This window comes from Microvirga alba (genome assembly GCF_015694465.1).
Lineage (GTDB): Bacteria > Pseudomonadota > Alphaproteobacteria > Rhizobiales > Beijerinckiaceae > Microvirga > Microvirga alba.
In genome coordinates, this window is the sequence record NZ_JADQDO010000008.1 from 168,762 (window position 1) to 213,232 (window position 44,471).

The following is a 44,471-nucleotide window of genomic DNA, read 5'->3' on the forward strand; positions in this document are numbered from 1 at the left end:
GTCATAGCCAGTCCGCCCTTAGGTTCGTTCTGGAGGGAAAGGGCGCGCATACGGCTGTCGACGGCGAGCGAACCGTGATGGAGCCGGGCGACTTCGTCATCACGCCGTCCTTCACATGGCATGATCACGGGAACTCCTCATCCGAGCCGATGTTCTGGCTCGATGGTCTCGACATTCCGCTGGTTCAGTTCTTCGACGCATCGTTTGCCGAAGGTCTTGATGAAGACGAGCAACCGATCAAGCGTGCGGCCGGGGATTCGTTCGCAAGATACGGTCACAACCTCCTGCCCGTGGGATTGAAGCGCGCATCCAAAACTTCGCCCGTGTTCAACTATCCCTATCAACACACCCGCGAGGCCCTTGAGGTCGCCAAGCGTCAGGACGAGTGGGATCCGTGCCACGGCCTGAAGTTGCGCTACACCAATCCGGTAACGGGCGACTATGCCATGCCGACCATTGGCACCTTCATTCAGCTTCTGCCGAAAGGCTTCTCGACATCGCGGTACCGCTCCACCGATGCAACCGTCTTCGTGCCCATCGAGGGACGCGGCCGGACGCGCGTCGGCGACAAGGTCTTCGAGTGGGGACCGAAGGACATCTTCATCGTGCCGAGCTGGCAATGGGTGACGCACGAGGCCGATGAGGAGGCCGTCATGTTCAGCTACTCCGACCGGCCCGTGCAGGAAAAACTCGACCTGTTCCGCGAAGATCGCGGCAACGTTTGAAAAGAGATCGATCAATGACCCGTTTTATCTTTACTCCGGCGGAGGTCCCGTCGGTCGCCGTGCATGGCGAAGAGGGACGCTTCCCCATTCGGCGGATCTTCTGCGTCGGGCGAAATTATGCGGCACACGCACGAGAGATGGGTAAGGATCCGGAACGGGAACCCCCCTTCTTTTTCACGAAGCCTTCCGACGCTGTCGTCGATAACGGCGCGAAGATTCCGTATCCGCCGGAAACATCGAACTTCCACTACGAGATCGAGCTCGTTGTGGCGATCGGAACTGCGGGAGAGAATGTTCCTGTCGAGAAAGCGCTCGATCTGGTTTACGGATACGCGGTCGGGATAGACCTCACGCGCCGGGACCTCCAGCTCGAGGCGCGGGACAAAGGACGGCCGTGGGACTGGGGCAAAGCGTTCGATCAGTCCGCTCCTTGCGCGCCGATCCACAGGGCGCAATCCGTCGGACATCCGGCTACGGGGCGTATCTGGTTGGCAGTCAACGGTGAGATCAGGCAGGACGCCGATGTTTCGGAACTGATCTGGCCGGTCGCCGACATCGTGTCCATTCTCTCGCGCTCCATGAAGTTGAAGCCGGGCGATCTGATTTACACTGGCACGCCTGCCGGGGTCGGGGCGATTCTCCCAGGGGATACGGTGACCGGCGGTATCGATGGGTTGGGCGAGATCGCGATCACCATCGAAGCAGGGTCGCGGGCCGCCGGGCGAAAGGTTGCCTGAGGCGATGACCCCGATCCTTCACAACTACTTCCGGAGCTCGACATCCTTTCGCGTGCGCGTTGCGCTCGCTCTCAAGGGTGTCGAGTACGAGTACCGTGCCTACCATCTGCGGAAAGGCGAACAGAAGGGGACGGAATATCGGGCGATCAACCCGCAAGGTCTCGTGCCGGCCCTCACATGGACCGATGGGAGCGTCTACACGCAATCCCTCGCCATTATCGAGTTCCTGGACGAGGCTATTCCCGAGCCGCCGCTGCTGCCGCGCCATCCCGCTCATCGTGCCCGTGTCCGTTCGCTCGCCCAGATGATCGCGATGGATATCCACCCTATCAATAATCTGCGCGTTCTCGATGTGCTCCGCACCCGCTTCGGTGCGGACGATGACGCCGTTGCCGAGTGGTTTCGCCTTTGGGTCGGCGAGACCTTCGGGACACTCGAGCACCGACTGGCGCAAGAGCCGGAAACCGGCGCGTTCTGCCACGGCAACGACGTTACCATCGCCGATCTGTGTCTCGTCGCGCAGGTTGCAAATAATGCCCGGTTCGATGTCGACATGACCGCCTATCCGACGATCCGACGTATTTACGAGACCTGCATGGCTCTCCCGGCCTTCCAAGGGGCCGCCCCTCGCCATCAACCCGATGCGGAGTAACTGAGTAACCCAGGCGGCCGCACTGAATTGACATAGGTCATGAGACATACGGGCGGAATCGGGCGCGACGAAGCCTCCGTCAATTCACGAGGAGGCGACCCGGTGCGTGCACAGCGGAGTTGCAGACGCCCGTCATCCTCACCCGCCACCGCTTTCCCGGTGAGGCGAGCGGTTCTCCTCTTTGATCACGATGCAATTGGAATTTTTTCCGTCGACCCGTGGCCTCCGTGACCGCAGGTCGTCCATTTGACGACGCCGTTCGGCCTCATTTAATCTGAACTGGTACAGCGCTTGCGCGGTAGGCGTTGAAATGGACTTGCCGATTGGCGCATGCCACGAGCCAGGCATATTTCATCCTCGGTGCTGGCCGTTCAGCGCCTAAGGTTCTCGTCACGCCTCACAGCAATCGCATTGACCCTGGAGCTAGCGATGTCCAAGCCGCCCTATAGAACCCGCTCGACAACCGATCCGCTCAAAGCAGCGGAAGCCGCGTTCAAAAAAGTGACGACCAAGCCTGCGGAACCAGCGCCGAAGGCGCCGTCTATTCCGGGCGCAAAGGAGATGGTGTCCTTGCGTATTGATCGCGACGTTCTCGATTACTTTCAGGAGGATGGGCCGGGCTGGCAGGACAGGATCAACGAGGCCCTGAGGAAGGCCGCCGGGAAGTAGGCTTTCTCCGACTGGGGCCGGTCGTGCCGTGAGGCGCTGGCAAATTTCCCGGTAATTGTTGATCCGATCGACAAGAACCGTCTCTTCCGTTGCGTAAGTTGACGCGAAATGCCAACGGTGACGTGCAGCAACAAACTCATTTAAGGGGCAATGGAATGGGCGAGGCATCGATCTGGCACGGGGCTATCGTTCTGATCTTCATCGTGCTTCCAATCGTCCTTCCCATCGTCCTGAAGCTTTGCGGCGTCGGCGCGAAGCGCATCATGATGAAGAACCATGTCACCGGACAGCTCAAGTCGGGCTTTTATGGGTATTCCTGGACCTACTTGCTGTTCGGCTTTTGGGTGCCGTTGATCAGAGGCGAGCTCGGAGTGGCCGCTCTCCATCTCCTGTTCTCGCTCGTGACCATGGGGCTCTGGCAGCTGATCGTGAGCTTCCTCTACAACAAACAATACACAAACCGCCTGATCGAAAAGGGGTTTAGGTTCTCAGAGACGCTTGAGAAGAACCAGCTCGCGGCCGCCTCTGTCGGTGTCGATCTCGCCATTCATCAGGGGCATGCGGCTCAGGCTTGAAAACAGTTTGCGAGAGCGGCTGTCTGTTTCCTCGCATTTCGCAATCGATCTGGCGGGCCATCCCGCCAGCTCAGATGTCAGTCGAGATCGGTTGCCGACGCGGATGGCGGAAGGGCGGATCGATAGCCGAAATAAGCGCTCAAGATCGCTGCTAAAGAGCAGATGAGAGCGACCAGGCCAAATCCACCGATCATCGCCCGTGCGTAAAGTGTCGGCAGCGATGCGATGAATCCACTGTCGAATGAGGTTGGAACAGGCAGGGGTGCCCCGAAGGTCGCCTGCGCGAAAAGCGCTTTTGTTCGCATGTCGGCAGACATCGCAGAGGCTTGGAAGCCGATTGTCGCGATGGCGCCGAGGCCCGCGACCGCGATGAGGCCAGCGACGCGTGAGATCGCGTTGTTGATGCCCGACGCAACGCCTGCTCGCTCGGTCGAGACGGCGTTCATCACCGTCGTCGAGAGGGGCGCGACGGTGATGCCCATCCCAAACCCCATGAGCAGCATGACGGGAACGATGGCGGACCAGTAGCTGCCGTTCGCGACGGCGGGGATGAGCAGCGCGAAACTGATTCCCGTCAGAATGGGTCCCACGGTCAGGAGAATCCGGGCGCCGAACCGATCCGCCAGCACGCCGCCCGATCGGGAGAGCAGGGCCATCACCACGGTGAAAGGCAGGAACACGGAGCCGGCTTCAGCCGCCGAGTAACCGTGCGCCTCGATGAGCGTGGTGGGAAGAAAGAACAGGGCCCCGGCCAGGGCGAAGTAGAGCAGGAGCGTCAACGCGTTGACGGAAGCAAACGCTCGGACATGAAAAAGATCGAGGGGCATCATCGGGGCGTCCGCTCGTCTCTCATGCATGACGAACGCGACGAGAAGCACCGCGCCGGAGAGCGTGGCGAGAGGTGCGATCGCCTGATTGCCGGCCGTCTCTCCGAGCGCCGTCAGGCCGTAGGTCAGCGCTCCCAGACCCGTCACGGCGAGAGCAGCCCCCGGCCAGTCCATCCGGGTATCCGCCGAGGCGGGCCTCGCGGGCACGTGCCGCCAACACAGCCACAAGGCCAGTGCGGCGACCGGGACGTTGATCCAGAAGATCGCCTGCCACGGTCCGATATCGATCAGCCAGCCTCCGAGGATGGGTCCGAGCGCTGCGGCGATGCCGGAGGCCGCCGCCCAGGTTCCGATCGCCTTTCCACGCTCGGCCGGGGGGAAGTTGGTGCTGATCAGCGCCAGCGAGCCGGGCACCATCAGGGCCCCGCCAATCCCTTGCACAGAGCGGGCAGCGATCAGCATGTCCGCCGATCCGGCAAGACCGCACCAGAGGGAAGCGAGGCCGAACAGACCGATTCCAATCATGAAGATCCGCTTGAGCCCGTAGGCATCGCCCGCCGCGCCGCCCAGCAGGAGCAGGGCGGAGAGGGTGAGGGCGTAGGCATTGGTGATCCACTGCACCTGAGAAAGTGAGGCGCCCAGGCTCTCGCGCATCCGAGGGATGGCGACGGTAATCACCGTGCCGTCGATGAAGGCGAGGCTGGAGGCCAAAATCGCCGCCCAGATGACATAAGACCTGGCCTCGACCGGACAGGGACGGTCCATGAGAGGGCGTTCCTCGTTCGGCCCCTATGCTAACGCGGAACGGCCGAAGGCTGAACCATTGTTTCGGGGGTATTGCTTCGCGGCCAACGCATTGTGCAAATGCGAAGAAGTGGGTTGTCATCTCAAGCCGCGCCGGACATAGACAGCCTCGCACAGGGTGCCTCTGCGCCCGAGACATCCGATCGTTGAGGAGTGATGGAATGCTGACTGTTGGCGATACGTTTCCGAATTTTAAGCTGAAAGCCGCGAAGGCCGGACCCGAGGGCCTGAACCTCAAGGATCCCTTCGTCGAGATCTCCAACGAGTCGGATGCGGGTCAATGGAAGGTCGTGTTCTTCTGGCCGAAGGACTTCACCTTCGTCTGCCCGACCGAGATCGTCGCGTTCAGCAAGATGGCCCGTGACTTCGCGGACCGCGATTGCGTCATTTACGGCGTGTCCACGGACAACGAGTTCGTGCATGTGAACTGGCGCTTGAACCACGCCGAGCTGAAGAACCTCGAGATTCCGATGCTCGCCGACATCAAGCGTGAATTGTCCGCCGCTTGCGGCATCCTCGACAAGAATGAGGGCGTCGCCCTGCGCGCCACGTTCATCGTCGATCCCGACGGCATCATCCGCTTTGTCTCGGTCAACGATCTGTCGGTCGGCCGTAACCCGGCTGAAGTGATGCGCGTTCTCGATGCCCTGCAGAGCGACGAGCTCTGCCCGTGCAACTGGAACAAGGGCGACGATTACCTGAAGCCCGCTGCGTAAATGGTTATCGGGCCCGCGATCCCCCGATCGCGGGCCTTTCTCGTTTGAAGGATGTAACGCATGTCGCTGGATGCGCTGAAAGATCGGATTCCTGATTACGCCAAGGATATCAGGCTGAATCTGGGTTCCCTTGCCACCGAACCGAGCCTGACCACGCAGCAACGCGCCGGCTGCTTCATCGCCGCCGCGCTGGCCTCCCGCAACGCGGAGGTGACGCGGATGGTGCTGGCCGAGTTCGGCCCGCAGCTCAGCCCCGAGGCCCTGAATGCCGCCAAGGCGGCGGCCTCGATCATGGGCATGAACAACATCTATTACCGCTTCGTCCACATGGCCGGAGGCGACTACGCCACCATGCCCGCCCGCCTGCGCATGAACGTCATCGGACGTCCGGGCATCGACAAGGCGGATTTCGAGCTGTGGTCCCTGGTGGTTTCCGCCATCAACGGCTGCGAGATGTGCGTGAAGAGCCACGAAGAGGTGGTGCGTTCCGCAGGCCTCACGCAGGAACAGGTCCAGTCCTCGGTGCGGATTGCGGCGACGGTTCACGCGGTGGCAGCGACCCTCGACGGCGAGGCTGCGTTCTTCCAGCCCATGGCCGACGCCGCCGAGTAGAGCGCGAACAAGCCGGGGCGAGGGGAAGCGGCCTTCCCGAAGCCCTGGTCCGCCCGCGACGGAGCGCGACAATAGGGGGGCGATTGTCCCTCGCCGGAGCAACCCTCCCATTCGTCGCGGCCTCTGGCTGGGTCTTTGGGAGGCCGCTAAGCAACGGCCAGGGCATTTTCGCCCGCTGACAGGCCGCTTGCATCGTGACTGAAATCCGCCATCCAGACCCGCATTTCCCTCACGACGTCGCGATGGACCTCGCCGATGAGCAGCTGATCGATGCCGAAATCGACAGCACCCCACCGCCGGAACCGACCGTTGCCCAAGGCCAGCTTGGCCGTGTGCTACTCGGCGTCAGCCTCATTCTGATCGCTTTCAATCTTCGGCCTGTCTTTTCCAGCCTCTCGGTTCTTCTGCCTGAGATTATGCAGGCGACGGGCCTGTCGCCGTCGAGCGCCAGTTTGATGACGACGTTGCCGGTCCTGTGCCTTGGGCTCTTCGCGCCCATAGCGCCCATTCTGGCCCGGCGATACGGGGCGGAACGCACGATCCTTGCGGTTCTGGTGCTGCTTGCGTTCGGAACCGGTCTGCGTGGGCTTGCAAGCGTACCGGCGCTTTTGGTCGGCTCAGTCTTCGCGGGAGCGAGCATCGCCATCGTCAATGTCCTGCTGCCGGGCCTCGTGAAGCGGGATTTCCCGACCCATGCGGCGATGATGACAGGGCTCTTCACGATGGCCCTGTGCGCGGGTGCCGCGAGCGCTGCCGGCTTCACCGTTCCGCTCGAACATCTCCTCAACGGGTCGTGGCCTCTGGCTCTCGCGGCGTGGGCAATCCCGGTGGTTGTCGTGACTCTTCTTTGGGCCCCGCAGGCGCTGCTCTCGAAGGGGCATGCACGCGGGGTCGGGCCTCATGTGAGCGGTCTCTGGCGGGACAAGCTCGCCTGGCAGGTCACGCTCTTCATGGGCCTTCAATCGGCCCTGGCCTATTGCGTCTTCGGCTGGCTCGCGCCGATCCTGCGCGAACGCGGGCTCGACGCGGTGACGGCTGGGGTCGTCGTGTCGGTGTCGGTTCTGGTCCAGATGGCGGCGTGCCTGCTGGTGCCGTCCATCGCCGTTCGGGGGCGTGATCAGCGGCTCATCAATGTGGCGCTCGTCGTCTGCGCCGTCATCGGCCTCTTGGGCTGTCTCTTCGCCCCGCTCTCGACGGTCTGGATCTGGGCGATGGTGCAGGGTGTGGGACAAGGCGGCCTGATCGCAGTCGCCATGACGCTGATTATCCTGCGGTCGCCGGATGCTCACGTGGCGGCCCAGCTCTCCGGCATGGCGCAGGGCGTTGGCTATGTGCTGGCCGCGTGCGGCCCGCTTATCGTCGGATTCCTGCGCGACTGGACCGGAAGTTTCCGGTCCACGGCCATCCTGTTCCTGGCGATCGGTCTCGGTGCGGCCCTTTGCGGCCTTGGGGCAGGCCGCGCCAGGCATGTTGGCGAGAAAGAAGGCGTCTGACTCAGACCCGGGTCAGCGCCTCGGTCAGATCGTTCAGCAGGTCCTGCTGATGCTCCAATCCGACGGAGAGGCGGACAAGCCCATCGAAAATGCCCATTTCGGCGCGCAATTCCGGCGAGAAACGCTGATGCGTCGTGGTGGCTGGATGCGTAACGAGGCTCTTCGCGTCGCCGAGATTGTTCGAGATATGGACCAGCTTGAGCGCGTTCATGAACCGGAACGCGGCGTCCTTCCCGCCCTCGACCTCGATCGCGATCATCGTCGAGCCGCCGCTCATCTGGCGCTTGATCAGCTCGGCCTGGGGATGGTCGGAGCGACCGGGATAGGTCAGCCGCCGGACCTTCGGATGGTTGTAGAGGGAATCGGCGAGGAAGCCCGCGGTTTCCGTCTGACGCGCCACCCGCAAGGGGAGCGTTTCCAGACCTTTTAAAAGAACCCAGGCATTGAAGGGGGAGATCGAAGGGCCCGTCATGCGCAGAAATTGCTGCAGCGGACCTTCAATGAATGCGGTGGAGGACAGGATCACGCCGCCGAGACATCGCCCCTGACCGTCGATGTGCTTGGTCGCAGAATAGACGACGATGTCGGCGCCGAGTTCGAGCGGCTTCTGGAAAAGCGGCGTGGCGAACACGTTATCGACGGTAAGCGTCGCGCCCCCCGCATGGGCGATCTCCGCCACGCCCGCGATGTCGATGATCTCGAGGCTTGGGTTGGACGGCGTTTCAAGCAGGCAAACCTTGGTTTCCGGCCGCATCGCCTGACGCCACTGGTCGAGGTCGGGACCGTCCACGAGCGTACAGCCGACGCCGAAGCGCGGCAGGAAATCCTCCACCACCCAGCGGCAGGAACCGAACAGGGCACGGGCGGCGACCACATGGTCGCCGGCTTGAACCTGGCTGACGATGGCCGCCGTTACGGCCGCCATCCCCGTCGCCGTGGCGCGGGCGGCTTGTGCCCCCTCCAGCGACGCAATCCGCTGCTCGAAAGCGGCGATCGTCGGGTTGGAATAGCGCGTATAGCTGTAGCCGGGTTCCTCGTTCAGGAACCGCCGCTCGGCGCTCTCGGCGCTTTCATACACGAAGCCCTGTGTGAGAAAGAGGGCTTCCGACGTTTCGCCGAAAGGCGTGCGCTCCTGGCCCTCGTGAACGAGGCGGGTCTCAAGGTGATAGTCCGGGCGTCGATATGTGGTCATGCGCCATTTTTAAAATCGTTCTTTAAAAAGAACAATCGTTTTTCGCGCAAAAATTTTTCTCAACCGCCCTGCGCAATGCGAAGAAGATACTGTCCATAGGTGCTTTTGGAGAGTTCCTGTCCCAATCGGGTCAATTGGTCCCGGTCAATCCAGCCCAGGCTGAAGGCGATTTCTTCCGGGCAGGCGATGCGGAAACCCTGGCGTTTTTCAAGCGCGCGGACGAACTCGGACGCTTCGACGAGGGTGTCCGGGGTGCCCGTGTCGAGCCAGGCGAAGCCGCGTCCCATCCGCTGCACCTGGAGTTGACCGCGCTCCAGATAGGCGCGGTTGACGTCCGTGATTTCCAGTTCGCCGCGTGCCGAGGGCTTCAGGCCGGCCGCGATCTCGACCACCTGATTGTCGTAGAAGTAGAGGCCCGTCACCGCCCAATTGGATTTCGGCTTCGCGGGCTTTTCCTCGATGGAGATGGCCTTGTCATCCTTGTTGAATTCGATGACGCCGTACCGCTCGGGATCGGTGACGTGATAGGCGAAGACGGTCGCGCCGGTCTTTTGCGCGCGGGCCGCGCGCATGAGTTCTGGCAGGCCGTGTCCAAAATACACGTTGTCGCCAAGGATCAGAACCGAGGGGCCCCCGGCGACGAACTCCGCGCCGATGATATAGGCCTGCGCCAGACCTTCCGGCTTCGGCTGCTCCATGTAGGACAGGCGGATACCCCAACGCTCGCCACTTCCGAGTAATTGCCTGAATTTGGGCAGGTCGTCCGGCGTCGAGATGACGAGGATATCCCGCACGCCCGCCAGCATGAGCGTGGTGAGGGGGTAATAAATCATCGGCTTGTCGTAGATCGGCAGAAGCTGCTTCGACGTGACATAGGTCATCGGATGAAGCCGCGTGCCGGAGCCTCCCGCGAGAATGATGCCCTTCATCGATGGGTCTCCTGGGCGTGGGCCTCATCGAGGAGGCGTTTGACGCATGGTTCGAGGGAGGCGCGCCACGGCGGAAGCCTGATGCCATGAACCCGCGCGAGCTTGGTGCAATCGAGCTGAGAATTGGCGGGCCGCCGTGCGGGCGTGGGATAGTCCGAGGTCTTGATCGGCCGAACGCGGGCGCTCGGTCCGCCTAACTGAGCGGACTGCGCGAAGATCTCCGAAGCGAACTCGGCCCAGTTGGCGGAGCCTGTTCCGGTCATGTGAAAGATGCCGCGCAGGCCCTTGTCCTCGGGCCGCGCAATCAAGTTGCGCGCGACCGCGATGACGCCGTCCGCGATGTCAAAGGCGCTGGTCGGGGCACCGACCTGATCCGCGACGACGCCCAGTTCGTCGCGCTCGCGGGCGAGACGCAGCATCGTCTTCACGAAGTTCTTGCCGAAGGGGCTGTAGACCCAGGCTGTCCGGAGGATCGCGTAGTTCGCCATCTCGGCGGCCACGGCCTCCTCGCCCAACAGCTTCGAACGGCCATAAACACCCAACGGATGCGTTTCATCGTCCTCACGATAGGGGCGAGTGGCGGTGCCGTCGAACACGTAATCCGTCGATAGCTGGATCATCGGCACGTTCATCGCGGCCGCCGCACCGGCAACCGCGCCCGCGCCGATGCCGTTGATGGCGTCGGCCAGTTCGGGCTCGGCCTCGGCTTGATCGACAGCGGTGTAGGCGGCCGCGTTCACGATCACGTCGCCGCCGGTCTCCGACAGAATGTCCTCGATGCCCGAAGGATCGGCGAGATCGAGCAGGGGGCGCGCGAGCAGAACTGTCGTCGCTCCGTGGCCCGGAGCGCGCTCGGCAAGGGCGCGGGCCACCTGACCTTCTTTGCCGATGACGATGATGCGCACGGGCTGAGAACCTTATGAGAAGCTGATCTGCAGATCGGCGAGCAAAGGATTCTTGGTGTCCTTGTCCGACAGGATGGCACGCCCCGCATCGACCGGCCAAGGGATACCAAGCGCCGGGTCGTTCCAGGCGAGCCCCCGATCATGGGCGGCCGAATAATGCGCTGATACCTTGTAGTGAACCTCGGTGTTGGGTTCGAGCGTGCAGAAGCCGTGCGCGAAGCCGACGGGGACGAGGAGCTGGAGTCTGTTCTCGGCCGAGAGTTCCACGGCCACATGCCAGCCGTAAGTCGGCGAGGAGCGTCTGAGATCGACCGCGACGTCGAGAATGCGGCCGCGCCCGACCCGCACGAGTTTCGTCTGCGCGAAAGGCGCGAGCTGGAAATGGAGACCGCGCACGGTGCCGGCTTCGGCTGAAAGAGAGAAGTTGTCCTGGACGAATTCGTCCTCGATCCCCACCGCGCGAAACGCCTGCCGGTTATAGGTCTCCGTGAAGAAACCGCGCTGATCCCCGAAAGCCTTGGTCCGCACGATCTTCACGTCAGGCAGGGCACTTGGTTCGACTTCGACCACGGCGGGCTTTCTCCTCGGCAGGGAAGAGCTTCACGATAACATGCCACTGCCACAGATAGGGCTTAGGCCACAATCCCCAACCCCAATCCCAGTCCCTTACGCCAACCCTTGTCCCAGCCGCTCGCCGCGGTAAACGCCTGAGCGCACCCGCTCCCACCAATCGCGGTTGGCCAGATACCATTCCACGGTCTTGCGCAGGCCGGATTCGAACGTCTCGGCCGGGCGCCAGCCGAGATCGCGCTCGATCTTCGAGGCGTCGATGGCATAGCGCAGGTCGTGCCCGGGCCGGTCGCTCACATAGGTGATGAGGTTTTCGCGGGAGCCAATGGATTGGTCGGGAGCCAGTTCATCGATGAGCGTACAGATGGCGCGCACGACGTCGATGTTCGTGCGCTCGTTGTGCCCGCCGATGGCGTAAGTCTCGCCGGGGCGGCCTCGGTCCGCGGTGAGAATCAAGGCTCTGGCATGATCGTCCACGAACAGCCAGTCGCGCACGTTCTCTCCCTTGCCGTAAACGGGCAAGGGCTTGCCCTCCAGCGCGTTGAGGATGATCAGCGGGATCAACTTTTCCGGAAAGTGATAGGGGCCGTAATTGTTGGAGCAGTTCGTGACCACCGTTGGCAGACCATAGGTATGGTGCCAGGCGCGCACGAAATGGTCGGACGCCGCCTTCGAGGCGGAGTAGGGCGAACTCGGCTGATAAGGGTATTCCTCGTGGAAGAACCCTTCCTCGCCCAACGAGCCGAAGACCTCGTCGGTGGAAATGTGGTGAAAGCGGAAGGCTTTCTGGCGCTCCGGCGAGAGGCCGCGCCAATAGGCCAGCGCCGCCTGGAGCATGGAATAGGTGCCGATGACATTCGTCTGCAGGAACTCGCCGGGCCCGTCGATCGAGCGGTCCACATGGCTTTCCGCCGCCAGATGCATGACGACGTCCGGTTGATATTCAGCGATGACGGACCGCATCCGGTCGAGATCGGCCACATCGGCCTGTTCGAAACGATAGCGCGGGTTGTTGGCGACGGGCTTCAGGGAATCGAGATTGCCCGCATAGGTGAGCTTGTCGACGACCAGCACCTCGTGTGGCGTGTCGCGAACGAGCATGCGGGCCACCGCAGAGCCGATGAATCCCGCGCCGCCTGTCACAAGAAACCGCTTCATGACGCCTCTTCCCGAATGGTCGCCCTCCCTGACTGGCCAGGGAGGGCCGGAGTGTGATGCGGGTTTTAGTTGCCGATGGCAACGCCTTCCCGGCGGCTGTCCGCTCCGCCGATCAGGCCGGCGGGCGTCACGACGATAGCGTGAATGCCGGAATTCTGGTCGATCAGCTTGACGTCGTGGCCTTTGGCCTCAAGCGCCGCCTTCCAGGCTTCGGACTCCGTGCCGGCTTCCAATTCGGTCGGGCCGTTGCGGCTGCCGATATTGGGAAGGTCGGCGGCGACTTGCGGATCGAGCTTCCAATCGAGGATGCCGACCAGGGTCTTGGCCACGTAGTTGATGATCAGGCTGCCGCCGGGCGAGCCGACGACCGCATAGAGCTTGTTGCCGTTGTCGAGCACGATGGTCGGTGCCATCGAGCTGCGGGGCCGCTTGTTGGCTTCGACCCGGTTCGCCACCGGCTTGCCGTCTTCAACGGTCGTGAAGGAGAAGTCCGTCAGCTCGTTGTTGAGCAGGAAGCCGCTCTTGGTCATGAGCCGCGCGCCGAACCCATCCTCGATGGTCGTGGTCATCGAGACCGCGTTGCCGTTGCGGTCGACGATCGACATATGGCTCGTGCCGTATTCGATGCCGTCCGACGCACCCCAGAGGAAGGTTTTCTGGAACGGCGGCTCGCCGGGCTTGGCCTTGCCCATGGACTTGTTCGGATCGACCAGAGCCGCGCGGCTCTTGAGATAGCCGGGATCAGTCAGGCCCTTGACGGGCACGCTGACGAAAGCGGGGTCGGCGACATAAAGCCCCCGGTCGGCGAAGGCGAGGCGGCCCGCTTCCGAAATCCAGTGCACCGCGTCGGGACCCGGCTTCATGGCGGCCATGTCCTGGGTCTCGAGCACGCCCAGGATCTGCTGCACGGCGATCTGGCCGGAGCTCGGCGGCCCCATGCCGCAGATTTTATAGACTCGGTAGGGACCGCAGACCGCCGGTCGTTCCTCGACCACGTAGCTCTTGAGATCGTCGAGGGTCATGTCGCCCGGATTGATCGCATGGCCGGTGACGGTCGCCACGATGTCCTGGGCGATGTCGCCCGTGTAGAACGCATCCGCTCCCTTGTCCGCGATGGCGCGCAGGGTCTGAGCGAAGGCCGGGTTCTTGAGCACCGTTCCGACCGCCTTGGGCTTGCCCTCGGCGTCATAAAAATAGGCGCGGGCCAAAGGATCGTTCTGGAGATACTTTTCTTGGGAGAGCAACCCGTTGAGGCGCGGCGAGATGGTGAAGCCGTTCTCGGCCAGACGGATGGCGGGTTCGATCACCTGCTTCCAGGGCAGCTTGCCCCACTTCTTATGGGCGATCTCGATGAGACGGATTGTCCCAGGAACGCCGACCGAGCGGCCGCCGACGACGGCATCGTAGAATTTCATCGGCTTCCCATCGGGACCGAGAAAGCGTTCGGGCTTCGCCGCGGCGGGAGCTTTCTCGCGGCCGTCGAGGGTGGTCATGGCCGTTCCATCCCAGAACACCATGAAGGCACCGCCGCCGATGCCGGAGCTTTGCGGCTCGACCAGATTGAGAACCAACTGCACGGCGACCGCCGCATCCGCAGCACTTCCTCCGGCGGCGAGAATTTCGCGGCCGGCCTGGGCGGCGAGGGGGTTAGCTGCCGCGACCATGTCCTTGGTCGCCACGCTGGTGGATTTTGCCGTGCGGCCCGTCGGGGCTTCCGGTGAAGGCGCGACAGGTTGTGCGAAAGCCGGAATTGAAAGGGGCGCGCCGGCCAGAAGGCCAAGCCCGATCAGGCTTCGCCATAGGGGTCCTCGAACGATCATGTCTTTGTTTCCTCTGGTCTTGCCGCCCGGCAAGGAGCCACGCGGGCCTCCAGCCTAACAAAGGATCCTTCGCGCGCGCCACACTCATTCGGGGAGGTTTTTGCGCTCGGAATGACACATTCTTGCCTAGGTGTGCCATCACGATCCCACCGCCGGCAATGAATGATCGAGCGAAAAACGATGCAGGAGGACAGTCATGTGCGCCTACAACCTGTTCCGAAGTACCCAGCCGGACGGGCTGCTCTGCGCGGTGCCTGAGGAGCGGTCCGTCCCCCCCTTCGTCACGGGGCCGCTTTGGAAATTCGATGGCCGCGTCGATGGCGGCCGCGAGCCGCCGCTCGGCTTTGACGGAAAGGCCGCGGCGACCGGCGTCCGTTTCAATGGATTCTATTTGTTTGCCGGATTCCGCAAAAGCGGACCGGATCATTAGCGAAGCCTCGAAATTTTAGAGCGCGCGGCATCGCTTCAGCGGCGCCGCGTGTTCGATCCCGGACGGAAATCACGAAAATCGCCGATATGGACTCTTGATCTCTCGGAGAGGCTGAGGTCTATCTTGTTATTCCAGCGCTCGCCGCTTCGCTTGTCTCCCTGTGGACCGTGAATTCTTCACTCGCTCTCATCTGGACGATCACGGCCGCGACCACTTTGCTGCAGGCGGCGAACGGTCTTCTCCAGGCTCTGATGCCGCTCCGCATGCAGGCGGAAGGTCTCTCGATCGCGTCCATCGGTATCGTGGCGGCGACCTACGGCCTCGGTTTCTCGACGGGCTGCTTCCTCGCACCGGCCTTCATTCGTCACGTGGGCTACATCCGCGCCTTCGCGAGTCTTGCAGCCGTCGCCGCTGTCGTCGTTCTGGCGATGACGCAGGCCCATACGACCTTGGCCTGGGCTCTTCTGCGCGGCGTGATCGGCATGACGTTTGCGTGCATTTTCACCGTCACGGACGGCTGGATCAGTGCCCGTGCCATGTCGAGCCATCGCGGCCGCATTCTTTCTTTCTACATGATCTGCACGAAGCTGGCGCTGATGGTTTCGCCCCTCGGCATCGCGCTCGGCAGCATCGACGCGGATGGGTTTTTCATGGCGGTGAGCGCCGTTATGTCGCTCTCGCTTCTGCCAATCGCCGCGACAACGACGGAAGAGCCGCCCCCGCCGCGCAGCGTCAGTATCCGGGTTCGCAGCCTCTTCAAGGCCGCTCCTTCGGCGGTGGTCGGAGCGTTCGCGGTTGGCTTGATCAACGGCCCCGTTATCGCCATCACGCCCGTCTTCGGCGTCAGCATCGGGTTGAGTCAGGACAAGGCGGCGGCGCTGTTGTTCGCGCTGCAAGCCGGTAGCCTCTCCATGCAATATCCGCTCGGCTGGCTCTCGGACCGAGCCGACCGGCGGTATATCATCGCGGGATTGGCGGGCGGAACAACCCTCGTCTCGCTCCTGATCCTGCTCACGAGCGCCAGTGGTGCGCAGAATCTCATTCTTTTGAGCTTTGCGCTCTGGGGCGGGCTTGCGCTGTGCATCTATTCCGTCTGCGTCGCCCATGCCTGCGACATCGTCGATCCGGGGCAGATCATATCGACGGTCGGCACACTTCTGTTTTCGTGGGCGGTTGGCGTGACGGTCGGCCCGCTCCTCGGGGCCTGGGCGATGGATATGATGGGGCCGAAGGGGCTCTTCATCTATTCCACGGTCGTGTCCTTCATCCTGACGATCTTCGTCGTTATCCGGATTCGGCAAATGCCGCGCCCCGCGGCGAAGGGCGGATTTGTCGAAGTCTCTCCGACGGGAGCGGCCGAGGCGGCGATAAGCGCACGCGCTGAAAAGAACGCCGCCGACGAAGGCGTGAAGGCCCCGAGCGAAATGACTCGAAATCCCGCAAACTGCGACTCGACGCCTCAATTGGCTCCGATTTCAGCCTCTGCCACCGCCAAGAGCGATACATCTTCATAGCGCTCGAGGCGCTTATCGATCATGCCGTCGATCTTCTTATAAACTTCGGTGACGGTGAGCTGGCGGGTCTTGCGGCCGGCTTTCGCGAAGAACAGCGTCTTGTTGGCTTTGGCTGCCGCGGGAAACACCCGAGGGGCGCTCTGCCTCGGCTTTCCATCCACCAGCGCCATGAACTTGCTGGCGCTGTCGACGCCGAAGAAATGGGCAAAATAGAATTCCGAGCGACTGATCTGGCGGCCGAGCCGGCTTTCGATCTTGGCTCGATCTCGCTTCATCATCTCGGCGGCCATCAGCGCCGATAGGAACGGATTGCGGCGCAGCCCGAGAATGTGCTCGCGCATCGCCGCGTTCGGCACGGTCAGCTGACCGCGGGTGCTTTGAATCGCCGCGGCCTCCGCGCCAAGGCCATGTTCTTCGCCGAAGGTGCGGACGACTTCGAGCCACGTCCCCGCGATGAACTGGAACAGCCCCACCGCCGAGGAAGAGGAGGCCTTGTTGTTCGTCACAAAGCTCGATTCCTTGTCCGCCAGAGCCATCATGTAAACGGGATCGACGCCGGTCGCATCCGCCGCGCGGAGGATCGTATCGACGATCCAGCGCGGAACGCGCATGCCGCCGAATTGCATTTGGTCCTCGGGGTGGGCGATGCGCCGGGTCTCGGCGGCACTTCTCGCGTTGGTAAGCGGCATCGCCTTGATGATGCTCGCGCGAATGTCGTGCGTGTCCGCGGCTGGCACGGGGACAATCGCTGCGAGAGGATCGACGGCAGCGGGTTCGATTGAAACCGGGGCCGTCTGAAGGTCGCTCAGATCGATTTCAGCGGCTGCGACGGGGACGATCTGGAGGTCCGGCCCAGAAAGCTCGGCCGTGCTGGCGGCAGAGGCGGGAGCGGTCGCTGCCGTCGCTGTCGCAACCGTCAGGCAAACGCCCAGGCTGAAGCTCGTCGTCAGGCGGAGGAGGGCTCGCACGCCCCGCAGGCCGGGACGCCGCCGCCTCTCGCGGCTCGGTTGGAGCCAAAGAATGGTCTCGTCGTCTTGGCAAAAGTCCAAAGGCTGGCACGCGTCAACAGACGCTGTCAGTCTGACAGTCATGCTGGAACCCCCGAAGGATGCCGCGTCGCCGCGATGCGGGTTTGCGGTCGTTTTTTCTAGAAGCGACGCCTTCGTGGCTTCGGGATATGTCCAGAATAGGTCAGCTTGACTATTTCGGTTCCATTTATTTAGCGCTGCGACGACCCGCCGCTTCTTTAGACGAAGGGATAAGAAGAAAATATTACTTTGCTGCGAGTGATTGTTTGAGCCGGGTCCATGTCTCTTCTTGAGGAATACCGAAGCGCAGGATGGTAGGATCGTGGTCGAACTTGCGCACCCAGATTCCCGCCTTCGCCAAACGGACAAACCAATCCGGCGCGGCCCCGTGGCGGGCCAGACGAAAGAGTCGCGTTCCGCCGACGATGTGGAAACCCGCGCCGGTCAAGAGCCGATCCAGCGCGATGGCGGCCTCAAAGAGCCGGACTTTCTGTTCCGCGAGCCACGCGTCGTCGGCGAGTGCCGCCGCGCCGATGGCAAGGGCAGGGCCCGAAACCGCCCAGGGCCCCAGTTCTTCCCGGATGCGGGCGCAGAGGGCGGGAGCGGTCACGACGAAACCGAGCCGCACGCCCGCCAGGCCGTAAGCCTTGCCGAAGGAGCGCAGAGCGATTGTGCCGGGGAGGTCCTGCGGAGCAATCGACGCCTCATCGTCCAGATCGCCGAAAGCCTCGTCCACCACCAGCCAGCCGCCACGCTGATGGAGCTCCGCCGCCGCGCTCGCCAGTTCCGCCGGATGGGCGACGCGTCCGTCCGGATTGTTGGGGTTGACGACCACGACCACGTCGGGCGTCAACGAAAGGGCCTCGACGAGAGTTGTCACGGCAAGGATCTCATGACCCTCGCGAACCCAACTCCGCTCATGCTCGCTATAGGTCGGCCCCACGATGGCGACTCTTCCCCGCGCGCGCAGGCGCGGCAGCAGACGGATCGGTGCCTGCGATCCCGGGGTCGCCGCTACGCGGGCCGGATCGCTGATGCGGTAGGCCCGGGCCGCGACGGCCTCCGTATGGCTGACCTCCTGCGGCGACGGCAGGCGGGTAAAGGCGCGTGGATCCGGCAGGGTCAGGGGATAAGCATTGGGATTGATCCCGGTCGACAGGTCGAGCCAGGGCTCGGGCGCTTCCGGGAAACGCGCTTTTGCGTCATGAAGATTGCCGCCGTGCTGCATGGCTGCTCCATTCGAATGCGATGTCTTTCATAACCGCCACCCTCTCGATTGTCCTGATTGCCCTCGCCGTCGATGCCTGCGCGGGCTATCCGGCCTGGCTCTTCGCCCGGATCGGCCACCCGGTCACCTGGATCGGCGCGCTGATCGCCGGTCTGGAGAAGCGGTTCAATCGGCTTGAACGGCCGTCGCATGTGCGCCGCAGGCGGGGTGTCCTGACGCTGATCGTCACTGTCGGCATGACTGCCGGCGCGGCTTTTCTGGTGGAGACGCTTTGTCGTCTCGCCCTCGGCGGCTGGGCCTTCATCGTAATGGGCGTTTTGGCGAGCAGTCTGATCGCGCAACGCAGTCTCCACGACCACGTGGCGCGTGTGGCGATGGGACTTGAGGAAAGCGTCGCGGCCGGGCGCTTGGCCGTCTCGCAGATCGTCGGGCGCGATCCGGAGTTCCTCGACGAGGCCGGCGTCGCGCGCGCGGCCATCGAAAGTCTGGCCGAGAATTTTTCCGACGGAGTTGTCGCGCCCACGATCTACACGGCCATTGCCGGGCTGACGGGTGGGGCGGCCTACAAGGCAATCAACACGGCGGACAGCATGATCGGCCATCGCAAGCCCCGTTACGAGGCGTATGGCTGGCCCGCCGCGCGGCTGGATGACGTGGTCAACCTCCCGGCCTCCCGCTTGTCGGCGTGCCTCATCGTGCTGGCGGCGGTGTTTGTCCCCCGATGCAGCGCGCTGGCGGCGGCCAAGGCCGTGCTGCGCGATGCGCGGTATCATCGCTCGCCCAATGCGGGCTGGCCGGAAGCCGCCATGGCCGGAGCCCTGGGGTTGCGGCTCGCAGGTCCGCGCATCTATGACGGCGTCACCGTTCAGGATCATTGGATGGGGCGCGGCCGGGCGCTGGCGCATGCCAGCGACATTCGCCGCGCCTTGACGCTCTATCGCGTCGCGTGCGGGATGCAGGGGGGCGTGATCGCCCTCCTGCTGATTGTTATGATTTGAGCGGATCAGGACAGTGAAATCAGGAAGCTCTAGTTGCGAGCGCGCTCACCACGTCGCGCGAAGGCCGGCATAGAATGCGCGTCCGCCCGTGCCGTAATTGTAGACTTCCTGATAGCGCGCGTCCGTCACGTTCTCTGCTCTTGCAAAGACGCTGAACGTGTCGTTGACCCGGTAATCCGCGTAGACGTCGAAGCGAGCGTAAGGCTGCAGCTTGTTCTTCTCGCCGTTCGAGGAGAACCTCTCGCCCACGAACACCACGGATGGTTCGATCGACAATCCCGCGATCGGCGTCACGATCAGGCCGATGCGTCCTTCATCCTGAGGGCGGCGCGCAAGGCGCAGGTGCGTCTGCTGATCGAACGCCTCCAGATGGGTATAGACAGCCTTGATGCGCAGCCACGTTGGAATGACGTCCATATCCGCCGAAAGCTCGACACCCGATGTGCGCGCGCGTGCAACGTTCAGATAGCAGCCGAAAGGCTGCGTGGGGAGGCACGCAGCGGGATCGAAGGTGAAATCGATCAGATCGCGGAAGCGGTTTGCGAAGAACGTCGCCGACAGCAAGAGCCGATCATCGAGAAGGCGTTGATCGACGCCGACATCGAAACCGACCGAGTGTTCCGAGTTCAGATCTGGCGTGCCATAGGTTGGGTCGAAGCGCTGGAAGAGGCTTGGAGCCTTCGCGCCCGTCCCCACGCTCGCGCGCAGTTTCATGTCGGTGTTGGGAACCTCATAGGCCGCCGTCGCGCGCCAGGTTCCGAAGCGATCGCCATTCTCGATGTCATCGAGCCGGCCGCCAAACGACAGGTGGAGATTGTCGAAGAGCGTGAATTGATGCAGCGCGTAGAGAGACCGCGTGGTCTGCGAGGCATCGTTGTTCTCGCGTGGCAAGCTCGGGACGGGCAGGACGTCGCGCGACGTTGAGGTGAAGCGATCCCGCTCCACCTTCGCGCCGAAGGTGAGAAGACCGAAGGTGCCGAGCTTCAAGTCGCCCTGATATTCCGCCGCGAGGCTGTCACCCACATAATCGGTGTTGGACCAGGACGGGTTGGTCAGAGAACCGAAATAGCTCACATCACGGTAGTGGCGGTTCGTGCGCGTCGCGGAAACGAGGATCGAGTTGCGCAGCAGGCCATCGAACGCATAAGCGGTCAGGCGTGTGTGACCCTCGAACAGGCGCTGTTGGGACTGTGAGGGCGTGTCGGGAAAATCACCGAACCCCGCATCGTATTGAGCGCCATTGTAACTGCTATAGCCGCCGACTTCGAGCTCCACATCCTTCGAGAGCTGAACCGAGACACGGCCTGACGCACCGAGACGCTGAGAGCCGTCCGCCTCCAGGGGCAGCACGCGCGGGCCTTCGATCCGCCCGATCCGGTAGCCGTAGCGGGAGAAGCCGGCGGTGTCGAAACCCGTCGCGGAAAAGGCATAGGACACCGGACCGGAGCTGCCGGAAACGGCGGCGCGTGCCGCCTTGGTGCCATAGGTGCCGCCTTCGACGCTGGTGCTGAAACGCGGCGCGCCCTGACCCTTGCGGGTGATGATGTTGATCACGCCGCCCATGGCATCTGAGCCATAGAGCGCAGATTGCGGACCGCGCAGAACCTCGATGCGCTCGATATCCGTCGCGACCAAATTCGCGAAGTCGAATTCGTCCGATGCCGATGCTGGATCGTTGACGCGAATGCCGTCGATGAGAACGAGAGTCTGTCCGGATTGGCCGCCGCGAATCCGCACCAGGGTGGTGCCTCCCGGGCCGCCGGCCTCGACGACCGACAGACCCGGCACGCGCCGGAGCACGTCGGCCGTGCTCTTCGGCGATTCCTTGGCAATTTCCTCTGCCGTGATCACGGAGATCGCGCTGCCGGCCTGCGTAATCGCAAGCGGCGTGCGGGTTGCCGTGATGACGATGTCGGGGATGGGAAGGGATGGGGTTGCGTTTTGGGCCTGCGCCGCTCCGATCAAAAGCGCGCAAAAGGAGACGGATGCCGCGAGCGTGCGGCGTGGAGACGTAAGCATAGGAGACTCCTACTCGCCCCGCCGGCGAGCAAAGATGGGTTGCGATCAGACGCTGGCCGGTCTCCTGGCTCGCGGGTTCTTGCATGCGGTCCGCCTTCCCGAAACCTGTCGAGCTTGTGTCGCTCGAAGATTCAGTGGCATGAAGGACCGCCGCTCGCCGCTTACAGTTGCGGGGGCAGCCACGGCTTAGGATCAAATCCGCACCGTGTTCCCGTTTCACCTCGATGGCTCGAGGCACCAACGTCAATGTTTCTCTTAGCGGGTTGCCCCTGATGCCGCAACTCCATCTCGCGCGATGGTCCACATGGTTTGCGCTGGCGCTCTTCGCGCTGCCCTTCGGGGCGGGATCGGCGGCCGCAGAGCCTGCTCCGCAACGTATCGTCTCGCTCAATCTCTGCGCGGATCAATTGCTGCTGCGTCTGGCGGACCACGACCAGATCGCCTCTTTGAGCCCTCTCGTGCGCGATCCCTCTCTCTCGTTTCTGAACGCCGAGGCGGCGGCTGTGCCGGCCAACGCGGGCAAAGGCGAGGCGATTTTGTTCAGCGGTGCCGATTTGGTTCTCGCGGGCAATTTCGGTCAGCACGACCGCACGGCACTTTTGCGGCGGCAAGGGCTGGAGGTTCTGACTCTGGAGCCATGGCGGAGCCTGGAATTCGGGCGCGAGCAGATCCGCGCCGTCGCCGGGCGTCTGGGCCACCCTGAGCGCGGCGAGGCGCTGATCGCGGAGATCGACGCCGCGTTGGCGCGGGCGAAGGGCATCGTCCCTGCGAAACGGAGCATTCTGACTTACTACCGCAGGGGGTGGGTGCCGGCGTCGAACTCGCTCATCAGCGAGGTGTTGGAGCATATGGGTTTCACGCTTCAGCAAAATGTGCTCGGCATGAAGCGGGGAGGGGTCGTGCGGCTGGAGAGCATCGTCACCACGCCGCCGGATTATCTGCTCGTGCACAGCGACGACGCTCAGGCCGTCGACAACGGTTCGGCACTTCTCGTGCATCACGCCCTCGCGGCCGCTGTACCGCCCGATCGACGTCTCGTCATCCCCGGACAGCTTGCAATCTGCGGCGGCCCTTCGACGCCCGCGCTCATCGACGCCCTGGCGAGCGAGGTGCGAGCCAAGGTGCGCTGATCAGATCCCCGCTCGCGCAATCGCCAGGATGCGGTCGGCGTCGAGATGGGTTTCGAGATGAGCGGCCAGCGCGTCGAGAGTTCCCTCGACCTCGGCTTCGTAATTCAGGCCGTCAAAGGCCACGCCCGGACTGAGTTTTCGCAGGAAAGCCTGGCGGAAGGCATCCGTCGTGAACAGGCCGTGCAGATAAGTGCCCATGATGCGCCCGTCCGTGGAAACCGCGCCCTCGGCCTCGTTTCCGATAGTGAAGGGTGCGCGCCCCGCATCCGGCCCGTCGGTGCGTCCGAGATGGATTTCGTACGCCGCAAGATCGAGGCCGGTCGCCTCATGCCGCGCCGTAACCGGGCGGACAGTCTTGTCGACGGTGAGCACCGTCTCGACGTCCAGGAGCCCGAGCCCCTCGACCGTGCCCGGCGAGCCCTCGACCCCAGCCGGGTCCGATATCGCGCGTCCAAGCATTTGATAGCCGCCGCAGAGCCCAAGCACTCGCCCGCCGCGACGAACATGAACCGCAAGGTCGAGGTCCCACCCCTGCGCCCGCAGGAAGGCGAGATCCGCGATTGTCGCCTTGGAGCCGGGGAGAATGATGAGGTCGGCATTCTGCGGCAGGGGCGAGCCGGGGGGTGCCATGGTGAGCGCGATGGAGGGTTCGAGCTTCAGCGGGTCGAGATCATCGAAATTAGCGATGCGTGGAAGAATCGGAACGGCGATCTTGAACGCCGCATCGGCTCCGCTGTCCGAGGCGATGTCGAGCGCGTCTTCCGCAGGCAGTTTGTGAGCGGCCCGGAACCACGGCACGACGCCGAGAGAGGGCCATTCGGTCATCCGCTCGATGGTCGTGATCCCATCGTTGAACAGCGTGGGGTCGCCACGAAACTTGTTGATCAGGAATGCGCGCACGAGGCCGCGGTCGCCCGGCTCCAGAACCGCATGGGTTCCGACCAGACTTGCGATGACCCCGCCGCGATCGATGTCGCCCGCAAGAACAACCGGAACCTGTGCCGCCGTAGCAAAGCCCATATTTGCGATGTCGCCGTCACGCAGATTGGTCTCAGCGGGGCTGCCCGCCCCCTCGATCACAATGAGATCGGCATCGGCCCCGAGTGTGTGGAAGCTGTCGAGCACGAAAGGCAGCAGGGTGCGGCGGTCGCGGTAGCCTGAGGCTTCGAGATGGCCGAAGCGTTGACCCTGAACGATGATCTGCGAGCGCCGATCCGTCTCGGGCTTGAGCAGCACCGGGTTCATATGCACGTTCGGGGTCACATTCGCCGCCCGCGCCTGCAATGCCTGGGCGCGCCCGATCTCGCCGCCCTCGACGGCCGCCGCGTTGTTCGACATGTTCTGCGGCTTGAAAGGCCGCACGCGCAGACCACGCCGGGCGAAAAGGCGGCACAGTCCGGCGACGAGCAGGGATTTGCCGACATTCGATCCGGTGCCCTGGATCATGATGGCGGGAGGACGCTTGGTCATGCGAGCGTGACCTGAAGCGGTGCTGCCGGTTTGACAAGCAGCGGACAGCCAGCCGCCATGAAGACGACCGCCTCGCAGGCTTCGGCGACGCGCTGGTTCAGACGCCCCTGCGCATCTCGAAACGTTCGACCCAGCGGGGTGGAGGGCACGATCCCCTGGCCGACTTCGTTCGAGACCAGCACGAGCGGCCCCGCCGCCTCGCGGATCGCCTCGATCAAGCGCTCCGTCTCCCGGTTCACGTCATGCTCGGCCAGCAGAATGTTCGAGAGCCACAGTGTCAGACAATCGACGAGCACGACCCGCGATGGGTTCGCTTCCGCCCGAATGGCCTCCGTCAAGGCGAGGGGGGCTTCGCGGGTTCGCCATTGGCCGTTGCGCTCGGACTGATGATGGGCGATGCGCTGGCGCATCTCTTCGTCGAAGGACTGGGCCGTCGCGATGTAGACGCGGCTTGCCGAAGCGGATTCGGCAAGATTTTGCGCCGTGCGGCTTTTTCCGGAGCGGGCACCGCCCAGAACGAGCGCGCGGCGATAAGTGGGCATGGCGGTTTCCAGGGTGGGCGTCCCGGCCCGTCGTGAGGGGGCCTTAGAGTCTTCGTTGCGAGTCGTTAGCCCCTCAGTCGGCTGAGAGGCAAGGCCATGTGGACGCGCAAACCCTCCCGGCGCCACTCCCTGTCCAGGGTCCCGCCAAGCTGGCCGGTGATGCTGCGCAACGCCAGTTGAGTGCCGAAGCCCTCGAAGGTGGGGGGGTGCGGGATCGGCGGCCCGCCGGTCTCCGTCCAAACGAGATCGATGCCGTCGGCCCCCATGGTCCAGCCGATGCTGAGCAGTCCCTTGGCCCTGGACAGGCAACCGTATTTCGCGGCGTTGGTTGCGAGTTCATGCAGGACCAACGCCAGGCTTGTCGTGGTGTTCGGGCCGACTTCGAGGGCCGGTCCTTCGATGGCGACCTGATCGCCATCCGCTTCCCTGTAGGGGGCGAGAACGGCCTTGATCAATTGTTCGAGATCAATATCGGAGTCGCTCCGGCGCACGGGGTCCGCGATGGGCCGGACCAACTCATGGGCGCGCGACAGGGCGCTCAGGCGTCCCCGCAGGAGATTCGCCATCTCCTTCGGATCCTTGGCCGTACGGGCGGTCATCGACACCATGCCATTCGCTATCGCGAAGAGGTTTTTGACGCGGTGAGTCAGCTCCCGCGTCAAGAGCTGCTTGGCCTGCTCGGCCGCGTGTTGCTCGGTGATGTCGCTGATGACGCCGGACAGGCCCGCGGCGCGTAACTCGTTCCCGTCACGGACATGATAGGCCCGCCCGTTCGAGCGGATCCACCGAATCTCCCCTTCCGGCGTGACTGTCCGGTACTCCACTTCGTAACGGCCGTTCGAGCCACGCGCCGTCGCCATCGCCATGCGCTGCGCAACCAAGGCCCGATCGTCCTCGTGGATCCGCGCCATCGCCTCGTCGAGAGGAAGGCTATACAAGCCGTTGTGAGGGATATTGAAGAGAGAGCAGGTTCCCTCGTCCCAGCTGACCACACCCCTGTCGAGGTCGATCTTCCAGGTGCCGAGACGAGACGCCTCCAGCGCCAGGCGATATTGCTTCTCGAGGCTTCGAAGTGCTTCTTCCGCTTGTTTTTGCCGTTCGATATCGGTGGCGGTGCCGAACCAACGGACGACTTTCCCCCCGGTGTCGCAAACCGGGTTGCCTCTGACGAGGACCCAAACGTATTCACCACTCGCCTTGCGGAGCCTGTATTCGACCTCATAGGGCCGTTGGGTTGCAATCGCCTGGGCCCAAATGACCTCAGCGGGTGGCAGATCATCGGGGTGAATGGCACTCTTCCAGCGGTCGCCCGCGGATTTCTCGTAATTCAGGCCTGTGAATTCATGCCAGCGCTGGTTGAAATAGTCATTATACCCGTCAGACCGCGCGGACCAGACGAGCTGCGGCAGGCTTTCGGCCAAAATGGCGAATTGGCCTTCAGTTTCCTTGAAATCCACTCGCGCCCCCTTGGATTGGCTTAGCGTGTGGCGAGACCCCCCAATAGAGCCACATTTTGCGGTTCTTTGGGGAGGCATACAACCCATAATCGACCTTATCCTGTAGCTTCCCAAACGCAAGGAGTAGCCGCAGGGTCATGAAGGCTTTAAGGATTTGCCCGGATCTGGCGCTTCTCGGTGTGAGTGCCTAGATGCAAGGTAGTCCTCGAACAATAAGAAATATTTCCCACGCCGAGGCTGGTTTCCTTTTTGATGAATGATCTGAGTCCCCACCGGGCGTCGGCCCCTGATATGTCATCGGCCGAGGCCCTCCATCCAAAAGAACGGCGGTCTCGCCGTTTCGCGTGGATCGGGATGGCGGCGAGCGTGCTTTTGTTCGGCGCGTCGATTGTGGTGCTCTGGCATATTGTCTCCGGCATCGACGTCAACGAGTTGAAAGCGGCCTTCACAGCCGCGAGCCTGCGCCAGATCGGTTTGGCGGTCCTTTTGACGACGGTCAGCTATGGCCTTCTGACCTGCTACGACGCCATCGCTCTGAAGCAGCTGAAGCTGCACATTCCCTATCGCACCACGGCTCTGGCCTCGTTCACGAGCTATGCGGTGAGCTTCACCCTCGGCTTCCCCCTTCTGACCGCGGGCACCGTGCGCTACTGGATCTATGCCTCGAAAGGGCTGAGCGCCGGCCGCGTCGCCAGCCTGACCGTGATCGCCGGCGTGACATTCTGGCTCGGCATGGCGCTTGTCCTGGGCTGGAGCATGCTCGGTCAGGCCGAGGCCCTGGCCAATCTCGTTTATACGAACATGCGGCTCAATCAGCTCGTCGGTCTGGGTGCCGCCGGTTCGGTTGTCGCTTATCTCGCTTGGGTTTCGGTGAAGCGGCGGGTGGTGAAGATCCAGGGCTGGAGACTGGATTTGCCCGGTTTCCGCTTGTCGGTCGCGCAGATCCTGATCGGGGCGGCGGATGTGTGCGCCGGAGCGGGCGTGCTCTTCGTGCTTCTGCCGGGTGGACACAATATCAGTTTCGAGACCTTCCTCGCGGTCTATATTTTTGCAGTGATGCTGGGTGTGGCCAGCCATGCGCCGGGTGGGCTTGGCGTGTTCGAGGCGACGATTTTGCTGGCGCTGTCGAGCTATCCGCGCGAGCCGGTGCTTGGGGCGTTGCTTCTCTACCGCCTCTGCTATTACCTCATTCCCTTCGTCGTCGCTCTCGCGTTTCTCGGCGCCTATGAGGTTCGCAACCGCATCCGGTCGTCGCGGGGAGCCTTCAGGCCGGACGAGAGCGAGTCCACATCGGATTGAGAGGCTCGCGACAAGCAGGATGACTCTTCAAGGCACCCGCTCTACACAGAGGTCTCCTTCCCAAGGACCTGTCAGCACCCCATGAGCGACCTTGAAGAAAGTCCGTCGAAGGAGGGCCCGGAAGGCACCAATCCGGCGCGGCTCGGGGCCATTCGCGGTGCGGTCGTCGCGTCCATCCTGATGCTCGTCATCATTGCGGTGCGGGGACACTGGGATATTTGGCTTCTGGCGGGAGCGGCCTTCACGATCGCGCTTGGCGCGCTGGTCGGTGGGCCGCGACGTGGCCTTCGGAGCGGCCTTCTTCGGGCAGGCCCCCGCCAACTCAAGGAAAACCGCCGGCCGGGCGTCGCCGATGCGCTCCTGGCGCATATTCCCGACCCGGTCATTCTCGTGGATCGGCGCGCCCTGGTGGTGGAAGCCAACGCGGCCGCGCGGGTTCTGCTGCCGGGCCTGAAGAACGGGCATCCGCTGTCCTTCGCCCTTCGCAGCCCGGATGTTCTCGATGGCATCGACGAGGTGCTGTCCTCCGGCGTTCCCTTGAAGGTCGAATATTCCGAGCGTGTCCCGACGGAGCGGACCTTCGAGGTGCATATCGGCCTGCTCCAGCCGGACGCCTCGGGTGTCGAGGTGCTTTCCGGCGTCGTGCTGTTCTTCCGCGACCTCACTTCTGCCCGGCGTCTCGAGGCCATGCGCGCCGATTTCGTCGCCAATGCGAGCCACGAGCTGCGCACGCCGCTCGCTTCCCTTCTCGGCTTCATCGAAACCTTGCAAGGACCTGCCCGCAACGACGCCAAGGCCCGCGAGCGCTTTCTCGACATCATGCGGGGGCAGGCGCAGCGCATGAAGCGCCTGATCGACGATCTCCTGTCCCTGTCGCGCATCGAGATGCGCGCCCACGTGCCGCCGACTGAGCCGGTCGATCTCACCTCCATCGCCAGGCAGATGGTCGAGACGCTGACGCCGCTCGCGCGGGATCGGGGCGTTGTGATTCAGGCGACGCTGCCAGATGGACCGCTCCCGGTTCTCGGCGATCGCGACGAGCTTCTGCGCGTCATCGAAAACCTCATCGAGAACGCGGTGAAATACGGCGAGAGCGGCGGTAAGGTCGAGGTGGAACTTGCCAGCGTCCCCACCCCCGGTGATCAAGGGTCGTCTCAGGCGATCCTGGCGGTGCAGGATTACGGCCCCGGAATCGCTCCGGAATATCTCCCCCGGCTCACCGAGCGATTCTACCGCGTAGATGTGGCGGAAAGCCGGGACAAGGGCGGCACGGGTCTGGGGCTTGCCATCGTCAAGCACATCGTCAACCGCCATCGCGGCCATCTCGACATCGCCAGCGAGCCGGGTCGGGGTGCTCGGTTCACCGTTACGTTGCCGGAAGCGCAGAGAGCCTGAACCCAGGAAACGTAAGGCTTTTTCGTTCGCGGCGGCCGGGCTGTCATTTAATTGTCATCCAACTGTCGTAGACCCGACATCGGTCGGGCCTAGCTGTCCACTCGCGCGGTTAGGCACCTCATGATGTGAGCCAGCTGTCGCGTTTGTATGAACAGGAGACGTCTCGTGAAACTCATGTCCTACGCCCTCGCTGCCGGCCTTGCCGTCGCGGCCTTTACGAACCCGGCTGCCGCTGCTGACATCACCGGCGCAGGCGCGACCTTCCCGTTCCCGATCTACGCGAAGTGGGCAGAAGCCTACAAGAAAGAGACCGGAAACGGCCTGAATTACCAGTCCATCGGCTCCGGTGGCGGCATCAAGCAGATCCAGGCGAAGACCGTCGATTTCGGTGCGACCGATGCGCCCCTGAAGGGCGAAGACCTCGACAAGAGCGGCCTCCTGCAGTTCCCGACTGTGATGGGCGGCATCGTGCCGGTCATCAACATTCCGGGCGTCGAAGCCGGCCAGCTCAAGCTGACGGGCGAACTCCTGGCCGACATCTTCCAGGGCAAGATCGCCAAGTGGAGCGACGCCAAGATCGCGCAAGCGAACCCCGGCGTGAAGCTGCCCGACGCGGCCATTACCCCGGTCTATCGCTCGGACGCCTCGGGTACCACGAACGTTTTCACGACCTACCTCTCGCAGGTTTCCGAGAGCTGGAAGTCGGGCCTCGGCGCGAACACCACCGTCAGCTGGCCGGTCGGCCAGGGCGGCAAGGGTAACGAGGGCGTCGCCGCGACCGTGAAGCAGGTTCCGAACGCGATCGGCTACGTCGAGTACGCCTACGCCAAGCAGAACAATATTCCCTACGCTCTGCTCCAGAACAAGGGCGGCAAGTATCCGAAGCCCGACGACAAGTCCTTTCAGGCCGCGGCTGCCAAGGCTGACTGGAATGCCGCTCCCGGCTTCGGCATCTCGCTGACCAACCAGCCCGGCGACGAGGCTTGGCCGATCACCGCGCCGACCTTCATCCTGATCTACAAGAACCCGGAAACGCCCGCGCAGACCGCCGAAGTGCTGAAGTTCTTCGACTGGGCTTACAAAAACGGCGGCAAGCTGGCTTCCGATCTCGACTACGTCCCGCTGCCGGACAACGTCGTCGGCATGGTCGAAGCCGCTTGGGCCAAGGACATCAAGGACAAGTCCGGCGCAGCCCTCTTCAAGAAGTAATCGGCTGACCGGCCACCAAAATTGAGGTACGGCGGATGTCTGTCCTGTCTGATCGGATGATCATATCAAACATGCAGAGCGTCCGCCGTTCCTCTCAGCCGGTCTTCGACCGGGTCTTCCGGTGGGCGAGCTACGGCTCGGCCCTCCTCGTCCTGATTGTTCTCGCCGGCATCATCGGCTCGATGATCTACGGCGGCATGCCCGCTTTCCGCGAGTTCGGCTTCGGCTTCGTCACCTCGAGCGCCTGGGATGTCGGGCGTGATCAATACGGGGCCTGGGTCGCCATCGTCGGCACGCTGACATCGGCTCTCATCGCGCTCGTGATCGGCGTGCCGCTCTCCATCGGCATCGCAATTTTCCTCACCCAGCTCTGCCCCCCATGGCTCAAGCGTCCGGTCGCCACGACGATCGAGCTTCTCGCCGCTGTGCCGAGCATCATCTACGGCATGTGGGGCCTCTTCGTTTTCGCTCCGCTCTTCGCCAAATTCGTCCAGATCCCCGTTTCCTCGATCGTCGAGGGCCTGCCGTTCTTCGGCACCATTCTTTACGCGCGGGTTCCGTCGGGCGTCGGCGTGCTGACCGCCGGCATCATCCTGGCGATCATGATCATCCCATTCATCGCCTCGATCACCCGCGATATTCTCGATCAGATCCCGACCATGCTGCGCGAGAGCGCCTACGGCATCGGCTGCACCACCTGGGAAGTCGTCCGCCATGTCCTGCTGCCTCAAGCGGGCGTGAGCATCATCGGCGCCATCATGCTTGGCCTCGGCCGCGCGTTGGGTGAGACGATGGCGGTCACCTTCGTCATCGGCAACGCGAACCGTTTGTCCCTGTCACTCTTCGATCCGGGCTCCACCATCGCATCGCGGATCGCCAATGAGTTCAACGAGGCGGCGGGGCTGCAGCTCAACGCGCTTCTCGCGCTCGGCTGCATCCTGTTCCTGGTCACGTTCACCGTTCTTGTGCTCGCGCGCCTTTTGATCGCGCAGGTCAAGGCGAGATAAGGGGGACAGGATGATGGGTACCTTGCCGCAGCATCTTCCCGTCGTGAATCCTCCCGCCTGGGCGCGCGTGCGTCGGAGCCGTCGGATGGCGGATCGCGCGCTGAAGGTCACCTGCACCTTGTTCACCCTGCTCGGGGTCGCCGTGCTGGGCTGGATTCTTGTGATGCTTCTGATCGAGGGCGGCCGTGGCCTCTCGCTGGCCGTCTTCACGCAGACCACACCCGGTCCCGGCAGCGAGGGCGGCGGCATCGCCAACGCACTCGTCGGCAGCTTGATCCTGACGGTTCTCGGCATCGTGGTCGCCACGCCCATCGGCGTTTTGGCGGGAACCTATCTCGCCGAATACGGCAAGGGCTCCAAGCTTGCCGAGCTGATCCGCTTCGTGAACGACATCCTGCTCGCCGCGCCCAGCATTCTCATCGGCCTGTTCGTCTACACCCTCATGGTGCAGCCGATGGGGAGTTATTCCGGTTGGGCCGGCGGGGTCGCTTTGGCGATCATCGCGGTTCCGGTCATCGTGCGCACGACGGAGGACATGCTCAGCCTCGTCCCCGGCTCGCTGCGCGAGGCGGGCGTGGCTCTTGGCGCGCCTATGTCGACGGTGATCATGAGCATCAGTTGGCGTGCTGCCCGCGCGGGCATGGTCACGGGGGTGCTTCTCGCGACCGCACGCATCGCGGGCGAGACCGCGCCGCTGCTCTTCACCGCGCTCAACAATAATTTCTGGTTCAAGCCGAACCTCATGGGTGGCGTTTCGAACCTGCCGGTCATGATCTACCAATTTGCCCTCGCGCCGTATCAGAACTGGCGCGAGCTCGCCTGGGCCGGAGCGTTGATCATCACTCTGTCGATCCTGGCGCTGTCGATTGCTGCGCGCCTCGTCTTGAAGAAGGATAAAGTCCGATGAGCCCGATTGCCGTCACTGCGAGCAGCGCTATCGGCCATTCGGCACCCGCGGACCTCAACGCTCCGGTTCGCATCGGTGTCCGGAACCTGAATTTCTATTATGGGGATTTCCTGAGCCTGAAGGACATCTCCATCGATTTCTTCGACCGGCAGGTCACGGCACTGATCGGCCCGTCCGGTTGCGGAAAATCGACGCTCCTGCGAACCTTCAACCGCATCTACAGCCTCTATCCGGAGCAGCGCGCCGAAGGTGAAATCCTGCTCGATGGGCAGAACGTGCTCTCGTCCGCGGTCGATGTGAACGAATTGCGCGCCCGCGTCGGCATGGTGTTCCAGAAGCCGACACCGTTCCCCATGTCGATCTACGACAACATCGCCTTCGGCATCCGGCTCTATGAGAAGCTGCCGAAGGGCGAACTCGACGACCGGATTGAAGAAGCCCTGCGCAAGGCGGCATTGTGGGACGAGGTGAAGGACAAGCTGCGCCAATCGGGCATGGGCCTGTCCGGCGGCCAGCAGCAGCGTCTTTGCATCGCGCGCACCATCGCGCAGCGGCCGGAAGTGATCCTGCTCGACGAGCCGACCTCGGCGCTTGATCCGATCTCGACCGGCAAGATCGAGGATCTGATCGAGCAATTGCGGACCGAGTTCACCATCGTCATCGTGACGCACAACATGCAGCAGGCGGCGCGCATCTCGCAATTCACCGCCTTCATGTATCTCGGCGAATTGGTCGAGTTCGGGCCGACGAACAAGATGTTCATGACCCCCACCAAAAAGCAGACCCAGGATTACATCACGGGCCGCTTCGGCTGACCGAAGCGCTTCAAGGGAGACCTCCCATGGCGGAGCATATTGTCAGCTCCTACGACACCGATTTGCAGGACCTCCGGCGACGGATTTCCGAGATGGGCGGCATCGCCGAGAAGATGCTCGTCGATTCCATCGCGGCGCTCGTTCGGCGGGATATGCCGCTCGCGCAGAACGTCATCGCCTCCGACATGCGTCTCGACGTGTTACAGCGCGAGGTGGAGGAGAGCGCGATCCTCACCATCGCCCGCCGTCAGCCGCTCGCCGTCGACTTGCGCGAAACGATCTCCGCGATCCGCGTGTCGAGCGATGTGGAGCGCATCGGCGATCTGGCGAAGAACATCGCCAAGCGCGCGCTCGCCATCGGCGGGCAGTTCCAACCGCAAAAGATCGTCGTCGGCGTGCAGCATATGAGCGACCTCGTGCTGGGGCAGCTCAAGGACGTGCTCGATGCCTATGCGCAGCAGGATACGGCAAAGGCGCTCGATGTCTGGCAGCGGGATGGGGCGATCGACGCGCTCTATACCTCGCTGTTCCGCGAGCTTCTGACCTACATGATGGAAGATCCACGCAACATTTCGTTCTGCACGCATCTCCTGTTCTGCGCCAAGAACATTGAGCGCATCGGCGATCACACCACCAACATCGCCGAGACGGTGCATTACCTCGTGACGGGCGAGACCCTGGCGATCGACCGGCCGAAGAACGACCGCTCGATCGATGCGACTGTCGCTGGAGAGTAAGGATGGGACCTCGCGTTCTGATCGTCGAGGATGAGGAGCCGCTCACGCTCCTCCTGCGCTACAATCTCGAAGCCGAAGGCTACGAGGTGGATAGCGTCGCGCGCGGAGACGATGCGGAGATCCGCCTGCGCGAGCAAGTGCCGGATATCGTACTGCTCGACTGGATGCTGCCCGGGCTCTCGGGGATCGAACTCTGCCGGCGCATCCGCGTGCGGCCTGAAACCGAGCGCCTCCCGGTCATCATGCTCACCGCTCGCGGCGAAGAGGGCGACCGCATTCGCGGCCTTGCCACGGGCGCGGACGATTACATCGTCAAGCCTTTCTCCGTGCCGGAGCTCCTGGCGCGTGTCCGGGCCCTTCTCCGCCGCACGAAGCCGACACATATCGCCAGTCTCCTGATGGCAGGCGACATGGAGTTGGACCGCGAAACCCATCGGGTCCGCCGCAACGGCAACGAATTGCACCTGGGTCCGACCGAGTTCCGTCTGCTGGAATTCCTGATGCAGAGCCCCGGCCGCGTCTTCAGCCGCGAGCATCTGCTCAACGCCGTCTGGGGACATGACGTCTATATCGACGAGCGCACGGTCGATGTGCATGTGGGCCGCTTGCGCAAGGCGATCAATCTGCCGCGCAAGCCCGACCCCATTCGGACGGTACGCGGCGCGGGTTATTCGTTCGATGAGACCTTTGCCCGCGATGAGGCGGCGTTGAACTAACGCGTTGACTGGTGGCCGTTGGCGTTTTGTGGCATCGATCACGGATGATCATCGAAGCAGAGGACTCAAGTCACCACATTGCGGTGCGCCTGCTCCATGTTGAGGCGTTCCCGTCCCCAGCAGAGGCTGATCTGGTCGATCAGCTTCGTCGCGATGGCGATGCAAGCATTTCCCTTGTGGCGATAGCGGAGGGCCGCGTCGTCGGACACGTCATGTTCTCGAGGATGAAGGCAGCCTTCAGGGCACTTGGCCTCGCGCCGGTCGCTGTCGCCGTGGACAAGCGCATGCAGGGCGTTGCCGCGGCGCTCATTGAGGAAGGCATCAAGCGGGCGAAGGCGGATGGTTGCGAAGGCATTTTTGTGCTGGGCGATCCAGATTATTATCGCCGCTTCGGCTTCAGTGCCGGCGCGGCGGCGGCGTTCGAGTCTCCTTTTGCGGGGCCCCATTTGATGCTGCTCCCACTGGGTGACATGAGTGTGCCTTCCAACGCGGGGCAAATCGAGTACGCACCGGCTTTTTCAACATTGGGATGAACGGCCGATCCTGGTGACGAAGGCTGGGAGCGGGAGACGGTCTCCTGCCTCGGCAAACGTCTTTCACCGGATGCTCGGGAATTGCCGACGTCCAGCCCCGGCGCTGATCAGGCAAAATAAAAAGAGCGGAACCGCGCTGACCGCGTCCGCTCTTGCGTCTTCGAAACCGAATAGTGCCCAGACGACGGGCTCGCGCCTTACGCGCGAACCACTTTCCGCTCACGCCTGCGGTCAGCCACCGGCTGATAGGCAACGCTGGCGTGGTGGTTGCAATAGGGCAGTCCGGTGATGGAGCGGGCGCCGCAGAAGCGGAATTCCGGCTTGGTCGGATCGCCCATGGGCCAACGGCACATGGATTCACGCAAGTCCATGATGGTGACGCGCTCGGACATGGGGATCGCCATATCCACGTCTGCCAAGACCTCCGATGCTTCCTCAACCACAGGCGTGCGCGGAATTGGCGCGATCACCACATTGTTTCGGACCGCGGGGGCGATCGGGGCCGGGGCGCTCGGTGCGCGGGGCGCCTTGCGGGGGCGCGCAGCGGTCGCGTCCGTCTTGTCCTTCGCGCGGCCGGAGAGGCCGAGGCGGTGAACCTTGCCGATAACGGCGTTTCGGGTCACGTTGCCGAGCTCGCTCGCGATTTGACTCGCGCTCAAGCCATCGGACCAGAGCTTTTTCAGAAGCTCGACCCTCTCATCCGTCCAGGTTACGCCCGCATCTACCATTTTCTTACTGCCTCCATCGGGGCTGCCCAACCCACAGTGAATCCCCTATGCGTCGCGGACAGAACATGATTGTCCGACCGCGTTGCGAGGGTCGCTCGTTAGGGTGAAAGCCGCCGCACGAATGTCGTACTCGACAGCTCCGAAGTTACTAGATGGGGGAACTCGGGCGCAAGAGTCCCTGGCCACCCCTCGCCGTTTTCCCCAGGGAAAGCGTTGAGCGGTGGATTTCCCTGTGATCAGTGAGATCATTTCTCTTGAATTGACAGGGTCTGCGGCCTCGCTAGAATCCCCACCGTGCCGCCCCGTCCTTGGGCGGCGCTTTCTTTTTCGGGCCAGGGTGCGACCTTGGGCCCTCAAAGCGGAGTTAGTCCTGTGACGTCGCCATTGCTGCCAATCTATGCGCGCGCCGACCTTTCTTTCGAAAAAGGGGAGGGCCCATGGCTTTTCGGCCGAGATGGCGAGCGATATCTCGATTTCGGCGCCGGCGTTGCGGTGAATGCCTTAGGTCATGCCCATCCGCATCTCGTAAAGGCGCTGACCGAGCAGGCATCCAAGCTTTGGCACACCTCTAATCTCTATCAGATCCCCGAGGGCGAGCGACTGGCCCGCCGCCTCGTGGAGAACACCTTCGCGGATGTGGTTGTGTTTTCCAATTCCGGCGCCGAGGCGAACGAGGCGGCCATCAAGATGGCCCGCAAGTACCATTCGGCCAACGGCCACCCCGAGCGGTTCCGCATCATCACCTTTGAAGGTGCGTTCCATGGCCGCACGCTGGCGACCATCGCTGCGGGCGGGCAGGCCAAATATCTGGAGGGCTTCGGCCCGAAGGTGGAGGGGTTCGATCAGGTGCCCTTCGGCGACCTCGACGCCCTGAAGGCTGCCATCGGCCCGGAGACGGCGGCCCTGCTGATCGAGCCGATCCAGGGCGAAAGCGGCATCCGCCCGGTGCCGAACGCGTTCATGCGGGCTCTGCGCGATCTGTGCGACCAGCACGGCCTTCTCTTGATTTTCGATGAGATCCAGACCGGTGTCGGCCGCACCGGCAAGCTTTTCGCCTATGAATGGACGGGCATTACGCCCGACATCATGTCGATCGCCAAAGGCATCGGCGGCGGTTTCCCGTTGGGTGCCTGCCTTGCGACGTCCGAGGCCGCGAAGGGCATGACCCCCGGCACCCACGGCACCACCTTCGGCGGCAATCCGCTCGCCATGGCGGTGGGCAATGCGGTTCTCGACGTGATCCTCGAGCCGGGTTTCCTTCAGCATGTCGAGCGCGTGGGTCTTTTGCTGAAGCAGCGTCTCGCCGAACTGATGGACCGTCACCCCGCCGTGGTCGCCGAGGTCCGCGGTCTAGGACTCATGATGGGCCTGCGCACCCACGTGCCGAACACCGAATTCATCAACATCGCCCGCAAGGAAAAAATTATCCTGATCGGTGCCGGAGACAACGTCACGCGCCTTCTGCCACCGCTGATCATTTCGGATGCGGATGTGGCAGAAGCCTTGAACCGCCTGGACGCCGCCTGTGCGGCAATTGAAGCTGAGCTGAAGAATGCCGCTCAGCGGGGAGCCGCCGAATGAAGACCCGTCATTTCCTCGATCTCTGCGACCTTTCCGGCCCAGAGATCCGCCACGTCCTGAGTGTCGGCTCCGCCATCAAGGCGAAGCGCCGCCGGGGCGAGCGCGCCACGGACCGCCCGCTCGAGGGCAAGGTTCTGGCGATGGTGTTCGACAAGCCTTCCACCCGCACGCGCGTTTCCTTCGATGTCGGCATGCGCGAGCTTGGCGGTGAGACGCTGATGCTCACGGGCAAGGAAATGCAGCTCGGCCGGGGCGAAACCATCGCCGACACCGCGCGCGTTCTCTCCCGCTATGTGGATGCCATTATGATCCGCACGCTGGATCACGCTATGGTGACGGAACTGGCGCAATTCGCTTCGATCCCGGTCATCAACGGCCTGACCAAGATGACCCATCCTTGCCAGATCATGGCTGACGTCATGACCTTCGAGGAACATCGCGGCCCCATCCAGGGTCGGACGATCGCCTGGACCGGCGATTCCAACAACGTGCTTGCCTCGTGGGTCCACGCGGCTGCGCGTCTGGATTTCAAGATCAAGATCGCCTCTCCGCCGGAACTCGCTCCCCGCCCCGAGCTTTTGTCATGGGCGAAGAAGGAGGGAGCGCAGATCACCGTGACGACCGATGCCTTTGAAGCCGCCGACGGCGCCGACGCCATCGTGACCGATTGCTGGGTTTCCATGGGCGACGAGGACGAGTTCCGCCGTCAGAATTTGCTGAAGCCCTATCAGGTCAACGACAGGCTCATGGGTGTCGCCAAGAAAGACGCCGTCTTCATGCATTGCCTGCCCGCCCATCGTGGTGAGGAAGTGACGGATGAGGTCATGGACGGGCCGCAATCGGTCGTCTTCGACGAGGCGGAAAACCGGCTCCATGCCCAGAAGGGCATTCTGGCCTGGTGCCTGGGAGCGGCGGGCGCATGAGCTCGGCTCCCTTCGAAGGAAATGACGACGTCGTTCTGCCCTTCGCGGTCGAGCCGCTCGACGTGCGCGGGCGGGTCGTCCGCCTCGGGCCTTCCATCGACACGATCCTGACGCGCCACGGCTATCCCGATGTGGTGGCGCGCGTCATCGGCGAGGCGGCGGCGCTGACCGTGATGCTCGGCGCGTCCCTCAAGTTCGAGGGGCGCTTCCAGCTTCAGACCAAGACCGATGGTCCGATCGAGATGCTGGTTGTCGACTTCGACGCGCCGGATCGTCTGCGCGCGACCGCGCGCTTCGACAAGGACAAGCTCGAGGCGCTTGGTTCCGGCACGCTGAAAACCGGCGATCTTCTCGGCTCCGGCTATCTCGCCATGACCATTGACCAGGGCTCCGACACGAGCCGCTATCAGGGCGTCGTCGCGATGGAAGGGCAGGGCCTGGAGGAAGCGGCGCATCAGTATTTCCGCCAATCCGAGCAGATCCCGACGCGGGTGCGCCTCGCGGTGGCGGAGCAGTTCGAAAACGGACGGCATACCTATCGCGCCGGCGGCTTGATGATTCAGTTCCTGCCGACATCGCCGGACCGGATGCGCCAGGCCGATCTTGCGCCCGGCGACATTCCAGAGGGGCATTCCTCAAACGACCTCGGTATCCCGAACGAGGACGATGCCTGGGTCGAGGCCAAGGCGTTGATCGAGACGATCGAGGATCACGAACTCGTCGATCCCGCCGTGTCGAGCGAGCGGTTGCTCTATCGTCTCTTCCACGAGCGCGGCGTGCGTGTGTTCGACGGCTTGAACGTGCATGAGGAATGCCGCTGCTCGGAAACCCGCGTCATGTCCATGATGCGCCGCTTCTCGCCCGAGGATCGCCGCGACATGGTTGGCGACAACGGCCGCATCGGCATCACCTGCGAATTCTGCTCGCGTTTCTACGATCTCGATCCCGTGGTGATGGAAGCCGAGATCGCGAAGGCGGAGTCGGAATCGGCTTAGAGTCCGCTTGCGGAGACCGCTTCAGCGATGACTATTGTCTCCTAAGACGCGGCGCAAATGGCGGCGAGGCGGCGCATGAAGGCGGCGCCCGCCTCGAACTGCTCCAGGCTGATATATTCGTCAGCCTGATGCGCCTGGTTGATCGAGCCTGGACCGCACACGATGGTCGGAATTCCCGCCGCCTGATAGTGACCCGCCTCCGTGCCGAACGGCACCGTCTGCGTGTGGTTGCGACCGGCAAGCCGTAGCGCCAGAACCTCCGCAACGGAGCCGGGCTCCGGTGCGAGGCCGGGAACGGCGACTTCGAGCGTCGTCTCGATGCGGCCGAAATCGCCGAAGCGGTTGAGCCGCTTGATCGCGACATCTTGCGCAAAACGGTCGAGACGGTTCGGGATCTCCTGCGGATCGAGGCTCGGCAGGCCGCGGAACTCCCATTGAAACGCACAGATTTTGGAGATGATGTTGCGCGCGGTGCCGCCTTCGATCACGCCGACATGGACCGTCGTGTAGGGCGGATCGAAACGTCCGCTGATATCGCCGCGCTCCATCATCTCATCGGCGATGCGATTGAGTTCGCCGATCATCTCCGCCGCCGTCATCACGGCGCTCGCGCCGAGATAAGGCTTTGACGAATGCGCCTCGTGCCCGTGCACGGTGGTTGAGAAGGTCACGACGCTTTTGTGCGCATCGACCACTTCGAGCATGGTCGGTTCGCCGACGAAGGCGGCCTTCGGCAAAGGCAGATCACGTCCCAGGCGGCGGATGGTGTCTATCACGCCGAGGCAAGTGGTTTCCTCGTCGTAGGACAGCATGATGTGGATTGGCGTCTTGAGATTGGCTGCCTGGAATTCGGGAATGAGCGCCAAGGCCAGCGCGTCGAAGGCCTTCATGTCGACCGCGCCGCGCCCATAGGCGCGCCCGTCCGCGACGCGGAGCGTGAAGGGGTCGGAGGTCCATGCCTGCCCCGCCACCGGCACCACATCCGTGTGTCCCGACAACACGATACCGCCGCGATCCTGCGGCCCAACCGTCGCATAGAGCGCCGCTTTGTCCCCGGCCGCGTTCGGCACGCGGATATAAGGCACGTTCCAGCTCTGAAGGTAGCTTTCGACGAACTCGATCAGGGGGAGGTTGGATTTCGAACTTTCCGTATCGAACGAAACCAGCGTCGCCAGCATTTCAAGCGGCGTCAGCCGCTGACCTTGGGAGGACATGCAAACCTCAGTGGATCACGCGCTTGGCGTTGGGAGTGTCGAGGGAAAAGGCCGGGATCTCGGCGTCGAAGGTCTCGCCGCTGCCCATCTCCATGACGTAGCTGCCCTGCATGGTGCCGCTGGGTGTCATGAGAGGGCAGCCGCTGGTGTAGCTGAAGCTTTCTCCCGGGCCGAGGATCGGCTGCTCGCCGACCACGCCCGCGCCGCGCACTTCGTGCACGTGGCCACGCTCGTCGGTGATTTTCCAATACCTGGCCTTGAGTTGAACCCGCTCGAAGCCCGTGTTGATGATTTCCACCGTGTAGGCAAAGAAATACCGGCCGTCCTGAGGGGACGATTCCTCGGGCAGATAGCGGGGCGTCACCGTCACGCTGATGCCTCGGGTTACGGCCTTGTACATCTTTCTCTCTCTCAAAACCGCAGTGGAATGCGATAACAAGGCCGTGGTAAGGCCGCTGCCACACCTCGTCAATCGAGGGGCAGGAGGACAAGCCATGCTCGACGGATGGATGCGGCGGCGGATCGACCCGCCTCTGGATCGTGTGGGGCAAGGTCTTGCAAGGGCCGGGGTCTCGGCCGACGCCGTCACGGCTCTGGCCTTTGCGCTTGGATTAGCCGCGAGCCTCATGATTGTGCTTCGGCTTGACGCGCTGGCGCTCTTTCTTTTCCTGCTGAACAGGACTTGCGATGGTTTCGATGGGGCGATCTCCCGTGGGTCGCAGAGCACGGATCGCGGCGGCTTCCTCGACGTGGTCTTCGATTTCGCGGTCTATGGCACGATCCCGCTTGCCTTCGCTTTGCGTGAGCCCGGTCCTTTCGCGGTGCCGGCGGCGGTGCTCCTCCTCTCTTTCTATATTAACGGCGCGAGCTTTCTCGCCTTCGCGGCTGTCGCCGCCAAGCGCGGCCTGGTGGGCTCGATCAGGGGCGTCAAGTCGATCTATTTCACGGCAGGCTTCATGGAGGGGACGGAAACCATCCTGTTCTTTGTCACCATGATCCTTGCGCCGCAGTGGTTCCCGGTCCTGGCCTATGCGTTCGCAGGGCTCACATTGATGAGCGCCCTGGCTCGGATCGTGCTGGCCTGGAATGTCTTTCGCGACGACGAGAATTCTGCTTAGACATAGGGCCTAGGTTTAGCACGGAGAGGGCGCGAGGCCCGTCGGACAGGATATGGTTGCGTTGAAGGACGGGATCCAATCGGCTGATGCCATCATCCGCCTCACTCAAGCGGGCGTGATCAAGCCGGAGACGCCGTTCGCCTCTGACCAGGTCCAGCCCGCGAGCCTTGATTTGCGGTTGGGCAAGCGAGCCTATCGGGTTCGCGCCAGCTTCCTGCCGGGCCGTAATCACACGGTCCGCGACCGGCTGGAGCAGTTGAGCTTCCACGAGATCGACCTGAGCATCGGGGCCATTCTGGAGACCGGCAGCGTCTATATCGCCGAATTGCAGGAAAGCTTGGCCCTGCCGGGCAATCTTTCCGCTGCAGCGAATCCCAAGAGCTCGACCGGCCGCATCGACGTGTTCACCCGCGTCATCACCGACCGCAGCCAGGAATTCGACAATATCGGCGCCGGCTATCACGGCCCGCTCTTTGCAGAGATTTCACCTCGGACCTTCCCCGTTCTCGTGCGGACCGGAACGCGCCTATCGCAACTGCGGCTGCGCAAGGGCGAGGTCCGTTTGAGCGACGCCGATCTTCACTTGCTGCACCAGCGCGAGCGGGTCGTGACCTCCGCCGAGCCCTCGATTCAGGACGGCGTCGCCGTCAGCGTGGATCTGGCAGGTTTCGGACCGGACAACCTCATCGGTTACCGCGCCAAGCGGCATACGGGCCTTGTCGACGTGGACAAGCCCGCCTCGTGCCGGATCGCGGATTTCTGGGAGCCGCTCTATGCGGATGCCCGTCGGACGCTGATCCTCGATCCCGGCCAGTTCTATATTCTCGCCTCCAAGGAAGCGGTGCATGTGCCGCCGGATTACGCAGCGGAAATGGTCCCCTTCGATCCGCTCGTCGGTGAATTCCGCGTCCATTATGCCGGGTTCTTCGATCCGGGCTTCGGTCATGCCGGCGCGGGAGGCGAGGGCTCCCGTGCGGTGCTCGAGGTCCGCTCCCGGGACGTGCCCTTCATTCTCGAAGATGGCCAGATCGTCGGCCGACTGGTCTATGAACGCATGGCGGAGCGTCCGCAGGTGCTCTATGGCGCAGGCGTGGGGTCGAACTACCAGGCGCAGAGCCTGAAGCTCTCAAAGCACTTCAAGTAGCCGCCCTCTATACTCGTGCGCGCGGCGCGCGCGAGAGCCAGCTCACAGACAGGAAGGCCCCGATCCAGGAGCCCAGCGCCGCAAAGATCACGTAGATCGCGTGTTCCGTGTAGCTGATGACGGCAAAAGCCGAGAGCAGGTACCAGATCCCGCTCCAGTTCGCCGCGCGGATTCGATGCCTCGCGACGACGGCGGCATTGAAGAAAACATAGGCCGCGTCCGTGGTCGCCGTGGCGAGAACGACGCCGAGCGCAATCCAGGGATCGATATTGAACGGCATTGGCTCACCCCATGGCAGGATGTGCCATGGTCTCGCGAAGATCCCTACCCCGCAACCGCCTTAAGATTCGGGCTGTGCGTCACCTCGAGGGCATTGCCGCGTGCCCCTCAAGGTGGATGTCCTTGGCGATTGGCGTGTTGATAGTGGGTCTTCCGTCCCCAACCGGGGCCGGCAAGGTGTCATAGTCGGCTTCGCAACAATCAGAAGCGCGGGGAGGGGCCCTTGAAAATCATTCGATTCTCGAAGGTGACGATGGTCGCGGCGATGGCGCTGTTCGCCGGTCTCGTCGCATTCGGCAATATGACCGACTACGGCACGAACTTCGTGTTTGTCCAACATGTGCTGGCCATGGACACGGTGTTTCCCGAGACCACAATCAAATATCGCGCCATCACAAGCCCGCTTTTCCATCACCTTGCTTATGGGGTCATTATCGCGGCGGAGGCCGCAACGGCGATCCTTTGCACGGTAGGAGCGGTGCAAATGCTGAGGGAAACAGGATCGAGCGCTGCCGTGTTCAACAGGTCCAAGGTCTTCGCCATTGCCGGGCTCACCTTGGGCTTCGTCGTCTGGCAGGTGGGATTCATGTCGATCGGTGGCGAATGGTTCGGCATGTGGATGTCGGCGCAATGGAACGGGGTCCCATCCGCCTTTCGGTTCCTGCTCACGATCATTGCCGTTCTGATTTATGTCGTGCTGCCCGATCACGATTAAGCCGTCACCGACCCTTGGATCGCGAGCCGGGGCCGGATGAACGACGAAGAATCTCATCCCAGGTGACAAAGCAGCGAGTTCCGGTTATCAAAAAGCGGCTTGTTCCCGGCGTAACACGGGGCCGGGCCAGGGACCGAAGAGGCAGCCATCATTGTCTTGATTTGGTTTCGCGGGTGTAGTTCAGAGGTAGAACGTCAGCTTCCCAAGCTGAATGTCGTGGGTTCGATTCCCATCGCCCGCTCCATTTCTTCCCGTTTGGGGGGAGAATAGTGGGGCTTCGGCCTCTGGCCGGCGCCCGGCAGCCCTCCGACATGGGCAATCGGCTAAGATTTCCACAGGGCGCGTCTGATCCGGTCACTTTCCGTCGGGAGAGAGTTGACAATCGGGCTTCCAGCGAACATATCCGCAGCCCGCCGGACGTTGTCCAGGCGAGCATCCATCTCACAAGACGGCACGGTGGCTTTGTTCTTCGGAGCGGGGTTTTGCGTGTGGCGTCGAATTAGAACAGTTTAAGTTCTAGTTAGCGGCACGAGCCTTGGTCGCCAGTAAAATGGCGTGACTGCCTGGCTCCTCTGACGAAAAGAGAATGTTATCGAGTCATTCATGTTGCTCGATACAACGTAACCGCAGATGCGAATACGCTTTTGCGAACGGTGGCGCTTGCTTGGATTACTGGAGGGTTGGAAAGAAACTACGGATTGACGAAAAAAGTTCTGATCCGGTGTTGACGTCCTGAGAATGCTACTGTAGACAAACATCCATCGACGGCGCGGCCAACACGGACGGCGCCGAGGACTTCGGGGCCTCACCGGCCCGACCGGGAAGTGTCCTGGTCGGGTGGATTTGGTTCCTCTGCGGTCCGAACGCATTTTCGAATGCTGCTCTTTGACAAGTGAAGAAAGAAAGAGAAACGTGGACGGCGAGGTCCTTGCGGGTTGTCTTTAAGGCAACCGAAT

Annotated in this window: 44 protein-coding genes, 1 tRNA gene and 1 riboswitch (1 of these 46 only partly in view); of the genes, 28 read left to right on the top strand and 17 right to left on the bottom strand. The window is 63.0% G+C overall.

Translation table 11 applies throughout. The features are described 5' to 3' along the window. From gtdA to I2H38_RS15960, 5 genes are all read left to right on the top strand, one after another. Positions 1-725, top strand: the 3' portion of a protein-coding gene (gene gtdA / locus I2H38_RS15940) for a gentisate 1,2-dioxygenase (protein ID WP_196272847.1). The gene continues 319 nt to the left of window position 1, outside the view; 725 of the gene's 1,044 nt are visible here — the last part of the coding sequence; its start codon lies off the left edge, out of view; its stop codon occupies positions 723-725. Positions 726-739: 14 nt separating this feature from the next. Continuing rightward, positions 740-1,462 carry a fumarylacetoacetate hydrolase family protein gene (locus I2H38_RS15945; protein WP_196272848.1) on the top strand — a complete coding sequence of 241 codons (723 nt, stop codon included), beginning with the start codon at positions 740-742 and terminating at the stop codon, positions 1,460-1,462. A 4-nt stretch (positions 1,463-1,466) separates the two neighbouring features. Then, a complete protein-coding gene (gene maiA, locus I2H38_RS15950) occupies positions 1,467-2,114 on the top strand; it encodes a maleylacetoacetate isomerase (RefSeq protein WP_196272849.1) in 648 nt (215 codons plus the stop codon). 429 nt (positions 2,115-2,543) lie between these two features. Next, positions 2,544-2,783, top strand: a complete 240-nt coding sequence (locus tag I2H38_RS15955; protein WP_196272850.1) for a BrnA antitoxin family protein — start codon at positions 2,544-2,546, stop codon at positions 2,781-2,783. 155 nt (positions 2,784-2,938) lie between these two features. Next, a complete protein-coding gene (locus I2H38_RS15960; RefSeq protein ID WP_196272851.1) occupies positions 2,939-3,358 on the top strand; it encodes a hypothetical protein in 420 nt (139 codons plus the stop codon). Positions 3,359-3,435: 77 nt separating this feature from the next. Here I2H38_RS15960 and I2H38_RS15965 read toward each other — a convergent pair whose 3' ends face one another. Continuing rightward, the gene (locus I2H38_RS15965) at positions 3,436-4,950 is read right to left on the bottom strand and encodes a DHA2 family efflux MFS transporter permease subunit (protein WP_196272852.1); all 1,515 of its coding nucleotides are present in this window, start codon (positions 4,948-4,950) and stop codon (positions 3,436-3,438) included. A 200-nt stretch (positions 4,951-5,150) separates the two neighbouring features. On the opposite strand from I2H38_RS15965, the gene I2H38_RS15970 reads away from it, so the two are divergent. The 3 genes from I2H38_RS15970 to I2H38_RS15980 all read left to right on the top strand — a co-directional run bounded on the left by I2H38_RS15970 (position 5,151) and on the right by I2H38_RS15980 (position 7,810). Next, positions 5,151-5,705, top strand: coding sequence for a peroxiredoxin (locus I2H38_RS15970; RefSeq protein ID WP_196272853.1), 555 nt, complete (start codon positions 5,151-5,153; stop codon positions 5,703-5,705). A 60-nt stretch (positions 5,706-5,765) separates the two neighbouring features. Further along, positions 5,766-6,317, top strand: a complete 552-nt coding sequence (locus tag I2H38_RS15975) for a carboxymuconolactone decarboxylase family protein (protein ID WP_196272854.1) — start codon at positions 5,766-5,768, stop codon at positions 6,315-6,317. 242 nt (positions 6,318-6,559) lie between these two features. After that, positions 6,560-7,810 (top strand): CynX/NimT family MFS transporter, encoded by a 1,251-nt coding sequence (locus tag I2H38_RS15980; protein ID WP_196272903.1) that lies wholly within the window; start codon positions 6,560-6,562, stop codon positions 7,808-7,810. 1 nt (position 7,811) lies between these two features. On the opposite strand, the gene I2H38_RS15985 is transcribed toward I2H38_RS15980, so the two are convergent. From I2H38_RS15985 to ggt, 6 genes are all read right to left on the bottom strand, one after another. After that, on the bottom strand, positions 7,812-9,002 hold the full coding sequence (locus I2H38_RS15985; RefSeq protein ID WP_196272855.1) for an O-succinylhomoserine sulfhydrylase: 1,191 nt from the start codon (positions 9,000-9,002) through the stop codon (positions 7,812-7,814). Between the two features lie 59 nt (positions 9,003-9,061). Beyond that, positions 9,062-9,931: a glucose-1-phosphate thymidylyltransferase RfbA gene (gene rfbA / locus I2H38_RS15990; RefSeq protein ID WP_196272856.1), complete on the bottom strand. Its 870-nt coding sequence runs from the start codon at positions 9,929-9,931 to the stop codon at positions 9,062-9,064. Next, positions 9,928-10,836 (bottom strand): dTDP-4-dehydrorhamnose reductase, encoded by a 909-nt coding sequence (gene rfbD / locus I2H38_RS15995; protein ID WP_196272857.1) that lies wholly within the window; start codon positions 10,834-10,836, stop codon positions 9,928-9,930. Before rfbD ends, rfbA begins: the two co-directional genes overlap by 4 nt. 12 nt (positions 10,837-10,848) lie before the next feature. Then, the gene (gene rfbC, locus I2H38_RS16000) at positions 10,849-11,406 is read right to left on the bottom strand and encodes a dTDP-4-dehydrorhamnose 3,5-epimerase (RefSeq protein WP_196272858.1); all 558 of its coding nucleotides are present in this window, start codon (positions 11,404-11,406) and stop codon (positions 10,849-10,851) included. Between the two features lie 96 nt (positions 11,407-11,502). Beyond that, complete coding sequence (rfbB, locus tag I2H38_RS16005; protein ID WP_196272859.1) at positions 11,503-12,564, bottom strand: dTDP-glucose 4,6-dehydratase; 1,062 nt, start codon at positions 12,562-12,564, stop codon at positions 11,503-11,505. A 65-nt stretch (positions 12,565-12,629) separates the two neighbouring features. Beyond that, complete coding sequence (gene ggt, locus I2H38_RS16010; protein ID WP_196272860.1) at positions 12,630-14,384, bottom strand: gamma-glutamyltransferase; 1,755 nt, start codon at positions 14,382-14,384, stop codon at positions 12,630-12,632. Positions 14,385-14,580: 196 nt separating this feature from the next. Here ggt and I2H38_RS16015 point away from each other — a divergent pair, with 196 nt between their 5' ends. Both I2H38_RS16015 and I2H38_RS21420 read left to right on the top strand, forming a co-directional pair. Further along, positions 14,581-14,814 (top strand): hypothetical protein, encoded by a 234-nt coding sequence (locus I2H38_RS16015; RefSeq protein WP_196272861.1) that lies wholly within the window; start codon positions 14,581-14,583, stop codon positions 14,812-14,814. A gap of 167 nt (positions 14,815-14,981) precedes the next feature. Continuing rightward, complete coding sequence (locus tag I2H38_RS21420) at positions 14,982-16,328, top strand: MFS transporter (protein ID WP_196272862.1); 1,347 nt, start codon at positions 14,982-14,984, stop codon at positions 16,326-16,328. Here I2H38_RS21420 and I2H38_RS16025 read toward each other — a convergent pair. Next, a complete protein-coding gene (locus tag I2H38_RS16025) occupies positions 16,274-17,419 on the bottom strand; it encodes a transglycosylase SLT domain-containing protein (RefSeq protein ID WP_196272863.1) in 1,146 nt (381 codons plus the stop codon). The genes I2H38_RS21420 and I2H38_RS16025 overlap by 55 nt on opposite strands. 181 nt (positions 17,420-17,600) lie before the next feature. Then, positions 17,601-18,584: a threonine-phosphate decarboxylase CobD gene (gene cobD / locus I2H38_RS16030; RefSeq protein ID WP_196272864.1), complete on the bottom strand. Its 984-nt coding sequence runs from the start codon at positions 18,582-18,584 to the stop codon at positions 17,601-17,603. 20 nt (positions 18,585-18,604) lie between these two features. Between cobD and cbiB the strand changes: the two genes are divergently transcribed. Further along, positions 18,605-19,582 carry an adenosylcobinamide-phosphate synthase CbiB gene (cbiB, locus tag I2H38_RS16035; protein ID WP_196272865.1) on the top strand — a complete coding sequence of 326 codons (978 nt, stop codon included), beginning with the start codon at positions 18,605-18,607 and terminating at the stop codon, positions 19,580-19,582. 45 nt (positions 19,583-19,627) lie between these two features. Here cbiB and I2H38_RS16040 read toward each other — a convergent pair whose 3' ends face one another. Then, positions 19,628-21,601 carry a TonB-dependent receptor plug domain-containing protein gene (locus I2H38_RS16040; RefSeq protein WP_196272866.1) on the bottom strand — a complete coding sequence of 658 codons (1,974 nt, stop codon included), beginning with the start codon at positions 21,599-21,601 and terminating at the stop codon, positions 19,628-19,630. A 37-nt stretch (positions 21,602-21,638) separates the two neighbouring features. Further along, positions 21,639-21,858: riboswitch (cobalamin riboswitch) on the bottom strand. Positions 21,859-21,873: 15 nt separating this feature from the next. Here I2H38_RS16040 and I2H38_RS16045 point away from each other — a divergent pair. Next, positions 21,874-22,731, top strand: a complete 858-nt coding sequence (locus I2H38_RS16045) for an ABC transporter substrate-binding protein (RefSeq protein WP_196272867.1) — start codon at positions 21,874-21,876, stop codon at positions 22,729-22,731. Here I2H38_RS16045 and I2H38_RS16050 read toward each other — a convergent pair whose 3' ends face one another. The 3 genes from I2H38_RS16050 to I2H38_RS16060 all read right to left on the bottom strand — a co-directional run bounded on the left by I2H38_RS16050 (position 22,732) and on the right by I2H38_RS16060 (position 26,200). After that, positions 22,732-24,201 carry a cobyric acid synthase gene (locus I2H38_RS16050; protein ID WP_196272868.1) on the bottom strand — a complete coding sequence of 490 codons (1,470 nt, stop codon included), beginning with the start codon at positions 24,199-24,201 and terminating at the stop codon, positions 22,732-22,734. Further along, positions 24,198-24,743: a bifunctional adenosylcobinamide kinase/adenosylcobinamide-phosphate guanylyltransferase gene (gene cobU, locus I2H38_RS16055; RefSeq protein ID WP_196272869.1), complete on the bottom strand. Its 546-nt coding sequence runs from the start codon at positions 24,741-24,743 to the stop codon at positions 24,198-24,200. Before cobU ends, I2H38_RS16050 begins: the two co-directional genes overlap by 4 nt. Positions 24,744-24,808: 65 nt before the next feature. After that, a complete protein-coding gene (locus I2H38_RS16060; protein ID WP_196272870.1) occupies positions 24,809-26,200 on the bottom strand; it encodes a PAS domain-containing protein in 1,392 nt (463 codons plus the stop codon). 252 nt (positions 26,201-26,452) lie between these two features. Here I2H38_RS16060 and I2H38_RS16065 point away from each other — a divergent pair, with 252 nt between their 5' ends. The 9 genes from I2H38_RS16065 to I2H38_RS16105 all read left to right on the top strand — a co-directional run bounded on the left by I2H38_RS16065 (position 26,453) and on the right by I2H38_RS16105 (position 34,818). Next, on the top strand, positions 26,453-27,499 hold the full coding sequence (locus I2H38_RS16065) for a lysylphosphatidylglycerol synthase domain-containing protein (RefSeq protein ID WP_196272871.1): 1,047 nt from the start codon (positions 26,453-26,455) through the stop codon (positions 27,497-27,499). 81 nt (positions 27,500-27,580) lie between these two features. Continuing rightward, the gene (locus tag I2H38_RS16070; RefSeq protein ID WP_407664093.1) at positions 27,581-28,894 is read left to right on the top strand and encodes an ATP-binding protein; all 1,314 of its coding nucleotides are present in this window, start codon (positions 27,581-27,583) and stop codon (positions 28,892-28,894) included. Positions 28,895-29,059: 165 nt separating this feature from the next. Beyond that, entirely contained in the window at positions 29,060-30,103 is a 1,044-nt protein-coding gene (gene pstS, locus I2H38_RS16075) for a phosphate ABC transporter substrate-binding protein PstS (RefSeq protein ID WP_196272872.1), read from the top strand. Between the two features lie 71 nt (positions 30,104-30,174). Further along, positions 30,175-31,110: a phosphate ABC transporter permease subunit PstC gene (gene pstC / locus I2H38_RS16080; protein WP_407664094.1), complete on the top strand. Its 936-nt coding sequence runs from the start codon at positions 30,175-30,177 to the stop codon at positions 31,108-31,110. A gap of 13 nt (positions 31,111-31,123) precedes the next feature. Further along, complete coding sequence (pstA, locus tag I2H38_RS16085; protein ID WP_196272905.1) at positions 31,124-32,017, top strand: phosphate ABC transporter permease PstA; 894 nt, start codon at positions 31,124-31,126, stop codon at positions 32,015-32,017. Continuing rightward, on the top strand, positions 32,014-32,832 hold the full coding sequence (gene pstB, locus I2H38_RS16090) for a phosphate ABC transporter ATP-binding protein PstB (protein ID WP_196272874.1): 819 nt from the start codon (positions 32,014-32,016) through the stop codon (positions 32,830-32,832). Before pstA ends, pstB begins: the two co-directional genes overlap by 4 nt. Positions 32,833-32,858: 26 nt before the next feature. Beyond that, positions 32,859-33,569 carry a phosphate signaling complex protein PhoU gene (phoU, locus tag I2H38_RS16095; RefSeq protein WP_196272875.1) on the top strand — a complete coding sequence of 237 codons (711 nt, stop codon included), beginning with the start codon at positions 32,859-32,861 and terminating at the stop codon, positions 33,567-33,569. Between the two features lie 2 nt (positions 33,570-33,571). Continuing rightward, complete coding sequence (gene phoB, locus I2H38_RS16100) at positions 33,572-34,285, top strand: phosphate regulon transcriptional regulator PhoB (RefSeq protein WP_196272876.1); 714 nt, start codon at positions 33,572-33,574, stop codon at positions 34,283-34,285. Positions 34,286-34,329: 44 nt separating this feature from the next. Then, entirely contained in the window at positions 34,330-34,818 is a 489-nt protein-coding gene (locus tag I2H38_RS16105; protein WP_196272877.1) for a GNAT family N-acetyltransferase, read from the top strand. A 197-nt stretch (positions 34,819-35,015) separates the two neighbouring features. Here I2H38_RS16105 and I2H38_RS16110 read toward each other — a convergent pair whose 3' ends face one another. Then, a complete protein-coding gene (locus tag I2H38_RS16110; protein WP_196272878.1) occupies positions 35,016-35,546 on the bottom strand; it encodes a GcrA family cell cycle regulator in 531 nt (176 codons plus the stop codon). 372 nt (positions 35,547-35,918) lie between these two features. On the opposite strand from I2H38_RS16110, the gene I2H38_RS16115 reads away from it, so the two are divergent. From I2H38_RS16115 to I2H38_RS16125, 3 genes are read left to right on the top strand one after another with little or no spacing between them, the layout of a single operon-like run. Beyond that, entirely contained in the window at positions 35,919-37,127 is a 1,209-nt protein-coding gene (locus I2H38_RS16115) for an aspartate aminotransferase family protein (protein ID WP_196272879.1), read from the top strand. Next, the gene (gene argF, locus I2H38_RS16120; RefSeq protein WP_196272880.1) at positions 37,124-38,050 is read left to right on the top strand and encodes an ornithine carbamoyltransferase; all 927 of its coding nucleotides are present in this window, start codon (positions 37,124-37,126) and stop codon (positions 38,048-38,050) included. Before I2H38_RS16115 ends, argF begins: the two co-directional genes overlap by 4 nt. Then, positions 38,047-39,045, top strand: a complete 999-nt coding sequence (locus I2H38_RS16125) for an Hsp33 family molecular chaperone (protein ID WP_196272881.1) — start codon at positions 38,047-38,049, stop codon at positions 39,043-39,045. Before argF ends, I2H38_RS16125 begins: the two co-directional genes overlap by 4 nt. A 41-nt stretch (positions 39,046-39,086) precedes the next feature. On the opposite strand, the gene argE is transcribed toward I2H38_RS16125, so the two are convergent. Together argE and apaG are read right to left on the bottom strand one after the other, a co-directional pair. Continuing rightward, on the bottom strand, positions 39,087-40,259 hold the full coding sequence (argE, locus tag I2H38_RS16130) for an acetylornithine deacetylase (protein WP_196272882.1): 1,173 nt from the start codon (positions 40,257-40,259) through the stop codon (positions 39,087-39,089). Between the two features lie 7 nt (positions 40,260-40,266). Continuing rightward, positions 40,267-40,659 carry a Co2+/Mg2+ efflux protein ApaG gene (gene apaG, locus I2H38_RS16135; RefSeq protein ID WP_196272883.1) on the bottom strand — a complete coding sequence of 131 codons (393 nt, stop codon included), beginning with the start codon at positions 40,657-40,659 and terminating at the stop codon, positions 40,267-40,269. A 94-nt stretch (positions 40,660-40,753) separates the two neighbouring features. Here apaG and I2H38_RS16140 point away from each other — a divergent pair, with 94 nt between their 5' ends. Both I2H38_RS16140 and I2H38_RS16145 read left to right on the top strand, forming a co-directional pair. After that, positions 40,754-41,377, top strand: a complete 624-nt coding sequence (locus I2H38_RS16140) for a CDP-alcohol phosphatidyltransferase family protein (RefSeq protein WP_196272884.1) — start codon at positions 40,754-40,756, stop codon at positions 41,375-41,377. A gap of 52 nt (positions 41,378-41,429) precedes the next feature. Then, positions 41,430-42,521, top strand: a complete 1,092-nt coding sequence (locus I2H38_RS16145) for a 2'-deoxycytidine 5'-triphosphate deaminase (RefSeq protein WP_196272885.1) — start codon at positions 41,430-41,432, stop codon at positions 42,519-42,521. A gap of 7 nt (positions 42,522-42,528) precedes the next feature. On the opposite strand, the gene I2H38_RS16150 is transcribed toward I2H38_RS16145, so the two are convergent. Beyond that, positions 42,529-42,801, bottom strand: coding sequence for a hypothetical protein (locus I2H38_RS16150; protein WP_196272886.1), 273 nt, complete (start codon positions 42,799-42,801; stop codon positions 42,529-42,531). A gap of 222 nt (positions 42,802-43,023) precedes the next feature. Here I2H38_RS16150 and I2H38_RS16155 point away from each other — a divergent pair, with 222 nt between their 5' ends. Together I2H38_RS16155 and I2H38_RS16160 are read left to right on the top strand one after the other, a co-directional pair. Further along, positions 43,024-43,515 (top strand): DUF2165 family protein, encoded by a 492-nt coding sequence (locus tag I2H38_RS16155; RefSeq protein ID WP_196272887.1) that lies wholly within the window; start codon positions 43,024-43,026, stop codon positions 43,513-43,515. Positions 43,516-43,684: 169 nt separating this feature from the next. After that, positions 43,685-43,759, top strand: a tRNA-Gly gene (locus I2H38_RS16160). Positions 43,760-44,471 lie beyond the last annotated feature (712 nt).

Bases quoted from the DNA above. Each gene is read 5' to 3' on its own strand.
- I2H38_RS15945 (WP_196272848.1), top strand. From the start codon at position 740: ATGACCCGTTTTATCTTTACTCCGGCGGAGGTCCCGTCGGTCGCCGTG.
- maiA (WP_196272849.1), top strand. From the start codon at position 1,467: ATGACCCCGATCCTTCACAACTACTTCCGGAGCTCGACATCCTTTCGC.
- I2H38_RS15955 (WP_196272850.1), top strand. From the start codon at position 2,544: ATGTCCAAGCCGCCCTATAGAACCCGCTCGACAACCGATCCGCTCAAA.
- I2H38_RS15960 (WP_196272851.1), top strand. From the start codon at position 2,939: ATGGGCGAGGCATCGATCTGGCACGGGGCTATCGTTCTGATCTTCATC.
- I2H38_RS15965 (WP_196272852.1), bottom strand. From the start codon at position 4,950: ATGGACCGTCCCTGTCCGGTCGAGGCCAGGTCTTATGTCATCTGGGCG.
- I2H38_RS15970 (WP_196272853.1), top strand. From the start codon at position 5,151: ATGCTGACTGTTGGCGATACGTTTCCGAATTTTAAGCTGAAAGCCGCG.
- I2H38_RS15975 (WP_196272854.1), top strand. From the start codon at position 5,766: ATGTCGCTGGATGCGCTGAAAGATCGGATTCCTGATTACGCCAAGGAT.
- I2H38_RS15980 (WP_196272903.1), top strand. From the start codon at position 6,560: ATGGACCTCGCCGATGAGCAGCTGATCGATGCCGAAATCGACAGCACC.
- I2H38_RS15985 (WP_196272855.1), bottom strand. From the start codon at position 9,002: ATGACCACATATCGACGCCCGGACTATCACCTTGAGACCCGCCTCGTT.
- rfbA (WP_196272856.1), bottom strand. From the start codon at position 9,931: ATGAAGGGCATCATTCTCGCGGGAGGCTCCGGCACGCGGCTTCATCCG.
- rfbB (WP_196272859.1), bottom strand. From the start codon at position 12,564: ATGAAGCGGTTTCTTGTGACAGGCGGCGCGGGATTCATCGGCTCTGCG.
- ggt (WP_196272860.1), bottom strand. From the start codon at position 14,384: ATGATCGTTCGAGGACCCCTATGGCGAAGCCTGATCGGGCTTGGCCTT.
- I2H38_RS16015 (WP_196272861.1), top strand. From the start codon at position 14,581: ATGTGCGCCTACAACCTGTTCCGAAGTACCCAGCCGGACGGGCTGCTC.
- I2H38_RS16025 (WP_196272863.1), bottom strand. From the start codon at position 17,419: ATGACTGTCAGACTGACAGCGTCTGTTGACGCGTGCCAGCCTTTGGAC.
- cobD (WP_196272864.1), bottom strand. From the start codon at position 18,584: ATGCAGCACGGCGGCAATCTTCATGACGCAAAAGCGCGTTTCCCGGAA.
- cbiB (WP_196272865.1), top strand. From the start codon at position 18,605: ATGTCTTTCATAACCGCCACCCTCTCGATTGTCCTGATTGCCCTCGCC.
- I2H38_RS16040 (WP_196272866.1), bottom strand. From the start codon at position 21,601: ATGCTTACGTCTCCACGCCGCACGCTCGCGGCATCCGTCTCCTTTTGC.
- I2H38_RS16045 (WP_196272867.1), top strand. From the start codon at position 21,874: ATGCCGCAACTCCATCTCGCGCGATGGTCCACATGGTTTGCGCTGGCG.
- I2H38_RS16050 (WP_196272868.1), bottom strand. From the start codon at position 24,201: ATGACCAAGCGTCCTCCCGCCATCATGATCCAGGGCACCGGATCGAAT.
- cobU (WP_196272869.1), bottom strand. From the start codon at position 24,743: ATGCCCACTTATCGCCGCGCGCTCGTTCTGGGCGGTGCCCGCTCCGGA.
- I2H38_RS16065 (WP_196272871.1), top strand. From the start codon at position 26,453: ATGAATGATCTGAGTCCCCACCGGGCGTCGGCCCCTGATATGTCATCG.
- I2H38_RS16070 (WP_407664093.1), top strand. From the start codon at position 27,581: ATGAGCGACCTTGAAGAAAGTCCGTCGAAGGAGGGCCCGGAAGGCACC.
- pstC (WP_407664094.1), top strand. From the start codon at position 30,175: ATGCAGAGCGTCCGCCGTTCCTCTCAGCCGGTCTTCGACCGGGTCTTC.
- pstA (WP_196272905.1), top strand. From the start codon at position 31,124: ATGGGTACCTTGCCGCAGCATCTTCCCGTCGTGAATCCTCCCGCCTGG.
- pstB (WP_196272874.1), top strand. From the start codon at position 32,014: ATGAGCCCGATTGCCGTCACTGCGAGCAGCGCTATCGGCCATTCGGCA.
- phoU (WP_196272875.1), top strand. From the start codon at position 32,859: ATGGCGGAGCATATTGTCAGCTCCTACGACACCGATTTGCAGGACCTC.
- phoB (WP_196272876.1), top strand. From the start codon at position 33,572: ATGGGACCTCGCGTTCTGATCGTCGAGGATGAGGAGCCGCTCACGCTC.
- I2H38_RS16105 (WP_196272877.1), top strand. From the start codon at position 34,330: ATGATCATCGAAGCAGAGGACTCAAGTCACCACATTGCGGTGCGCCTG.
- I2H38_RS16110 (WP_196272878.1), bottom strand. From the start codon at position 35,546: ATGGTAGATGCGGGCGTAACCTGGACGGATGAGAGGGTCGAGCTTCTG.
- argF (WP_196272880.1), top strand. From the start codon at position 37,124: ATGAAGACCCGTCATTTCCTCGATCTCTGCGACCTTTCCGGCCCAGAG.
- I2H38_RS16125 (WP_196272881.1), top strand. From the start codon at position 38,047: ATGAGCTCGGCTCCCTTCGAAGGAAATGACGACGTCGTTCTGCCCTTC.
- argE (WP_196272882.1), bottom strand. From the start codon at position 40,259: ATGTCCTCCCAAGGTCAGCGGCTGACGCCGCTTGAAATGCTGGCGACG.
- apaG (WP_196272883.1), bottom strand. From the start codon at position 40,659: ATGTACAAGGCCGTAACCCGAGGCATCAGCGTGACGGTGACGCCCCGC.
- I2H38_RS16140 (WP_196272884.1), top strand. From the start codon at position 40,754: ATGCTCGACGGATGGATGCGGCGGCGGATCGACCCGCCTCTGGATCGT.
- I2H38_RS16145 (WP_196272885.1), top strand. From the start codon at position 41,430: ATGGTTGCGTTGAAGGACGGGATCCAATCGGCTGATGCCATCATCCGC.
- I2H38_RS16150 (WP_196272886.1), bottom strand. From the start codon at position 42,801: ATGCCGTTCAATATCGATCCCTGGATTGCGCTCGGCGTCGTTCTCGCC.